The organism is Nonomuraea longicatena (assembly GCF_039525605.1).
In the GTDB taxonomy this organism is placed as follows: Bacteria; Actinomycetota; Actinomycetes; order Streptosporangiales; family Streptosporangiaceae; genus Nonomuraea; species Nonomuraea longicatena.
Window position 1 is genome coordinate 56,187 of the sequence record NZ_BAAAHQ010000013.1, and the last position, 47,674, is coordinate 103,860.

General features: G+C 70.7%; 41 protein-coding genes (1 of these 41 running past the window's edge). 22 read left to right on the forward strand and 19 right to left on the reverse strand.

What is annotated here, in order from left to right; genetic code table 11:
* From ABD120_RS15015 to ABD120_RS15030, 4 genes are all read left to right on the forward strand, one after another.
* Positions 1-503, forward strand: the 3' end of a protein-coding gene (locus ABD120_RS15015; protein ID WP_343950473.1) for an alpha/beta fold hydrolase. Its footprint begins 1,027 nt before the window's first position; only the last 503 of its 1,530 coding nucleotides appear in the window; the start codon falls outside the window, past its left edge; the stop codon is at positions 501-503.
* A gap of 14 nt (positions 504-517) precedes the next feature.
* Entirely contained in the window at positions 518-1,414 is an 897-nt protein-coding gene (locus ABD120_RS15020) for a DNA-3-methyladenine glycosylase family protein (RefSeq protein ID WP_343950474.1), read from the forward strand.
* Positions 1,415-1,460: 46 nt separating this feature from the next.
* Positions 1,461-4,004: a bifunctional FO biosynthesis protein CofGH gene (locus ABD120_RS15025; RefSeq protein ID WP_343950475.1), complete on the forward strand. Its 2,544-nt coding sequence runs from the start codon at positions 1,461-1,463 to the stop codon at positions 4,002-4,004.
* Positions 4,005-4,105: 101 nt separating this feature from the next.
* Complete coding sequence (locus ABD120_RS15030; protein ID WP_343950476.1) at positions 4,106-5,800, forward strand: substrate-binding and VWA domain-containing protein; 1,695 nt, start codon at positions 4,106-4,108, stop codon at positions 5,798-5,800.
* 110 nt (positions 5,801-5,910) lie between these two features.
* Here the strand turns inward: ABD120_RS15030 and ABD120_RS15035 are convergent, their stop codons facing one another.
* From ABD120_RS15035 to cofD, 3 genes are all read right to left on the reverse strand, one after another.
* A complete protein-coding gene (locus tag ABD120_RS15035; protein ID WP_343950477.1) occupies positions 5,911-6,624 on the reverse strand; it encodes a lytic polysaccharide monooxygenase in 714 nt (237 codons plus the stop codon).
* Between the two features lie 100 nt (positions 6,625-6,724).
* Positions 6,725-7,822: a coenzyme F420-0:L-glutamate ligase gene (locus ABD120_RS15040; RefSeq protein WP_343950478.1), complete on the reverse strand. Its 1,098-nt coding sequence runs from the start codon at positions 7,820-7,822 to the stop codon at positions 6,725-6,727.
* The gene (gene cofD / locus ABD120_RS15045) at positions 7,819-8,757 is read right to left on the reverse strand and encodes a 2-phospho-L-lactate transferase (protein ID WP_343950479.1); all 939 of its coding nucleotides are present in this window, start codon (positions 8,755-8,757) and stop codon (positions 7,819-7,821) included. The genes ABD120_RS15040 and cofD overlap by 4 nt, the downstream gene beginning before the upstream one ends.
* A 235-nt stretch (positions 8,758-8,992) precedes the next feature.
* Here cofD and ABD120_RS15050 point away from each other — a divergent pair, with 235 nt between their 5' ends.
* Both ABD120_RS15050 and ABD120_RS15055 read left to right on the forward strand, forming a co-directional pair.
* Positions 8,993-10,879 (forward strand): hypothetical protein, encoded by a 1,887-nt coding sequence (locus ABD120_RS15050; protein ID WP_343950480.1) that lies wholly within the window; start codon positions 8,993-8,995, stop codon positions 10,877-10,879.
* Positions 10,880-11,195: 316 nt separating this feature from the next.
* Positions 11,196-11,456, forward strand: coding sequence for a WhiB family transcriptional regulator (locus tag ABD120_RS15055; protein WP_049564653.1), 261 nt, complete (start codon positions 11,196-11,198; stop codon positions 11,454-11,456).
* Between the two features lie 91 nt (positions 11,457-11,547).
* Here ABD120_RS15055 and ABD120_RS15060 read toward each other — a convergent pair whose 3' ends face one another.
* Entirely contained in the window at positions 11,548-11,979 is a 432-nt protein-coding gene (locus ABD120_RS15060; protein ID WP_343950481.1) for a metallopeptidase family protein, read from the reverse strand.
* Positions 11,980-12,315: 336 nt separating this feature from the next.
* On the opposite strand from ABD120_RS15060, the gene ABD120_RS15065 reads away from it, so the two are divergent.
* From ABD120_RS15065 to ABD120_RS15085, 5 genes are read left to right on the forward strand one after another with little or no spacing between them, the layout of a single operon-like run.
* Complete coding sequence (locus ABD120_RS15065) at positions 12,316-12,687, forward strand: DUF3499 domain-containing protein (RefSeq protein WP_343950482.1); 372 nt, start codon at positions 12,316-12,318, stop codon at positions 12,685-12,687.
* Between the two features lie 39 nt (positions 12,688-12,726).
* Complete coding sequence (locus ABD120_RS15070) at positions 12,727-14,082, forward strand: phosphomannomutase/phosphoglucomutase (RefSeq protein WP_343950483.1); 1,356 nt, start codon at positions 12,727-12,729, stop codon at positions 14,080-14,082.
* Positions 14,079-14,246 carry a Trm112 family protein gene (locus ABD120_RS15075; protein WP_343950484.1) on the forward strand — a complete coding sequence of 56 codons (168 nt, stop codon included), beginning with the start codon at positions 14,079-14,081 and terminating at the stop codon, positions 14,244-14,246. The genes ABD120_RS15070 and ABD120_RS15075 overlap by 4 nt, the downstream gene beginning before the upstream one ends.
* Before the next feature lie 32 nt (positions 14,247-14,278).
* Positions 14,279-15,394 (forward strand): bifunctional phosphoglucose/phosphomannose isomerase, encoded by a 1,116-nt coding sequence (locus tag ABD120_RS15080; RefSeq protein WP_343950485.1) that lies wholly within the window; start codon positions 14,279-14,281, stop codon positions 15,392-15,394.
* Between the two features lie 43 nt (positions 15,395-15,437).
* The gene (locus ABD120_RS15085) at positions 15,438-16,352 is read left to right on the forward strand and encodes a cation diffusion facilitator family transporter (protein WP_343950486.1); all 915 of its coding nucleotides are present in this window, start codon (positions 15,438-15,440) and stop codon (positions 16,350-16,352) included.
* Between the two features lie 3 nt (positions 16,353-16,355).
* Here ABD120_RS15085 and ABD120_RS15090 read toward each other — a convergent pair whose 3' ends face one another.
* The 4 genes from ABD120_RS15090 to ABD120_RS15105 all read right to left on the reverse strand — a co-directional run bounded on the left by ABD120_RS15090 (position 16,356) and on the right by ABD120_RS15105 (position 20,159).
* Positions 16,356-17,489 (reverse strand): sensor histidine kinase, encoded by a 1,134-nt coding sequence (locus ABD120_RS15090; protein WP_343950487.1) that lies wholly within the window; start codon positions 17,487-17,489, stop codon positions 16,356-16,358.
* Positions 17,490-17,572: 83 nt separating this feature from the next.
* Positions 17,573-18,025 (reverse strand): GerMN domain-containing protein, encoded by a 453-nt coding sequence (locus tag ABD120_RS15095; RefSeq protein ID WP_343950488.1) that lies wholly within the window; start codon positions 18,023-18,025, stop codon positions 17,573-17,575.
* Positions 18,026-18,036: 11 nt separating this feature from the next.
* Positions 18,037-19,755, reverse strand: coding sequence for an asparagine synthase-related protein (locus ABD120_RS15100; protein WP_343950489.1), 1,719 nt, complete (start codon positions 19,753-19,755; stop codon positions 18,037-18,039).
* Positions 19,756-19,787: 32 nt separating this feature from the next.
* Positions 19,788-20,159: a MerR family DNA-binding transcriptional regulator gene (locus tag ABD120_RS15105; protein WP_343950490.1), complete on the reverse strand. Its 372-nt coding sequence runs from the start codon at positions 20,157-20,159 to the stop codon at positions 19,788-19,790.
* A gap of 102 nt (positions 20,160-20,261) precedes the next feature.
* Here ABD120_RS15105 and ahcY point away from each other — a divergent pair, with 102 nt between their 5' ends.
* Both ahcY and ABD120_RS15115 read left to right on the forward strand, forming a co-directional pair.
* A complete protein-coding gene (gene ahcY / locus ABD120_RS15110) occupies positions 20,262-21,689 on the forward strand; it encodes an adenosylhomocysteinase (RefSeq protein WP_343950491.1) in 1,428 nt (475 codons plus the stop codon).
* A 163-nt stretch (positions 21,690-21,852) separates the two neighbouring features.
* Positions 21,853-23,079 carry an adenosylhomocysteinase gene (locus ABD120_RS15115; protein ID WP_343950492.1) on the forward strand — a complete coding sequence of 409 codons (1,227 nt, stop codon included), beginning with the start codon at positions 21,853-21,855 and terminating at the stop codon, positions 23,077-23,079.
* On the opposite strand, the gene ABD120_RS15120 is transcribed toward ABD120_RS15115, so the two are convergent.
* Both ABD120_RS15120 and ABD120_RS15125 read right to left on the reverse strand, forming a co-directional pair.
* Positions 23,049-23,996 (reverse strand): hypothetical protein, encoded by a 948-nt coding sequence (locus tag ABD120_RS15120; RefSeq protein ID WP_343950493.1) that lies wholly within the window; start codon positions 23,994-23,996, stop codon positions 23,049-23,051. The genes ABD120_RS15115 and ABD120_RS15120 overlap by 31 nt on opposite strands.
* Positions 23,997-24,042: 46 nt before the next feature.
* The gene (locus tag ABD120_RS15125) at positions 24,043-24,681 is read right to left on the reverse strand and encodes a DUF305 domain-containing protein (protein ID WP_343950494.1); all 639 of its coding nucleotides are present in this window, start codon (positions 24,679-24,681) and stop codon (positions 24,043-24,045) included.
* Between the two features lie 166 nt (positions 24,682-24,847).
* Between ABD120_RS15125 and ABD120_RS15130 the strand changes: the two genes are divergently transcribed.
* Positions 24,848-26,275, forward strand: a complete 1,428-nt coding sequence (locus ABD120_RS15130; protein WP_343950495.1) for an LVIVD repeat-containing protein — start codon at positions 24,848-24,850, stop codon at positions 26,273-26,275.
* A 154-nt stretch (positions 26,276-26,429) separates the two neighbouring features.
* On the opposite strand, the gene ABD120_RS15135 is transcribed toward ABD120_RS15130, so the two are convergent.
* Positions 26,430-27,293, reverse strand: a complete 864-nt coding sequence (locus ABD120_RS15135; RefSeq protein ID WP_343950496.1) for an RDD family protein — start codon at positions 27,291-27,293, stop codon at positions 26,430-26,432.
* A gap of 30 nt (positions 27,294-27,323) precedes the next feature.
* On the opposite strand from ABD120_RS15135, the gene ABD120_RS15140 reads away from it, so the two are divergent.
* On the forward strand, positions 27,324-28,316 hold the full coding sequence (locus tag ABD120_RS15140; RefSeq protein ID WP_343950497.1) for a stage II sporulation protein M: 993 nt from the start codon (positions 27,324-27,326) through the stop codon (positions 28,314-28,316).
* A gap of 99 nt (positions 28,317-28,415) precedes the next feature.
* On the opposite strand, the gene ABD120_RS15145 is transcribed toward ABD120_RS15140, so the two are convergent.
* Genes ABD120_RS15145 through ABD120_RS15165 form a run of 5 tightly spaced genes read right to left on the reverse strand, consistent with a single transcriptional unit; the run spans position 28,416 to position 33,759 of the window.
* Positions 28,416-29,780, reverse strand: coding sequence for a DUF58 domain-containing protein (locus tag ABD120_RS15145; protein ID WP_343950498.1), 1,365 nt, complete (start codon positions 29,778-29,780; stop codon positions 28,416-28,418).
* Positions 29,780-30,760, reverse strand: coding sequence for an AAA family ATPase (locus ABD120_RS15150; protein WP_343950499.1), 981 nt, complete (start codon positions 30,758-30,760; stop codon positions 29,780-29,782). The genes ABD120_RS15145 and ABD120_RS15150 overlap by 1 nt, the downstream gene beginning before the upstream one ends.
* Positions 30,750-31,889 (reverse strand): DUF4350 domain-containing protein, encoded by a 1,140-nt coding sequence (locus tag ABD120_RS15155; protein WP_343950500.1) that lies wholly within the window; start codon positions 31,887-31,889, stop codon positions 30,750-30,752. Before ABD120_RS15155 ends, ABD120_RS15150 begins: the two co-directional genes overlap by 11 nt.
* A complete protein-coding gene (locus ABD120_RS15160) occupies positions 31,886-32,491 on the reverse strand; it encodes a DUF4129 domain-containing protein (protein ID WP_343950501.1) in 606 nt (201 codons plus the stop codon). Before ABD120_RS15160 ends, ABD120_RS15155 begins: the two co-directional genes overlap by 4 nt.
* Complete coding sequence (locus ABD120_RS15165; RefSeq protein ID WP_343950502.1) at positions 32,479-33,759, reverse strand: DUF7847 domain-containing protein; 1,281 nt, start codon at positions 33,757-33,759, stop codon at positions 32,479-32,481. The genes ABD120_RS15160 and ABD120_RS15165 overlap by 13 nt, the downstream gene beginning before the upstream one ends.
* 258 nt (positions 33,760-34,017) lie before the next feature.
* Here ABD120_RS15165 and mtrA point away from each other — a divergent pair, with 258 nt between their 5' ends.
* The 6 genes from mtrA (at position 34,018) to ABD120_RS15195 (ending at position 41,564) form a co-directional block, all read left to right on the forward strand.
* Positions 34,018-34,695: an MtrAB system response regulator MtrA gene (mtrA, locus tag ABD120_RS15170; RefSeq protein ID WP_106236674.1), complete on the forward strand. Its 678-nt coding sequence runs from the start codon at positions 34,018-34,020 to the stop codon at positions 34,693-34,695.
* Positions 34,696-34,715: 20 nt separating this feature from the next.
* The gene (gene mtrB / locus ABD120_RS15175) at positions 34,716-36,455 is read left to right on the forward strand and encodes an MtrAB system histidine kinase MtrB (protein ID WP_343950503.1); all 1,740 of its coding nucleotides are present in this window, start codon (positions 34,716-34,718) and stop codon (positions 36,453-36,455) included.
* Positions 36,445-38,178 carry an LpqB family beta-propeller domain-containing protein gene (locus ABD120_RS15180; RefSeq protein WP_343950504.1) on the forward strand — a complete coding sequence of 578 codons (1,734 nt, stop codon included), beginning with the start codon at positions 36,445-36,447 and terminating at the stop codon, positions 38,176-38,178. The genes mtrB and ABD120_RS15180 overlap by 11 nt, the downstream gene beginning before the upstream one ends.
* A 324-nt stretch (positions 38,179-38,502) precedes the next feature.
* Complete coding sequence (locus ABD120_RS15185; protein ID WP_343950505.1) at positions 38,503-39,177, forward strand: ComF family protein; 675 nt, start codon at positions 38,503-38,505, stop codon at positions 39,175-39,177.
* 769 nt (positions 39,178-39,946) lie between these two features.
* Positions 39,947-40,609 carry a ribosome hibernation-promoting factor, HPF/YfiA family gene (hpf, locus tag ABD120_RS15190; protein WP_343950506.1) on the forward strand — a complete coding sequence of 221 codons (663 nt, stop codon included), beginning with the start codon at positions 39,947-39,949 and terminating at the stop codon, positions 40,607-40,609.
* A gap of 253 nt (positions 40,610-40,862) precedes the next feature.
* A complete protein-coding gene (locus ABD120_RS15195; RefSeq protein ID WP_343950507.1) occupies positions 40,863-41,564 on the forward strand; it encodes a response regulator in 702 nt (233 codons plus the stop codon).
* A gap of 465 nt (positions 41,565-42,029) precedes the next feature.
* On the opposite strand, the gene ABD120_RS15200 is transcribed toward ABD120_RS15195, so the two are convergent.
* Both ABD120_RS15200 and ABD120_RS15205 read right to left on the reverse strand, forming a co-directional pair.
* Complete coding sequence (locus ABD120_RS15200; RefSeq protein WP_343950508.1) at positions 42,030-43,202, reverse strand: winged helix-turn-helix domain-containing protein; 1,173 nt, start codon at positions 43,200-43,202, stop codon at positions 42,030-42,032.
* A 61-nt stretch (positions 43,203-43,263) separates the two neighbouring features.
* Positions 43,264-43,590, reverse strand: a complete 327-nt coding sequence (locus ABD120_RS15205; protein WP_343950509.1) for an HGxxPAAW family protein — start codon at positions 43,588-43,590, stop codon at positions 43,264-43,266.
* Between the two features lie 143 nt (positions 43,591-43,733).
* Here ABD120_RS15205 and secA point away from each other — a divergent pair, with 143 nt between their 5' ends.
* The gene (gene secA, locus ABD120_RS15210) at positions 43,734-46,520 is read left to right on the forward strand and encodes a preprotein translocase subunit SecA (protein WP_343950510.1); all 2,787 of its coding nucleotides are present in this window, start codon (positions 43,734-43,736) and stop codon (positions 46,518-46,520) included.
* Positions 46,521-46,844: 324 nt separating this feature from the next.
* Here the strand turns inward: secA and ABD120_RS15215 are convergent, their stop codons facing one another.
* Complete coding sequence (locus ABD120_RS15215; RefSeq protein ID WP_343950512.1) at positions 46,845-47,303, reverse strand: Rv3235 family protein; 459 nt, start codon at positions 47,301-47,303, stop codon at positions 46,845-46,847.
* Positions 47,304-47,674: the final 371 nt, after the last annotated feature.

Sequence of the window (47,674 nt, forward strand, 5' to 3'; positions counted from 1 at the left end):
CGCAGGCGCGGAATCCGGAGGTCCGGCATGACCCCACCGAGATCTTCTGCCAGGACTTCGCGGTGCCGGTGCGTGACTACCGCGAGTTCGCCCGCCACATGCGCAGGCAGGCGAAGATCGCGCCCGACATGCGCTACAGCGACCTGGCCGTCATGTTCCCGGTGATGTGCATGCGCTCGGACCCGGTCCCGAACCCGCAGCGCCCGCTGCGGACGAAGACCGAGATTCCGGTGCTGGTGACCAACTCGCTGCACGACCCGGCCACGGTCTACCCGTGGGCGACGAGCACCGCCAGGCAGCTCGGCGCCTCGGGCAGGCTGCTGACCTACGAGGGCTGGGGCCACGGCGTCTACGGCACGGGAACCTGCGGCACCGGTGCCATCGACAGGTACCTGATCGACCAGGTCGTCCCGGCGAAGGGCGCCCGCTGCCCGGCCGAGCCGATCCGCGACAGGCCCGCCCTGACCCAGGACAGGCGGCTCACCGGTCCCGGCCCCTATTAGGCCACACTGGACAGGTGAAGGAACGTGCGTGGGTGCCGGAGGGCCCGCTCGACGTGGGGCTGGTCCTGCGGCCGTATCGTCACGGCGCCGGCGACCCGACGTGGCGGCGGAGCCACGACGGCGCCGTCTGGCGCACCTCGCGCACTCCTGACGGTCCTGGAACCCTGTGCGTCCGCGTCCATGACACGACCGTGCTCGCGCGGTCGTGGGGGCCGGGCGCACAGTGGCTGCTCGACACCCTGCCCGCCCTGCTCGGCGCGGCGGACGACCGGTCGGGCTTCACGGTTCACCACCCGCTCGTCGAGGCGGCCGCCCGGGAGTTCCCAGGATTGTGCATCGGCCGCACCGGCCGGGTGATGGAATCCCTGGTGCCCGCCGTACTCGAACAGAAGGTCGTGGGGCAGGAGGCGTTCCGGGCCTGGCGCCTGCTGCTGCGCCAGTACGGTGAGCCCGCGCCGGGCCCGGCGCCTGAGGGCATGCGCGTCGTCCCCGAACCCGAGGTGTGGCGGCGCATCCCCGCCTGGGACTGGCACCGGGCGGGCGCCGAGGCCGTGCGGGCGCGGACCATCGCCACCGCCGCCTGGCACGCCGCCAAGCTGGAGGCGGCGCCGACCAGCGCCGAGGCCGACCGCCTGCTGCGGGCGCTGCCCGGCATCGGGGTCTGGACCTCGGCGGAGGTACGCCAGCGGGCCTTCGGCGACCCGGACGCGCTCAGCGTGGGCGACTTCCACCTGGCCAAACTCGTGGGCTACGCGCTGACGGGGCAGGCGACGGACGACGCCGGGATGCTGCGGCTGCTGGAGCCGTACCGGGGACATCGCCACCGCGCGGCCCTGCTGATCACGCTCACCGGGCTGCGGCCGCCCGCCAGGGGCCCGCGCCTGGCCGCGCGGGACTACCGGGCCTTCTGACGGACCTGGGTGAGAATCGCCGGTCCGGGCGCCGTAATGTGCGGCTATGACTGTGGTCAGCGACAACGCGCTCCGCCGCGCCCTTGCCCGTGCCCGAGACGGAAAGCTCCTCGACGTCGACGAGGCGACCGTGCTGCTGCACGCCCGCGACACCCACCTGGACACCCTGCTCGACCACGCCACCAGAGTGCGCGACGCCGGCCTCGCCGACTCGGGGCGCGGCCGGGCTATCACCTACAGCAAGAACGTGTTCATCCCGTTGACCCGGCTGTGCCGCGACCGCTGCGGGTACTGCACGTTCGCCACGGCCCCGCACAAACTGCCCGCCGCGTTCATGAGCCCGGACGAGGTCCTGGAGATCGCCAGGCAGGGCGCCGCCCAGGGCTGCAAGGAGGCGCTGTTCACCCTGGGCGACCGGCCGGAGGACCGCTGGACGCAGGCTCGCGACTGGCTGGACGCGCACGGCTACGACGACACCGTCTCGTACGTCAGGGCGATGGCGATCCGCGTCCTGGAGGAGACCGGGATGCTGCCGCACCTGAACCCGGGGGCGATGACCTGGCGGGACTTCCAGCGGCTCAAGCCGGTGGCCGGGTCGATGGGCATGATGCTGGAGACCACCTCGGAGCGCCTGTTCACGGAGAAGGGCGCCGCCCACTACGGCTCGCCGGACAAGGATCCGGCCGTGCGGCTGCGGGTGCTGGAGGACGCGGGCCGCTCGAACGTGCCGTTCACGACCGGCCTGCTCATCGGCATCGGCGAGACCATCCGCGACCGGGCCGAGTCGATCTTCGCGATCCGGAAGGTCGCCCGCGAGTACGGCGGCATCCAGGAGGTCATCATCCAGAACTTCCGCGCCAAGCCGGACACGGCGATGCGCGGCATGCCGGACGCCGACCTCCAGGAACTGGCCGCGGTGATCGCGGTCAGCAGGCTGGTGCTCGGGCCGAAGGCCCACATCCAGGCGCCGCCGAACCTCATCGGCGGCGAGTACGAGCTGATGATCAGGGCCGGGATCGACGACTGGGGCGGCGTCTCCCCGGTGACGCCCGACCACGTCAGCCCGGAGAAGCCGTGGCCGCACCTGGACGAGCTCACCGCCCGCACCCGGGCCGCAGGGTTCGAACTGCACGAGCGGCTCACGCTCTACCCCGAGTACGTCCTCGCGGGCGAGCCGTGGCTGGACCCGAGGGTGACCGCCCACATCGGGGCGCTGGCGGACCCGCAGACGGGGCTGGCGCGGGCCGGTGCCGTACTCGCCGGGCGGCCCTGGCAGGAGCCCGACGGCGGGTTCACCTCCTCCGGCCGGACGAACCTGCACACCGAGGTCGACACCGTCGGCAGAACCGGCGACCGCCGCGCGGACTTCGCCGATGTCTACGGCGACTGGGACGCGCTGCGCGAGCGGCTGCCCGCTTCGGTGCCGTCCGTCCCCGGCGACCTGCGGCAGGCGCTGCGCCGGGCCGAGGCGGACCCGGCGGGGCTGACGGACGCCGAGGCGGTCACGCTGCTCGGTGCGAGCGGGCAGGCGCTGGACGAACTGGCCCGCATCGCCGACGACCTGCGCAGGCAGGCGGTCGGCGACGACGTCACGTTCGTGGTCAACAGGAACATCAACTTCACCAACGTCTGCTACACGGGGTGCCGATTCTGCGCGTTCGCGCAGCGCCGTACGGACGCCGACGCCTACACGCTCAGCCTCGACCAGGTCGCCGACCGCGCCGAGGAGGGCTGGGCGGCCGGGGCGACCGAGGTGTGCATGCAGGGCGGCATCCACCCCGACCTGCCGGGCACCGCGTACTTCGACATCGCGCGGGCGGTCAAGGCGCGCACGCCGGGCATGCACGTGCACGCCTTCTCCCCGATGGAGGTCGTGAACGGCGCCAGCCGCACGAACCTGTCCATCGAGGACTGGCTGCACGCCGCCAAGGAGGCCGGGGTCGATTCGCTGCCGGGCACGGCGGCGGAGATCCTGGACGACGACGTGCGCTGGGTGCTGACCAAGGGCAAGCTCCCGGCGCGCGAGTGGATCGAGGTCATCACGACGGCCCACCGCGTCGGCATCCCGACGACCTCCACGATGATGTACGGCCACGTCGACAACCACGCGCACTGGGTCAAGCACATCAAGCTGATCAGGAGCATCCAGGAGGAGACCGGCGGGTTCTCCGAGTTCGTGCTGCTGCCGTTCGTGCACCACAGCTCCCCGATCTACCTGGCCGGGCTGGCCCGGCCGGGGCCCACGGCGGACGAGAACCGCGCGGTGCACGCCCTGGCCAGGATCCTGCTGCACGGCGCGATCTCCAACATCCAGTGTTCGTGGGTCAAGCTGCAGGACGAGTTGTGCCGCAAGGTGCTGGAGGGCGGGGTCAACGACCTCGGCGGCACGCTGATGGAGGAGACGATCAGCCGGATGGCCGGGTCGGAGAACGGCTCGTACAAGACCATCACCGAGATCGGGGAGATGGTCGCGCCGACCGGCCGCCCGCTGCGGCAGCGTACGACGGAGTACGGCCGCCCGGGCGAGGAGCGATTGGCGGCCTCCGCCAAGAGTGACGGCGTCTGCCGCAGCGTGCTCAGGATCGTCTAGTTATAACAAGTTCTACCCAGCCTCGCGGCACCCCTGTGCGGCGCGGGGAGAATCGGCGAGCCTAGGAGGGAGCCGGCCACCCGAAGCAGAGAGGCGGACCCGTGCGCCTGGGGCGACACCGCGCGGCACTCAGCACCGAGCAGCGGCGCAGGCAGGCTCTCGGCCGAGGCGCGCTGGCCGTCCTCGGCGTGCTCGCCCTGCTCGGCGGCGGCCTGTTCGCCGTGCTGGGCGGCGCCGGTGCGCTGTGCGCCGCACGAGAGCCTGTTCTGGTCAGCGTGGCGGCGGCGGTCGACGTGGCGCCCGTGGCGATGCGGGCCGCCGAACGGTTCAACCGGACCCGTACGGCGGCAGCCGGCCGGTGCGTGCTCGTCCAGGTGGGGGAGCAGCCGCCCGCGACCGTGCTCCGTACGCTCATCGGGGAGCGCGCGGGCGTGCTGCGGCAGCGGCCGGACGGCTGGATCGCCGACTCCTCCGCCTGGATCAGGCTGGCCCGCAAGCAGGGCGCGGGCGCGCTGCCCGCCGGGCAGAGCGTGGTGGCGACCTCGCCGCTGGTGTTCGCGACGCGGCGGTCGCTGGCCGAGCGGTTCGCCGTGGGAGCCACCGAGATGAACTGGCGGATGGTCTTCCCCGCGACGGTGCGCGGGCGGTTGCGGCCGACCGACGGCGAACCGGACGTGGTGCGCGTCCCCGACCCGTCGCTGGCGGGGGCGGGCATCGCGACCGTGGCGGCGGCCAGGGACGTGGTGGGCGGCGGCGCGGAGGGGGACAAGGCGCTCACGGCGTTCGTGCGCTGGGCACAGGCGGGTTCGGCGCCCGACTACCGGAGCATGCTGGCCGCCGTGGACGACCGGACGTTCTGGCGGCGGCCGGTGGTGATCGTGCCGGAGCAGTCGGTGCGCGAGCACAACAGGCGGCCGTCGGCCGACCCGGTCGTGGCGCTGCATCCGCGCGAGGGCACGGTCAGCCTCGACTATCCGTACGTGGTGACGGCCACGGACCCGGCGGTGGCGGAGGCGTCGCGGGCCTTCGCGGACTGGCTGCGCGGCGCGGAGGCGCAGCGGCTGGTGCGCGAGGCCGGGTTCCGTCCGGGAGAAGAAGCACAGGCGGATGCCCCGAGGATCCGTCCGACGATCTCGCCGGAGGAGATCGACGCGGCGCTCCAGGCGTGGAGCAGGCTGGCGCCGCCGACGAACATCCTGGTGCTGGCCGACACCTCCAGGCACATGGCGGGGCGGCTCGGCACCGCGCTGGAGGCGGCCAGGATCGGGCTGCGGCTGTTCCCCGACACGACGCACATGGGCATGGGGGAGTTCGCCGAGGGGATCGGCGGTGCGGCGGGCTTCCGTACGCGGGTCGGGCTGGGGCCGATCGCCGAGCCGGAGTCGGGCAGCCTGGTCAGGCGCGCGGTGCTCGACGGGCTCACCGGGACGGTCCGGGCGCACCCGGGGCGCGGCAGCACCCTCCACGACGCGATCCTCTCGGGTTTCCGCAGGGTGAGCGCGGGCTTCCGGGAGGAGATGAACAACACGCTGCTGGTCTTCACGGCCGGGCGGGACGACGGCGGGGGGCTGACGCACGAGCGGCTGCTCGGCCTGCTGCACGAGGAGTGGGATCCCGGCAGGCCGGTGCAGATCGTGATCCTCGCCTTCGGCGACGGGGTGGATCGCGAGGGACTGTCCAGGATCGCGGCCGCCACCAACGGTTCGCTGCACGTGGCGAAGGAGCCGGGCGAGATCATCGACGTCTTCCTCGGCGCCCTGGCCCGCCGGCTGTGCCATCCGACCTGCGGAGGTTGAAAGCGCCTCCTGGACCCAGCCCGTGATGTGGGTCCAGGAGGCGCTGCTCGGGGGGTGTGGCCGCCACCCCGAGTCCCGGACGGGGGGCGGCCACAGCTTCGTTCAGCCGGTCACGCGCGCTGCCACAGCGAGGGCGCGTTCGGCGGCTCCCATCCGGGCAGGGAGGTGTGGGGCTGCGTGCAGCGGTAGCTCGCGCCGCCGTAGGTGACGGTGCTGCCGACGGCGTAGGCGGTGTTGGCCGCCCAGGTGCCGCCGGGGCCCGGGTCGGTCGGCGTCGGGGTGGGCGTCGGGTTGGGGTTGGGGTTGTTCCCGCCGCCGCCGATCTGGACGTCGACGCAGGAGTAGAAGGCCATCGGGGTGTCGGCGATGTTCCAGACGGACAGGACCTTCTGCCGTCCGCTGAAGCCGGACAGGTTCACCGTGTGGGACAGGGACGACGGTGGCTGCTGGTTGTTGCCGGAGAAGACGGCGACCCGCGTGCCGCCGACGTAGTACTCCCAGTTGAGGGTGGCGTGCCGGGCCGTGATGGTCCAGTTGAAGGTGACCGAGTTGCCGACGGAGGCCACCGGCCAGGCTTTGCTCTCGTCGCTGAGAGGCGCCCAGCGGGAGTCGCCGCCGTGGCAGTTGCTCTGGCCCTTGGGTCCTTCGACGCTCTGCGGCTCCCAGATGATGGGGCCGCAGTTCGACACCTTGCCCTGGGCGCAGTTGGCCTGGCGCGACGGCGGGCTGTTGATGTAGCCGTGCGCCATGGCAGGGGAGGCCACGAAGATCGTGGTGCCGATGGCCACGATCAACGCGCTGAGTAAGACGAGCACTCTTCTCATGAAGCGCTCCTTTACCTCATTGGGGGGATACATCAAATATAAAGGAAAGTTTCCTAACGGTAAATGGCCGCTTTACGCCCGTGATCCGGCGCGAGTCAGGTCAGCGCACCACGAGATAGGGTTCGGGATCCTGGGGCCCCTGGTCATCGGGCCGATGCGCGGGGTGGCCGAGCACGACGCAGCCGAGCGGACGCCAGTCCGGAGGCAGGTCCAGTACCGAGGTTTCGGACAGCGGAACCCAGGCCGCGCCCAGCCCTTCGACGGCGAGCTGGATCAGCAGGTTGCCGACCGCCGCTCCTGCCATCGGGGCGGCCAGCTCACCCGTGCCGACCAGGCACGGCACCACCGCGTACGGCGCCCCGGCGGCGATCTTCTCGCGCAGCTCGGGCGACTCCACCAGCACGAACCGGGTCCGCCTCGGCCCCGGGGCCGCCAGCGCCGCGCTGACCGCCTGCCGGACCAGCGCCGGATCGACCGGCTCGCCGGTGAACTCCTCGACCGTGCGGCGGGCGAAGACCACGTCGCGCGAGCCGTACCGGAACAGGTCCTCGTCGGCCGGACGCAGCAGCGGGCGCACCCCCGGGCCGTCCTCGTCGAGCACCAGGTGCCCGAGGCCGCGCACGATCGCCACGGGCACCCCGGCGAGCTTGCCCTTGACCAGTTCGGCGGCTGCGGCGATCTCGTCGACCAGCGCGGTGACGGTGGCGTTGAGCGGGTTGCCGTAGTCGTCCTCGCCACCCCTGAAGTCGTCCAGCGGGCGCACGCCCGCGACGCCGATCGCCACGTCGGTGAGCCCGTTGCGCCAGGGGCGCCCGAAGGTGTCGGAGACGATCACACCCATGCGCGGGCCCAGGTCCCGCCGGATCCTGCGGGCCGTGGCGTCGCTGTCCTCCGGCAGCAGAAGTACGGTCCCCGGCGCCACGTTGGAGTTGTCGACACCCGCCGCCGCCATGACGAACCCGTGACGGGTCTGGGCGATGACCGTGTCTCCCCGCCGCGCGACGATCCGCTCGGTCTCCTCCTCGATCGCCGCCGTGCGGTCGGGGGCCTGGCGCAGCCGGCCCTCCGCCTTGCTGACGATCTTCGAGGTGATCACCACGATGTCGCCGTCGCGCAGGTCGGCGTCCTTGAGAAGGGCGGCCAGATCGTCGCCCGGCCGTACCTCCGGCAGACCCTCGACGGGCAGCACAGTGATCATCTGGAGAGTTCCAGGGCCAGGTCGAGGGCGGCGCGGGCGATCGCGGCCGTCGCGTCGGCGTCGTGCATGAGCAGCGGGCGGGCTCGCACCGCGACCCCGTCGAGCGCCACGCCCTCGTCCTCCGGCGCGACCAGCCAGCCGTCGACCAGGTCGGCGCCGTACAGGCCGAGCACCGCCTGGGCGCTGGTCTCGACGCCGATGGCGGTCAGGCACGCGTCGGCCATGCCCCGCACGGGGGCGCCGCCGATGATGGGGGAGACGCCCACCACGGTCTTGGGCAGCAGCGCCTCACGGATGCCCGGCACCTGGAGGATCGTGCCGATGCTCACCACCGGGTTCGACGGAGGCAGGATCACCGCGTCGGCCTCGGCGATGGCCTCCAGTACGCCGGGGGCCGGCTGGGCGCTGTCGGCGCCGATCAGCGCGATCGACTCGGCGGGGACCGAGGCCCGCAGCCGTACCCACCATTCCTGGAAGTGGATGGCGCGACGGCCCCGCTCGTCCTCGACGACCACGTGGGTCTCGCAGCGGTCGTCGCTCATCGGTAGCAACCGCACGCCCGGCTGCCAGCGGGCGCACAGCGCCTCGGTGATCTGCGAGAGCGGGTATCCGGCCGCGAGCATCTGCGAGCGCACGATGTGGGTGGCGAAGTCGCGGTCGCCGAGGCCGAACCACTGCGGCTCCATGCCGTAGGCGGCCAGTTCCTCCTTGACCGCGTGGGTCTCCTTGTCGCGGCCCCAGCCCTGCGCTTCGTCGATGCCGCCGCCGAGCGTGTACATCACGGTGTCGAGGTCGGGGCAGACTCGCAGGCCGAACAGGGTGATGTCGTCACCGGTGTTGCCGATGACGGTGATCTGGGCGTCGGGGGCGGTGGCGCGCAGTCCGCGCAGGAATCGGGCGCCGCCGATGCCACCGGCGAGGGACACGATGTGCATGGCGGACAGTCTTCCATCTGCGGGAGGGCGCGGATCTCCCCCCTCCCCATAACCGGAAAAATCATCCTTTTTCGGGACATGAGGTGTATGAGGTTCCTGGGAGTCCCGCCACCTTAGTCGGTCATGTGGCAAACTCCACTGCGGACCAAAGGGTCTGTTGGGGGTAGTCGTGAGGAATCTTGATGTTGTCCGGCTGAGAGAGCCGGCTGCGTGGGTCATGGTGGCCGCCGCCGCCATGGCCGCTCTTGTGGGCATCGGCCGGTTCCTGATCGGCTCCGACAGCCGGTACGGCGGCCTCGGCCTCACCGAGCGCGGCGCCGTCTACTTCTCCGACCTCGCCAACCCCATCCTGGCCGCGCTGCTCGTCGGAGCCGTGGTCCTCGTCACGCGGCTGGGCGGCCCGCCGTCCAGGAAGGCCGGGCCGATCGCGATGGCCTCGGCGATCACGCTGGCGGCCATGACGCTGTTCGCCGCGCTGGCGCTGTTCGTCGGGCTGTTCTCCGGCGCCGAGTTCCGCTCCACCGCCGAGTTCCTGCTCACCGGCGTGCCGATGCTCGGGCTGAACGCGGTCGCGCTGCTGTTCCTCATCCCCCAGGTACGGCCCGCGACCCGCACCAGCTACACGACGCCGCCCGGCTTCCAGGCCAGGCAGGGCTCCCCGGGCCAGTCCTTCGGCCAGTCCTTCGGCCAGTCCCACGGCCAGTCCTTCGGCCAGTCTTTCGGCCAGCAGGGGCCCGCCGGTCAGACATTCGGGCAGCAGCCGCCCGGCCAGCAGTTCGGCGCGGAGGCGCCCGGGGCCCCCGGCTTCGGGTTCGCGGAGGCGCCCGCAGGCGCCCAGTTCCAGCAGCCGCCGTACCAGGAGCCGCAGTTCCAGCAGCAGGACGCCGCCTTCCAGGCCCAGCAGACGCAGGTCCAGGAGACGGCCCAGCCTGCGGCGGCCCCGGCTCCCGCCCCTGCGCCGCCCGCACCCGCCGCCGCTCCCACCGACGGGGCACGAGCCGCGCTGCCCGCCGCCCCAGCCGACCAGCCCACGTACGAGTCGCTGGAGCCGCCCTCCTACGTGCCCGCCGCGCCGGAACCCGCCTACGAACAGCCTGCGCAGCCCTCCTACGAACAGCCCGCACAGCCGCCGTATGAGCAGCCGTCGTATGAGCAGCCTGCTCACCAGCCGCCCTACGAGGCCCCCGCGCAGGTCGCCTACCAGCCGTCGGAGACGCTCCCCGAATCCGGCTACCAGCCCGCGCCGTACGTGCCTGCGGACACCAATCCGAGCAGCTACCCGTCCTACCCCACCCCGGACACCGGTTTCACGGAGCCCGCGTTCTCGCCTTCGCAGCAGCAGGAGCACAACCCGTACGCGCCGCCCGCGGACCACAACCCGTACGCGCCGCCCGCCGAGCCCCCCACCTCGCCGGCCGGGCCCGCCTACAACCCGGCGGCGTACGCGCCGCAGCCCGAGCCGCCCAGCCCGTACGCCCCGGGGGGCTTCACCCCGGACGCCTACTCCACGCCGAACGCCTACACCGACGGCCAGTCCGGCGGCGGTTACCAGCCGCCCCCGTCGTACGCTCCGACGGAGACCACCCCCGACGTGCCGTACCCGCAGGCCCAGCCCTATTACGAGCGCCCGCCCGCGTTCGAGCAGCAGGGCCAGCCGTTCACCGGCATGTCGGGCCAGGAGTACGCCCCGCAGTACCAGGAGCCGGACCCGCCCGTGGACCCGCGCTCCCAGCAGCTTCTCGACGCCTACCAGCAGGCCGAGACGTACCAGCACTCGAGTGCGGGAACCACCCCCGACCTGCGGCCGCCCGCCTACGACGACCCCTTCGGTCATCCGCAGCAGGCGCCCCACCAGCCGCCGCCCCACCAGGCACAGGCGCACCAGCCTCAGCAGCCCATGCAGCCGCCGCCCTATCAGCAGTCGCAGTACGCTCAGCCGCAGCCCGGCCCGCAGGCTTACCAGCCGCAGCAGCCGGGCGGATGGCAGGAGCAGCAGGCCGAGTCCACCGTGCGACTCGACCAGTCGGGGCTCCACGGCGACGCGCTGGGCGACCCGCCGAGACAGGGAGACGACCCGATCGACCCGACTGCCATCTACACCCCCAACGAGCCTCGCAGGTAATCGAGCCGCAAAGACCGGCTAGAGAGAAGGTGGGCCACGGGCAGGGGTCAATCCCGCCCTGGTACGGTTCCGACCGCTGACACTGCTTAACACCGCCAGGCCAAGCCCATGGATCATGGTGCGGCCAGGAGCAACATCGCGTGCCGAGAGCACCGGGGCGAGCACTGGTCTTTCCCCGGATAGCGGCATGCCGCTTGACGTCACGTGCGGCACACGCGTGTAATTACCACCATGTTGTTACGCCTTCCTATGGGTGGGTACTAAGGAAGGCGTTCATGGGGGGCTCCATTGCGGGCGGGCGGCAGGGAGGTGTGCAGTGACCGATCTGGTCATCGCACAAGATCAGCTTGACGCTGAAGAACTCGGCTGGCAGGAGCGCGCACTGTGCGCTCAAACGGACCCTGAGGCGTTCTTCCCAGAGAAGGGCGGCTCTACACGTGAGGCGAAGAAGGTGTGCCGATCGTGTGAGGTCCGGGCCGAGTGTCTTGAATATGCGCTGGAACACGACGAACGGTTCGGGATCTGGGGTGGGTTGTCCGAACGCGAACGCAGACGCATCAAGCGTCAGGCCGTTTAGCAGACTGGTCGGAGGCTCCTGCACGCACCCTGACGGGTACGTGCAGGAGCCTTTTGTGCTCTATGTCGGAAATGTTCGGAAATACAGTGATTTACCGGCGGTCGTCGTAGCCCGGGTCCACTTCGTCGGGTGAGCGGCCGAGCAGGGTGGCGACCTGCTCCACGACCGCGTCGTGGACGAGCGCGCCCAGGGTGTCGCGGTCACGGGCGCGCGCCTCCAGCGGGCGGCGGTAGATGACCAGCGCGGCCGGCCGCGTGCCGACCGACGCCATCACCCGGCCGAACGGGATGGACTCGCCGCCGGCCCGGCCCGGCCCGTCGCCCAGTTCGCTGAGCGGCGGCACCTCCTCGACCGCGACGTCGACCGCGGCGAGTTGCTTGCCCCAGCGCGGCTTGAGCCGCTCGATCGCGTCGAGCACCAGATCGTCGAAACGTTCGCCACGGGATTTCGCGATGGGGACATAGGAGGGCGCCAGCGGCCCCCGAAGTCCGCGACCATGCCGGTCGCGCCGCCGAGGATTCACCGTCCCAGTCTACGATCGGCGCCCCGGATCGCCACGGCGGGCTTGAGGGAGCCCCGCCCTGGCGCTCCCGGATTGCCGAGGCGGGCTTGAGGGGGCCCCGCCCTGGGTAGACAGGCCCTCGGGTTCGCGAGCCCTGCCGAGCGCTGTCGCGTAACGGAGAACAACAAATCCCTGAGTCGTACCGACCGCAACACCCCGCAGAAAACAGGGAGAGAGCATGGTCGCATTAGGACAGGTGGGTGGAAAGGATGCGACAGGTGTCCGAATTGTGGCGACACGCTCGTTAAGAGCGCTCAGATAGTGGCGCCTCGGTCTCTTTGGGGATACGGTCCCTCCGTGAGCCCCGTCCGCCGCTGTTCCCGCACCGCTTGCAGCCAGCCTGCCGTTTTCACGCTCACGTACGTATACGCCGACTCGACCGCTGTACTCGGCCCGCTGGCGACGTACGCCGAGCCGCACTGCTATGACCTGTGCGCCGAGCACGCCGAACGGCTCACCGCCCCCCGAGGCTGGGAGGTGGTACGCCTGCCCACCGACGGCACGTCCCCCAGCTCGGACGACCTCGAAGCCCTCGCCAACGCCGTCCGCGAGGCGGCCAGACCCTCGCCCACAGGCGGCACCGAACCCGTCGGCCAAGGGGTCGAGGTCGGCAGACGCGGGCACCTGCGGGTTCTTCGCTCAGCCCAGCAGCAACGCGGGGACCGGTAGGCTCGTCCCGAAACGACTTTCCTAGGGGCGGAGCAAGGAGTGGGCGACCTCGCCAAGATCTTCAAGGCCTACGACGTACGCGGCGTGGTGCCCGACGAACTGGACGAGCCGATCGCCGAGGCCGTGGGGGCGGCCTTCGTCGAGGTGACCGGCGCCAAGGCGCTGGTCGTGGCCAGGGACATGCGCCTTTCCGGGCGCTCGCTCACGGCCGCCTTCGTCAGGGGGGCCACCGCGCGCGGCGCCGACGTCCTCGACGCCGGACTCGGCTCCACCGACCTGCTCTACTACGCCAGCGGCAGCCTCGACCTGCCCGGCGTCATGTTCACCGCCAGCCACAACCCCGCCCGCGACAACGGCCTGAAGATGTGCCGCGCGGGCGCCGTGCCCGTGGGCGGCGACACCGGGCTGACCGACGTCCGCGACCTCGCGGCCGGGTTCCTCGCGAGCGGCGTGCCCGAGGGGCCGGTGCGCGGCACCGTCACCGAGAAGGACCTGCTGCGCGGCTACGCCGACCACCTGCGCGCCCTGGTCGACCTCAGCGCTATCCGGCCGCTGCGGGTCGTCGTCGACGCGGGCAACGCGATGGGCGGCCACACCGTCCCCGCCGTCTTCGACGGGCTGCCGCTGCACCTCACACCGCTCTACTTCGAGCTCGACGGCACCTTCCCCAACCACGAGGCCAACCCGCTCGAACCGGCCAACCTGCGCGACCTGCAGCAGGCCGTCCTCGACACCGGCGCCGACCTCGGCCTGGCCTTCGACGGCGACGCCGACCGCTGCTGGGTGATCGACGAGCGCGGCCGGTCGGTCTCGCCGTCGGCGATCACCGCCCTGGTGGCCGCCCGTGAGCTGGCCAAACACCCCGGCGCGACGGTCATCCACAACCTGATCACCTCACACGGGGTGCCGGAGATCGTCCGCGAGCACGGCGGCGTGCCCGTGCGCACCCGGGTCGGCCACTCGTTCATCAAGGCGGAGATGGCCCGCACCGGCGCCGTCTTCGGCGGCGAGCACTCCGCCCACTACTACTTCCGCGACTTCTGGTTCGCCGACTCCGGCATGCTGGCGGCGCTGCACGTCCTCGCCGCGCTCGGCGAGCAGGACGGTCCGCTGTCGCGGGTGGTGGCCGGATTCTCCCGCTACCACGCCTCCGGCGAGATCAACAGCACCGTGGCCGACCAGGCCGGGGCGCTGGCCTCGGTCCGCGCGGCCTTCGCCGGCCGGGGCGGGTTCGACGAGCTCGACGGGCTCACCGTGACCGGATCCGGCTGGTGGTTCAATCTGCGTGCGTCCAACACCGAACCCCTCCTCCGGCTCAACGCCGAGGCGGCTGACGAGAGCAAGATGACGGCGATCAGGGACGAGGTCCTCGCCGTCGTAAGGAGCGACAAGTGAAGATCGACGACTGGCTGCTCGACATCCTGGCCTGCCCCGCGTGCAAGTCGCCGCTGCGGGCCGAGCACGACACCGACGAACTCGCCTGCACCGGCTGCGGCCGCGTCTACCCGGTCCGCGACGACATCCCGGTCCTGCTGGTCGACGAGGCGCGCACCCCCTGACCGACACCACGACAAGCTGAGAGGCCGCCAGGATGCAGGGCTCGACCCAGGGCTTCGTGCCCGAGCGGCTCGACGACCGCGACCAGCTGACCTCCGGCGACCCCGGCGGCATGCTGCGCGCGGTCGCCGGCTCCGCCGCCCAGGTCCGCACCGGCCACCGCGCCGCCGTCGAGGCGGGCATCGAGCGGTTGCGCGGCCGCCCGCGCGCCGTCGTGGTCACCGGGGTCGGCGCCTCCGCGCTCGCCGGCGACCTCATGGCCGCCGTCGTCGGCAACGGCGCCCCGCTGCCGATCGTGACCGTCCGCTCCTACCGGCTGCCCGGCTGGGTCGGCGCGAACGACCTGGTCATCGCGGTCTCCAGCTCGGGCAACACCGAAGAGACGCTGGCGGCGGCCACCGAGGCCGTCCGTCGCGGCTCCGAGCTCCTCGTCGTGTGCGCCCCCGGCTCGCCGCTGGAGGCGGTCGCCCGGCAAGCCGGCGCGCTGTTCGTGCCGGTGGCCGCGAGCGGGCAACCCCGGGCCAACCTGTGGCTGCTGGCCATGCCGCTGATCGCCGCCGCCGACGCGCTCGGGCTGACCCGGACCGACACCGAACTGGTCGAGAACGTGGCCAGAGTGCTCGAAGACCTGGCCCACCGATGCCGTCCGGCCAGCGAGTCGTTCATCAACCCCGGTAAGAGCCTCGCGATGGAGCTGGCGGAGACCGTACCGATGGTCTGGGGGTCCTCCGAGCTGACGGCGGTCGCCGCGCGCCGGCTCGCCGACCAGCTCGCGGAGAACGCCAAGTACCCCGCCCTGTACGGCGAGCTGCCCGAGGTCAACCACAACCAGCTCGTCGCCCTCGACGGCCCGCTGGCCGAGCGCGACATCTTCGCCGACACCGCCGGCCGTACCCTGCGGCTGGTGGTCATGCGCGACGTCGACGAGCATCCGCAGGTGACCCGCCGCCGCGAGGCGTCGGTCCGGATGGCGGGCGAGCGCGACGTGCCCGTGACCGAGCTCGCGCCCGAAGGCGTGCACCCGCTCGAACGAGTGGCCTCGCTCGTGGCCCTCGGCGACTTCGCCAGCGCCTATCTCGCGCTCGGCTACGGCATCGATCCGACTCCGGTCCGTGCGATCACCGAGCTGAAGTCACGCCTGTCCCACTAATATCCGTCCTGGGTAGCTGAGCCAGCACAGAGCGGAGACTCACGTGAGTGCCAGTGGCGGAACCAAGGCGATCGTGGCGGCCCTGGCCGCCAACCTGGCCATCGCGGTGGCCAAGTTCGTCGCCTTCCTGTTCACCTCGTCCTCCTCGATGCTGGCCGAGTCCATCCACTCGGTGGCCGACTCGGGCAACCAGGCGCTGCTGCTGATCGGCGGCAAGCGGGCCCGGCGCGAACGCACCAGGGAGCATCCCTTCGGCTACGGCCGTGAGCGCTACTTCTACGCCTTCGTGGTCGCGGTCGTGCTGTTCACGATCGGCTCGGCCTTCTCCATCTACGAGGGCATCCACAAGCTGGGCTCGCACGAGCCGCTCGGCAACCTCGGCTGGGCGATCGGCGTCCTGATCTTCGCGATCGTCGCCGAGTCGTTCTCCTTCCGCACCGCGATCAAGGAGTCCAACGCGGTGCGCGGCGGCCAGGGCTGGGTGGCCTTCATCCGCCGCTCCAAGGCGCCCGAGCTGCCCGTCATCGTGCTGGAGGACCTCGGCGCGCTGCTCGGCCTGCTCTTCGCGCTGTTCGGCGTCAGCATGGCCGCGATCACCGGCGACCCCGTCTGGGACGCCGTCGGCACCCTGATGATCGGCACCCTGCTCGGCGTCATCGCGATCGTCCTCGCCATCGAGACCAAATCGCTGCTGCTCGGCGAGAGCGCCGTGCCCGAGGACGAGGCGCGCATCCGCGCCGCGCTGGAAGGCGCGCCCGGCGTCAGCCGCGTCATCCACATGCGCACGTTGCACCTCGGGCCGGAGGAACTTCTGGTCGCCGCGAAGATCGCGGTCGAGCACGACGACACCGCCGCTCAGGTGGCCGACGCGATCAACACCGCCGAGCAGGCGATCCGCGACGCCGTACCGATCGCGAGGGTCATCTACCTGGAACCGGACCTGTACCGGTCGGCCTGAGGATCAGTCCAGGGGGAGCCCGGCCCGCACCAGGAAGCCGCCGCCCGCGACCGGTTCGGCGGCGAACCAGCCGCCGAGGCCCACGGCGCGCTCGCGCATGCCGATCAGGCCGTGGCCGCCACTGCCGATCTCGGCCGCAGGGCCGTCGTTGGCCACCCGGATGACCAGCAGGTTCGGACGGTGGGCCAGCTCGATCGAGACCCGGGAGCCGGGCGCGTGCCGCGCGGCGTTGGCCAGGCACTCCTGGAGTATGCGGTAGGCGGAGACGTCCACCGCCTGGGGCAGGTCGGCGGGCTCGCCGACGACGTCCAGGTCGACCTCGCCGTCGTGCTGCCCGATGAGCGAGTCGAGCCGCGCCAGCCCCGGTTGTGGCGCGGTCTCCGGCCCGGTCGGGATGTCGGCGCGCAGCACGCCCAGCAGACGGCGCATCTCGGCCAGCGTGGTCCGCGCGGAGTGCGCGATCTCGGCGAACTCCGCCTTCGTCTCCTCGCTCAACCCCTGCAGCGTGTACGGCGCCGCCTCTGCCTGGACGGCGACCATGGAGATCGAGTGGGCCACCACGTCGTGCATCTCCCGCGCGATCCGGGCCCGCTCGGCCAGCACGGCCTGCTCACGCTGGGCCTCGATCAGTTGGTCGACGCCCTCCTGCTCGACCTCGCGGACCTTGCTGCGACTGCGCCCCAGATCGGTCACCAGCGCGGCGCCGACGGCGAGAGCGGCCAGGAACAGTGCGTTCGCCGGGTCGTCGCTCATGAGGAGCACCCCGGCCAGGACGAACGTGATCGCGATCACAGTGGTCAGCGCCCAGGCGAGCGTCCGGGACAGGAGCCCGAGCAGGGTGTACAGGGACAGAACGGCCGAGACGAGCACCGCGAGCACCACGCTGCCGCTGATGGAATACAACGGGAGCTGGCGCATGAACAGGAGAGCGCCCAGGCCGAGCCCGCCGAGCAGCGTCATGCCGAGCATGATCACCGGTCGCTGCCGTCTGATGGCCTGGGGGATCGTGGCCAGCAGGCCGAGCGCCAGGACGGACGGGTAGTCGGTGCCGAAGACGACCATCAACGCCAGCACGCCCGCGATCACGTAGTCGAGGGCAGGGGTGGACAGCCACTTCCGCACGGTGGCGGGTTCCACAGTCAGAGTTTGTGCGGGTTGCATGGCAGAGATTGTGCAACCCGCACGGGTCACGACGCGTCACTCGTAAGAGCGACATCGGGTCACTCGTGGCCGGTGATGCAGGAGGTGCCCCGGGTGGTGTGGTCGAACAGGCAGCGCCGGTCCTTGCCCAGCACCACGACCTTCTTCACGGTGCGGAACTGGCGGAGCGTCTGTTCGATGGTGTTCAGCATGCGGGCGTCGCCGCCCACGCCGTTCCCCCATACGGTGCGGCAGAAGCGCAGCGTCGCCGTACCGTTGACGACCTTGAGCTGGAAGTCGGCGCCGCAGTCCGATCGGCCGCGGATCTGCTTGCCCAGCTCGGAGTGGAGTCCTCTGCGGCGTTCCGCCTCGGTGGGCCCCTTGATCAGTTGCTCGACGGCGAAGCGGGCGACGCCTGCGTGCGGTGCCGTTCTCGTGACGGCGGCGACTTTGCCCGGGAGGCCGTAGTCGGTGGAGAAGTACACCTTCACGGTGTTCGCCTGGATCGGGGTGACAGCCAGGACTGTGGCCATCAGCAGCTCTTTCATACCCCTTGTGACGTCGCGGAACGCCGCTTGGTTTGAACGAGGACCCGTTGGCGAGCATCAGGTGGCGGCAAGGTGAGGTCGGTGCCGAGCAGGCTGGCCACTGTGTACAGCTGCCAGGCGACCCCCGGCTTGACCAGGCGGCCGCCGTCGAACAGCGCGGGCACCCGGTCCAGGTCGACGATCCGGCCGAGCGCGGCGGAGGAGACGATCGTCTCCTCCAGCTCCTTGGCGATCTCGATGCCGGGTTCCGCGCGCCAGTTCCACGGCTTGGCGGGCGCCTCGGCCGCCTCCGCGCCGCGCGCCCTGCGCCGCAGGCGCGCCCACGCGCTCTCCGCCCGGAACCGCCAGGTCCCGCCCTCCAGCGGCACCTTGGCGGCGGCGGGCGCGAAGCTCTTGACGAGCCGGTGGACCAGCCGCTCCGACCTGCGGAAGGCGGGGTCGAGGGCGAGCGCGGCGGCGACCACGCGGTTGTCGAGGAACGGCTGCACCGGGGTGCCGCGCCGCAGCATGGCCGTCCGCGCGGCCGCGTGCCAGCGGCCGACGCGGAAGCGTACATAGAGGTGGTCGGGCACGTCGAGGCCGTCGGAGGTCCAGGCGAGCTGTTCGGCGTGCGCGTTGGCCTCGGCGGTGAACAGCGCGCGCTGGGCGAGGAACAGCGTCTGCGTCCGATGGCGTACGGCTTGCGGGGTGGTCTCCCGCATGCCGGACAGGAAGCCGCCGCGCAGGATCTCGCCGTTGTGCCCGCCCAGCCTCGGCACGGTGCTGTACGGCGCGTCCCCGGTGATGTTCTCGTAGGCCGACAGCATGCCCTCGCAGACCCGCAGCACGGTGTGCACGCGGTCGGCGGGATGCACGACCGACAACTCGTTGTCCGGCGTGAGCGGCGGCGGGGTGACCTGGTGCTCGACGCCGAGCGCGGCGGCCACCCGGCGGGCGACGATCACGTCGGGATCGTCGTCGAAGCCCGAGGTGAAGGCCCGGTACGGGATCCCGGCGCCGGTCAGCAGGGCGGCGATCAGGCGGCTGTCCCTGCCGCCGGTGAGCGTCACGCGGACCTCGTCCGAACTGTGGAGCAGCGGTTCGACGGCCCTGACCAGGTGGTCGGCGACCTCGCCGCCGCCTCGGCCGGTGCCTTTGGGCAGCGGTTCGGTGGTGACGGTGAGCCGGTCGCGGGCGACCAGGCGGGAGGCCGGAGGCAGTGCCCTGACCCCGGCGAAAGGGGTCTCCTCCGACAGGAAGTAGCCCTGGCGGGCGACGGACTGCAGGGCGAGGACGTCGTACTCGACCTCGCCGTAGGCCGCGAGGCGGACGAGCAGGGCGCGGTTGCCGACCACGACGAGGTCGCCGGTCCGCGCGTAGTAGACGGGGTCGGCGGCGGCGATCGAGGTGGCGGCGCCGATGCCGTCGGCGTCCGCCTGGAAGAGCGCGAAGCATCCCGGCCGGGCGGCCACGGCCCCGTCGAGGTGGGCGGGCTCGCCCGGGTGGTGTCCCGCGACGGCGGTGGCGCCGGCCGGTGTGGTGCTGAGGGTCCAGTCCGGTTCGTTCGTCCAGGCCAGCAGGTGGACGCCGCCGTGCGGGGCCTGCCATGAGGAGCTGTTGACGCGCTGGGCCTGGACGGGGAAGGCGCTGGTGAGGTGTTTCTCGGCCCTGAGGACCGCCTGCTGGGCCGCGTCGCGGTGAGGTGGCCGCGCGTATACGGCCAGAAATATTCGCATTTAGCCCCCGTTAGCGTCATTTATCCGCTTTGTTAGCGATCGCTCACATCGGGATTTGATGCAGTGCTCCGATCCGAAGTTCGGAGCAACCTCAGCGCCTTCTCCTTCTCGAAGTCCAGTGCCCGGCGCGGCGCCTGGAGGCGTCCGATGCGGATGCCCAGCTCACGCACGGCCTGCGCCGCCGCAGGCTCGCTCAGCACCCGCAGCGCGAAGGCCAGTTCGGCGGGGGAGACGTCGAAGCGCTTCTCCAGTTCCACCCCCTGGGCGACCGCCGCCAGTTCCTCCTCGCCGAAACGCCGGTGCGCACCCTGCTCGCGCACGGGCGGGAGCAGGCCGAGCGCCTCCCGGTACCGGAGCATCCTGGGGGACATTCCCAGCCGCCTGGCAGCCTCAGTAATCCGCATTCTTACATTCTTACGTGAAGTTCCGCCTCCTGAAGGTGCGACCTTGGTCAGCGGGTGCCTAAACTCGACGGCGACAACGTCGTGACACGAGGGGAACCCCTGATGGACTTCAAGGTCGCCGACCTTTCGCTCGCCGAGTTCGGCCGCAAGGAGATCCGGCTCGCCGAGCACGAGATGCCCGGGCTCATGGCGGTCCGCAAGGAGTACGCGGCCTCCCAGCCCCTGCGCGGCGCCAAGATCATGGGCTCGCTGCACATGACCATCCAGACCGCGGTCCTCATCGAGACGCTCGTCGCGCTCGGCGCCGAGGTCCGCTGGGTCAGCTGCAACATCTTCTCCACCCAGGACCACGCCGCCGCGGCGGTCGTCGTCGGCCCCGACGGCACCGTCGAGGACCCCAAGGGCGTACCGGTCTTCGCCTGGAAGGGCGAGACCCTGGAGGAGTACTGGTGGTGCACCGACCAGGCCCTGGCCTGGCCCGGCGGCGACGGCCCCAACATGATCCTCGACGACGGCGGCGACGCCACGCTGCTGGTCCACCGGGGTGCCGAGTACGAGAAGGCCGGTGCCGTGCCGTCGGCCACCGCGGACGACCCCGAAGAGTGGCACGTCATCATCGACCTGCTCAAGCGCACCGTCGGCGACGAGAAGCGGTGGACGAAGACCGCCGAGCGCATCAAGGGCGTCACCGAGGAGACCACGACCGGCGTCCACCGCCTCTACGAGATGTTCAAGAACGGCCAGCTGCTGTTCCCGGCCATCAACGTCAACGACTCGGTCACCAAGTCCAAGTTCGACAACAAGTACGGCTGCCGCCACTCCGTGATCGACGGCCTCAACCGCGCCACCGACGTGCTCATCGGCGGCAAGGTGGCCGTGGTCTGCGGATACGGCGACGTCGGCAAGGGCTGCGCCGAGGCCCTCAAGGGCCAGGGCGCCCGCGTCATCGTCACCGAGATCGACCCGATCTGCGCACTCCAGGCGGCCATGGACGGCTTCCAGGTCACGACGCTGGAGGAGGTCGTCGGCATCGCCGACATCTTCGTGACCACGACCGGCAACTTCGACATCATCCGCGCCGACCACATGGCGCAGATGAAGCACCAGGCGATCGTCTCCAACATCGGCCACTTCGACAACGAGATCGACATGGCCGGGCTGGCGCGGACCCCGGGGATCGTCAGGAACCAGATCAAGCCGCAGGTGGACGAGTGGGTCTTCCCCGACGGCCACTCGATCCTGGTGCTGGCGGAGGGCCGCCTGATGAACCTGGGCTGCGCGACCGGCCACCCGTCGTTCGTGATGTCGAACTCCTTCACCAACCAGGTGATCGCGCAGATCGAGCTGTTCACGAAGACCGAGGAGTACCCGGTCGGCGTGTACGTGCTGCCGAAGCACCTGGACGAGAAGGTGGCCCGCCTGCACCTGTCCTCGCTGGGGGTGAAGCTCACCCAGCTCACGAAGGAGCAGGCGGAGTACATCGGCGTGGACGTCGAGGGACCGTACAAGCCGGAGCACTACCGGTACTGACGCCTCCTGCGGAGGCTTGAGAACCGCCATCGGCTGTCACGGCCAGGCCCGGTCGGCGCCACCCGCCGACCGGGCCGCCGTCTTTCGTCCACGCCACTCCGGCGGTTCCCCTGCCACGCCGTGACGACGCACTGCCAGCCATCGATCGGAGAAAATCGTCCTTATGGAACTGGGGGAGCGGCGGATCAGCTGGGCCGCGCGGAGCATGCCGGTGCTGACCGCCATCGGCGAGAGGTTCGCCGCCGAGCGGCCGCTCGACGGGCTGCGGATCTCCGCCTGCCTGCACGTCACCGCCGAGACCGCGGTGCTCATGGGGGCGCTGAGGGCGGGCGGGGCCACGATCGCGCTGGCGGCCTCCAACCCGCTGTCCACCCAGGACGACGTCGCCGAGGCGCTGCGCGGTTACGGCATCGACGTCCACGCGCGGGCGGGGGTGGACCGGGCGACCTACTACCGGCACATCCACCAGGCGCTCGACCTCGGCCCGGACCTGGTCCTCGACGACGGCTGCGACCTGGTGAACATCCTGCACACCGAGCGCGTCGACCTGCTCGACGGGGTCACCGGCGGCTGCGAGGAGACCACCACGGGGATCATCCGGCTACGGCAGATGACGGCGGAGGGGGCGCTGCGCTTCCCCGTCGTCGCCGTCAACGACACCCTGACCAAGCGGATGTTCGACAACAGGTACGGCACCGGGCAGTCCACCCTCGACGGCGTCATGCGGGCCACGAACCTCATGCTGGCGGGGCGGACCGTCGTCGTCGCCGGATTCGGCTTCTGCGGGCGCGGGGTGGCCGAGCGGGCCAAGGGGCTCGGGGCGCGGGTCGTCGTCACCGAGATCGACCCGGTCAAGGCGCTGGATGCCACCCTTCAGGGCTACGAGGTCCGGCCGATGGCCGAGGCCGCAGTCCTGGGCGACCTGTTCATCACCGTCACGGGCAACCGCGACGTGATCACGGGGGAGCATCTCGTGCTGATGCGCGACGGCGCCGTCCTCGCCAACGCCGGGCACTTCGACGTGGAGATCGACGTCAGGGCGCTCGGGGAACTGGCCGTCGAGGTCCACACCGGGGTACGGCCCAACACCGACGAGTACGTCCTGGCCGACGGGCGCCGAATCCTGCTGCTGGCCGAGGGGCGGCTGGTCAACCTGACGGCCGCCGAGGGGCATCCGGCGGCGGTGATGGACATGTCGTTCTCCGCGCAGGCGCTGGCCGTGGCGTGGCTGGCGCGCGAGCGGGCGGGGCTGGCGCCGGGGGTCTACGACGTACCGGAGGGGATCGACGCCGAGGTGGCGCGGCTCAAGCTGGCGGCCACCGGGATCGCCATCGACTACCTGACCCCGGAGCAGGAGTCCTATCTGCACTCGTGGCGGGTCGGCTCCTGAGCCGCCCGGCGCAGCGCGTACCAGAAGGCGGCCAGCGCGCCGCAGGCGAGCGCGGCGAGGAGCGGCAGGTGCCAGATCGGCCGGATCTCCTCCGCGACCCTGGCGGACATGGTGATCGGCCCCAGTGGTGCCGCGATCGCGGAGGTCGCGAGCAGCAGCACATGTGACGGGGCGGCGATCCCGGTGAGAACGTGCAGGAGAGCGTGGCCGCGCCGGGCGGCCACGCCCATGGCGGTCATCAGCGCGCTCAGGACCACCATGGCCACGGCGGCGACCGTGAGCAGTCGCCATGCGTCGCCCACCACCTCCCCGGGCGAGCCTCCGAAGTGGAGCTCCGAGTCTGTCGCGGGACGCGTGGTGACCGAGGTGAACCAGATGCCGAACGCGCACACCACGAGATAGGCGGCGTACCAGGCCGGTTGCCCGAACAGCAAGCGGGCGGCGCGGGGCGCGGGCGCGGTCGTCCGGCCCTTGGCCAGGCGGAGTACGCCGCAGACGTGCGTGAGCGCCGCCGCCGCCAGGATCACGGTGAGTGTGGGAGGGCTCCAGTCGAGCGGTATGGGGGCGACATAGTGGCCGGTGAAGGCGTCGTACTCCATATCCGCCAGGGAGGGTGCCGGGTTGACGCTGCCCGCGATCCAAAGGCCGGCCAGGTAGGGAGTGGTCAGCAGGCCCGCCGTGAGCAGGACCCGGCCGGTGGGCCGGGCCGAGGCCAGGTGCCGGAAGGCGGCCGTGGCCAGGGTGAAGAACAGACAGGCGAACGTGACCGGCTCCACCACGCTCTCCGTGACGACCCTGACGGCGTCGCCCCCGACCTGGACGGCGGTGGGCCACGCCTGGGCGTAGGAGACCAGGTAGACGGCGACGGTGGCGGCGCCGAAGAACGGAGTGAGACTGAGTAACGGGATTCCGGCCATCAGGCCATGATCGTCAAGGGTGCGTCGGGTCGTCGTAAGAGCGTTCTCAGGCGAGTTCCTTCTGCATCTGCTGCATGCGGCGGATCTCGGCCGTCTGGGTGATCGACACATCGCCCGCCAGTTCCTCGATGCGCACGTGGGAGCCGTTTCGCAGTACGGTCTCCGCCATCTTGATCGCGCCCATGTGGTGCTTGATCATCAGCTGCAGGAAGAGCCGGTCGAAGGCGGGCCCGGTGGCGGACTTCAGCGACCCCAGTTCCTCGGGCGTCGCCATGCCCGCCATGCCCTCGTGGGCGGCATGGTGCTCGGGGACCTTCTGGCCCAGCTCCTTGAGCCAGGTGGTCATGTACTGGATCTCGGGGCCCTGGGCGGCCTTGATGCGGGCGGCCAGGCCCTTGAGCTTCTCGGCGGCGGCCCGGGTCGGCGCCAGCGCGGACATGTCGATCGCCTGCCGGTGGTGCACGATCATGTCCTGCATGAACTTCACGTCCGCCGCGTTCGCGGTCGGCGTGGGCGCGGCGGTGGCCGCCTCCGACGGCGAGAGGGTCCGCGCGACCTCTCCCGGACGGCCAGGCGCGAGCACGGGGGCGGTGGAGTCCGCCTGCGGCGGCAGGGACTCCTTCGCGCTGCTGCATCCGGCGAGAACGACGAGCGTGCCCATGACGATGCTGAGCGCGGCGCGCAACTGGCCTCCTTGACTGACCCGGGGTCGTGAGAGCGCACTCTAGACGAGCCGGGCGAGTCTTGGAAAGACGGCAGACCGCCAGATTATTTGACAGATTACCCGCTTGGTTACAGTGGGTACTTCATACGAAGATTTGGACATTTATGCCCCCTTTATAGGAGGACTAGTGTTAACCCCCCGAAAGATCATCGTGTTGGCAGGCGCGGCGGTGGCGCTCATCGCCGGGTCACTGCCCGCGCAGGCGGCCACGAGCATCCCCGCGCCCGGTGAGATCGTGAAGAGCGACAACGTGCGGCACGTCCTCAACGTGCCCAAGCCCGCCGCGCTGACCGACATCAACACCGACATCGCCTTCCAGGGCGACTACGCCTATGTCGGCAACTACTCGGGCTTCTCCATCTACGACATCCGGCGCCCGTCGCGGACCAAGCTGGTCAGCAGCGTGGTGTGTCCCGGTGGCCAGATGGACGTCTCGGTGCACGGCAACCTGCTGTTCGCGGCCGTCGACTCCTCCCGCAACAACGACTCGTGCAACAGCACGAGCCAGAGCGCGGCGATCAAGGAGTCGTGGGAAGGCGTCCGCATCTTCGACATCAGCGACAAGTCCAACCCGAAGTACGTCAAGGCCATCGAGACGAACTGCGGGTCGCACACCCTGACGCTGGTGCCCGGCAAGGGACGTGACCGTAACCGCAACATCTACGTCTACGTCTCCTCGTACGGCCCGCGCGCGACCTTCCCCGACTGCGCGCCGCCGCACGACAAGATCTCCATCATCAAGACGCCGCTCCGCGACCCGGCCGCCTCCGCGATCGTCGCGACCCCGGTGCTCTTCCCCGACGGCGGCAACCCCGGCAACGGGCTGCCCTACCCCGACGGGAAGTCCGCCACCAGCGGCTGCCACGACATCACCGTGTACGCGGAGAAGGACATCGCCGCCGGTGCCTGCATGGGTGAAGGCGTCATGCTGGACATCTCCGATCGGGTCAACCCGAAGGTGACGGAGACCGTACGGGATGATGTGAACTTCGCGTTCTGGCACTCCGCCACGTTCAACAACGCCGGCACCAAGGTCGTCTTCACCGACGAGCTCGGTGGCGGCGGCGCGCCCACCTGCAACGCCGCGATCGGGCCGAACAGGGGCGCCAACGCGAACTACGACCTCGCGAACGGCAAGCTGACGTTCAAGAGCTACTACAAGATCGACAGGCACCAGGCCGACTCCGAGAACTGCGTCGCGCACAACGGCTCGCTGATCCCGGTCAAGGGCAAGGACATCATGGTCCAGGCCTGGTACCAGGGCGGCGTCTCCGTGGTGGACTTCACCGACACGGCGCGTCCCGAGCAGATCGCCTTCTTCGAGCGCGGGCCCGACAACACCGCCCCGGCGCTCAACGGAGGCTTCTGGTCGGCGTACTACTACAACGGCTACATCTACGCCTCCGACTTCAACCTGGGCCTGGACGTGCTCCAGCTCAACGACCCGCGGACGAACAAGGCCAAGCACGTCAAGTTCGACGTGTTCAACCCGCAGACCCAGACGTCGTACGCCGAGCACGGGCACGACGATGACGATGACGATGACGACGACTGAGTGAACCCCCACTCACCCGTCTGACCCGACGGCGGCGCAGGGAACCCCTGCGCCGCCGTCGGCGTTTCGCCCTCGGCGCGGGCGGGGTGTCGGGAGGAGTGCGGTGAAAACCCGGATACGCGACGCACCGGCACAGTACGCTTACGGAGCGTTGTCAGGTAGGGGGTCTCAAACCTCCCGGAACCGTGGGTGGCGGTTCCGGGAGGTTCTCCTGTCTGCGGGTGTAGCCGTAGCCGGGCGTCGGGATCTGGCCGTAGCCTGACGGCGTGGACTGCCGGCGCGCCAGCCGTGCCAGTTCCCTGCGCCGCCGTTCCGCCAGCACCGCGCTCACATAGGCATGCGGCGGCACCCCGTACGGCGCCGCAGGCGACACGTACGCCGCGACCTGCGCGGCGATCCGTCCCCCCATCTCGTGCTGTACGTGCGGCGCCAGGTCGTGCCACCGGGTGAGGTACTGCCTGGCGGCATCGGCGACCTCGTTCGGCAACTGCGACAGCTCCAGCCCCGCCGCCCACATCTCCAGCTGCGGTGGCATGCCGACCGGCTCCGCCTGGCCGCGCGGCCCCCGCTCCGAGATCACGATGGTCCCCGCGAAGATGTCGCCGAGCCGCTTGCCCCGCTGGGAGATCAGCGAGGTGATCAGCGCGGGCGCCCCCATGAACAGCCAGAATTCCATGAACCCGGCCAGCCCTCGCATCAGCGCCTGCCGGAAGCGCTCCGGCCCGCCGTCGTCGGCCACCACCCGCAGGCCCATGGCCAGCTTGCCGAGGCTGCGCCCCCGCGTCACGCTCTCGAAGATCACCGGATACCCGACGGTCACGAGCACGATCATCAGCAGGTTGACCGCGGCCCACAGCGCCATGTCGCTGATCTCGGCGAACGCGCCGATCAGCAGCGATATCCCGATCATCAGCGTCAGTTGCGCCAGCATGTCGATGATCAGGGCGGCGCCGCGCGAGGGCGTCTGCGCCACGCGTACTTCGACGACGACCGCGTCGCCCGTCACAACCTCGGACATACCGGGAGCCTAGTCGGTGACAATGGTCAGGTGGATATCGACGCGTTCATCGCCGCCCATCGTCCGGCGTGGGACCGCCTGGAGCATCTCATCGCCCGGCGCCGCACCCTGACCGGGGCGGAGATCGACGAACTCGTCGAGCTCTACCAGCGGGTTTCCACGCACCTGTCCATCGTGCGCTCGGCGTCCACGGACGGGATCCTGGTCGGCAGGCTGTCGGCGCTGGTGGCGCGGGCCCGTTCGGCGGTGACGGGCGCGCACGTGCCCGCCTGGCGGGAACTGGCGCGCTTCTTCACGGTGTCCTTCCCGGTGGTCGCCTACCGGGCGCGCTGGTGGTGGCTGGGGACGACGGTGGCGTTCGTGGCGCTTGCGTGGATCATGGGCGCCTGGGTGGCGGGCAGTCCGGAGGTCCAGAACGCGGTGGCCAGCCCCGAAGAGATCACCCAGCTCGTCGAGCACGACTTCGCCGACTACTACTCGGAGAACCCCGCCGCCTCCTTCGCGAGCCGGGTGTGGATCAACAACGCCTGGGTCTCGGCGCTCATGCTGGTCGGGGCGATCTTCGCGGGTATCCCGATCCCGTACTTCCTCTTCCAGAACGCCGCGAACGTCGGCATCAGCGGCGGTCTGATGGCCTCGCGTGGCAAGCTCGACATCTTCTTCGGCCTGATCACCCCGCACGGGCTGCTGGAGCTCGCCGCCGTGTTCCTGGCCGCCGCCGTCGGCCTGCGCCTCGGCTGGACGGTCGTCGACCCGGGGCCGAGACGCCGTACCGAGGCGCTGGCCGAGCAGGGCCGCGCGGTCATGGCGGTGGCGCTGGGGCTGGTGGTCGCCCTGTTCGTGTCCGGGCTGATCGAGGCGTTCGTCACGCCGTCCGGGCTGCCGACGTGGGCGCGGATCGCGATCGGCGTGCTCGCCCTTGTGGCCTTCCTCGGGTACGTCGGCGTCTACGGTCACCGCGCCGCCCGCGACCAGGAGACCGGTGATCTCGAACGCGCCCCGGACGTGGCCCCGACGGCCTGACCCGGCACCAGGGCACGCGAACGGCGCGGGGCCTGTCTGAGCGGTGCGGTCCACCTGCGAGGCGCGGGCCTGCTGAAGATGGCTCCTGCGACCTTGCGCCTACAGGCGTCCGGCCGCCTTCAGGGCCAGGTAGGCGTCGGCCAGCGCGGGGGCGATGTCCTCAGGAGGCGCGTCCACGACCTCCACGCCGTTCCTGCGCAGCCGCGCGACGATCCCCCGCCGTTCCATCCGGGTGAACTCGGCCGCCGCCGCGTCGTACACCTCCTCCGCGGTCCCCCTGCGCGCCGCCATCGCGGCGACCGCCGGGTCGGAGACCGCCGCCACCAGCACCAGATGCCGCGACGACAACTGCGGCAGTACGGGCATCAGCCCCTCGTCCAGCGCGGCGGCGTTCAGGTCGGTGAGCAGCACCACCAGGCACCGGCGCTTGGCCCGCGCCAGGATGGCCGCCACCATGCCGGGCGAGTCCGTCTCGACGAGTTCGGCCTCGATCGGCGCCATCGTGTTGACCAGCGTGGTCATCAGCTCGGACCGTGACGCTCCGGACAGCCAGGCGCGCACCGTCCGGTCGTAGGCGAGGAAGTCCACCCGGTCGCCCGCGCGGGCGGCGAGCGCGGCCAGCAGCAGCGCCGCGTCCATGGACCAGTCCAGCCGGGGCCAGCCGGGTTCCGGCGACCCGGCACCGGAACGCCGGGACTTCGGCGGTTCGCCGGCGAGCGGCACCGGCGCCCGGCCCACCCGTCCCGCCGACGTACGACCGGTGTCGAGGACGATGAGCACCCGGCGGTCGCGCTCGGGCCGCCAGGTACGGACCACGACGTCACGGCGGCGCGCGCTGGCCCGCCAGTCGATGGAACGCACATCGTCGCCGACCACGTACTCGCGCAGCGAGTCGAACTCCGTGCCCTGGCCGCGTACCAGCGCCGGATGCTGCCCTTCCAGCTCGCGCAGCTTGGTGAGGCGCGCAGGCAGGTGCTTGCGCGACAGGAACGGCGGCAGCACCCGCACGCTCCACGGCACGCTGTGGCGTCCCTGCCTGGCGGCCAGGCCGAGCGGGCCGAGCGAGCGCACGGTCACCGAGTCCGAGGCCCGCTCGCCCCGGCGGGTCGGCGTCAGCGTGAGCGTGAGCCTGCGGCGTTCGCCGGACGGCACGTCCAGGGCCAGCTCGCGCGGCCCGGCGCCGGCCGAGGGCGGCCACGCGTCCCGCAGCCGCCCCTTCACCCGGCGTGAACCGGGGTTCTCCACGATCAGCTCGACCCGCCCCTGCTGGCCGAGCCGCAGCAGCGTGTCTCCGGAGCGGTGGAAACGCAGCGGGCGCACGGCGCCCGCCAGCACGAGATCGACGATGATCGCGGCCGTCAGCAGCAGCAGCCAGCCGAGCAGCGCCCAGCCGGGCGCGGGTGCAAGCAGCACCGCGACGATCCCCGCCGCCGCGACCAGCGCGGCCCGGCCCGTGAGAGTCATCAGCGCGGGACCGGGACCGAGGCCAGGATGCCGTCGAGCAGGCCGTCGGTGGTCGCGCCCTCCAGTTCGGCCTCGGGCCGGAGCTGCACCCGGTGCCGCAGCGCGGGCCTGGCCAGCGCCTTGACGTCGTCCGGCGTGACGTACGGCCGCCCGGACAGCCACGCCCACGCCCGCGCGGCCGACAGCAGTGCGGTCGCCCCGCGCGGAGAGACGCCGAGCTGCAGCGACGGCGAGACGCGGGTGGCGCGGCAGAGGTCGACGACGTACCCGAGCACCTCGGGGGCCACGTGCACCTGCGCGACCGCCGCGCGGCCGGCGGCGAGATCCTCGGCGGTGGCGACGGGCTTGATCTCGGACAGGTCGCGCGGGTCGAAGCCGAGCGCGTGCCGTTCGAGGACCGCGATCTCCTGATCGCGCGGCGGCAGCGGCACGGTGAGCTTCAGCAGGAAGCGGTCGAGCTGCGCCTCCGGCAACTGGTAGGTGCCCTCGTACTCGACGGGGTTCTGCGTCGCGCACACCACGAACGGGTCGGGCAGCCCGCGCGCCTCGCCGTCGACGCTGACCTGCCGCTCCTCCATCGCCTCCAGCAGCGCGGCCTGCGTCTTGGGCGGTGTCCGGTTGATCTCGTCGGCGAGCAGCAGGTTGGTGAAGACCGGCCCCGCGCGGAACTCGAACTCGGCCGTCTTCGCGTCGTAGATCAGCGAGCCGGTCACGTCGCCGGGCATCAGGTCCGGCGTGAACTGCACCCGCTTGAAGTCGAGGTCCAGCGCCGCGGACAGGGTCCGCACCATGAGCGTCTTGGCGACGCCGGGGACGCCTTCGAGCAGGACGTGGCCCCGGCACAGCAGCGCGATGACCAGGCCGGTCACCACGGAGTCCTGGCCGACGACGGCTTTGGCCACTTCGGAGCGCAGCGCGCCGAGCGCCTGTCGTGCCGCCTCGCCCGACGAGGCGGAGCGGATCGTCTCCTCAGTGTTCACTGACGTTCCTTTCGATGGAGTCCAGATACCCCGCCAGGGCGACGAGCGCGGCGTCGTCGGCGGGCGGGGGACCGTACAGGGCGGAGCCGAGCTCGTGTGGGTTTCGCCCGGTACGCGCGGCGAGCGCCGCGACGACCTCCTGCTGCCCGGCGCCGTAGCCGAGGCCGAGCAGCGGGGTCAGCCGGTCGATCGCGCCCGCCCTGAGCACGTCTGCGGCCCGGTCACGGGCGCGCCCGGAGCGGTAGAGGCGGCCACGCCCCTCGACGGTCTCGGCCGCGCGCACGATCACGGGCAGCTTCTCGGTCACGACCGGACCGAGCCGCCTGCCGCGCCAGAAGGCCGCGACGAGGACGGCGAGGACGGCGCTCAGCGCGGCCCACGGCACGTTCGGCGGCACCAGTTCGCTCAGTGGCCTGCCGCCGGGGCCCGCGAGGTTCTGGGGCGGCCGGGGCGGGTCGACCAGCCAGGTCACGGCCTTCTCCGTGCTGAGCAGGCTGAGGGCGAGCGCGGCGTTGCCGTCTTCGGCGAGGTGGCCGTTGGTCATGAAGGTGCCGCTGCCCACGACGGTCGTGGTGCCTCCGGGCTGCTGGAACGACACCAGGGCGGCGCCCTTGTCCGCCGGGTAGCAGCCGTTGGCGCCGCTGAAGGTGTATCCGCCGATGTGCACGCTGCCCGCCGCCCGTGCGGCGGGCAGGCCGCAGTCGGGCTCTCTGGACCGCTCGCGGACCTGGCCCTGCGGGTTCGCGCCCGGGGCGAGCCGGTCGAGTCCCGCGACGGTGCCGACGACGACGCGGTCGCCGGTGAGCGCGGCCAGGCGGTCGAGGTCGTCCCAGCTCAGGTGGGTGGTGCTCGTGACGAGCAGCAGCCTGTCCCTGCCCTTGGCCACGGCCGAGGCCACCGAGTCGACCCGGTCGACGGTGACGCCGCGCTGGCGCAGGAGCTGGGCCAGCGCGGCGGAGCCGGACAGTCCGGTGTCGGCCGGGTCGAGGAAGCGGGACTCGCCCTGTGCGGGGGCCAGCAGCGCCGCGCCGACGGCGGCGAGCGCGACGAGCGCGGCGACGGCGAGTGCGAACCTGCCCGTGCGCCACATCGACCTCGCGGTGCGCGAGGTGCTGGTGGAGGTGCTCATGCGAGGATCGGCCTCGCCGCCTGGAGTCGCTCGTCGAGCGAGCGCATCCGCGTGTACGCCTCCGGCGTGCCCGGCCGGCCGCCGTAGGCGATGTCGTCGAAGTCCCGCGCCGCCGCGACGAGTTCGGCCGCGAAGCCGGGCAGCGCGGCGCCCGCCTCGGCGGCGAGTTCGTCGGCCGTGCGGCCGGGCATCCCGTCGACCAGCGCCCTGGCCTCAAGGTCGCGGGCGATGGCCCGCAGTCGTTCCTGGACGGCCTCCGCCCAGTGCTCCTCGGCGGCCAGGCGCTCGGCCGTGGCCCGGTGCTCGGCCGCAGTGAGCTCGCGGGTGTCGAACAGACGGGCGGCGGCCGCCGCGTCACGTCTGGACGTCCTGCGCAGCCACCACACGACGAGCCCGACGACCGCCAGCAGGATCAGCGCCAGCCCGATCGCGGCCAGGACCCCGCCCGCCCCGCCTCCACCGGGCAGGAGGTCGGTCAGGTCGCCGAGGAACTGCTGGACCTTGCGCATGATCGTGGCGGGCAGGAACTCCTTCGCGTACCCGGGCTTCAGGAGTTCCTCGAACGCCGCGCGGGCGCCCTGGCCGCGCTCTACCGGTGCCACGGCCCGGCGGAGTTGGACGGGTGCCACAGGTCGTCGGCCGAGACGTGCACCCAGCCCTGGCGCTGCTGCTCGATCGCGGCCGTCTGCAGCACGAGGTCGAAGGCCTCTTCGCGCATGCGGCGGTCGGTGTAGAGGATCGCGGAGACTGCGGCCTGGAAGGGGTAGACGATCATCGAGGCCACCGTGGCGCCGATCGCCAGCAACGCCGCCGTCAGGACCACCGTGCCGGACTCGCCGAACTGCAGCAGCTGCGCGACGACGTTGAAGGGCACCTTGATCGCCATGCTGACGAGGTAGGCGAGGATGCCGGTGAGCAGGGTGATGCCGAGCACCCGCCAGAACTGGCCGCCGACCAGTTGCCATGAGCGTCGCATGGCGGCGACGGGCCTGCTGCCCTCCAGCACCACGGCCGGGGCGGCGAAGGAGAAACGGGTGGAGAAGAACACCGCGTAGAGGAGGTAGGCGATCATGACGAGGATCAGGATCCCGACGAGCCCGATGGCGTTGCCCCTGTCGGCGTTGGCGATGAGCAACCCGAAGATCACGAAGATCGGGATCAGCGGGGCGATCATGATCAGGCCGGTCAGGAGCACGACGCCGAACAGCGCGGGCATCCTGCCCTTGACCAGGCGCCAGGCCTCGGCGGGCCCGAGCCTGCCGCCGAAGACGGAGCGGCCGAGGATGCGGGTCAGCACACCGGTCAGGATCGTGGTCACCACGAAGGCGATCACGCTGGAGATCAGCAGGCCGCCGTATCCGGCGATCAGGCCCTCGACGGCGCCGGCGAGCCCGCCGTTCCTCAACGCCCCGGGGTCGGACACGTCGGTGAGGGCCGTGACCAAGAACGACTCGCCGACCGCCGCAGGTACCGATACGATCACGGCGGCCAGGGCGGACAGGCCGAGGATCGCCTTCGGGTTGGACCTGATGAACTTGAACGAGCCGTCGAGGATGTCACCCAGCCCCAGCGGGCGCAGCGGGATGATGCCGGGCCGCAGCGCCTGGGGCGGCGGCGGGTAGCCGTAGCCGGGAGGCGGCGGATGCGCGCCGTAACCGGGCGGAGGGGGCGGCGGCGGGGCGCCGTGGCCCTGGTACGGGCCGTGGCCGGGCGGCGGCGGCGGGGGAGGAGGCTGGGGTGGCGGTGGTGCGTACGGCTGGCCGCTCGCGCCGCCGGGCGCGGTCCACGGGGACGCCTGCGGAGCGCCGTAGGGTGGGGGCTGCTGGGCCGACCATCCTGGTGGCCGCTCAGGCGTGGGACCGTCTGACATATCACCAATCCTGGCATGGTGGTTGGGTCAATGGGTCCGCACGAGCGTTTCATCCCCGACATTTCGGGTCTTTCTGGCCTGCACTGCAGTTCAGGGATGGCCGAAAGCCGCTCGGTTGCCGCAGACTGGCTTTGCGGTGTCGCAACGAGTCTAAAATCCGGCTTTTGATGTGCTGAGGTCGAACCCATGAGCTGGGCAAGGGTAACCTACAGCAATCGTGCGGGTATGTCCCACAATGCGTAGAACGAATGAGGGGCCATGAAGGGTCGCGTGCTGGTCGTCGACGACGACGCCGCTCTCGCCGAGATGCTGGGCATCGTGTTGCGCGGAGAAGGCTTCGAACCATCCTTTGTCTCCGACGGGGACAAAGCCCTCGACGCGTTCCGGGATACACGCCCGGACCTGGTTCTGCTCGACCTGATGCTGCCGGGGGCCGACGGCATCGACGTCGCGCGGAGGATCAGGGCGGAGTCGGGGGTTCCGATCGTGATGCTCACCGCCAAGAGCGACACGATCGACATCGTGCTCGGACTCGAGTCCGGGGCGGACGATTACATCGTCAAGCCGTTCAAACCGAAGGAGCTCGTGGCTCGGGTGCGGGCGCGGCTGCGCCGTACGGACGAGCCGACCCCCGAGATCCTCCAGATCGGGGACATCACCATCGACGTGGCCGGGCACTCGGTCAAACGGGGTGAGGAGACCATCAACCTCACCCCGCTGGAGTTCGACCTGCTGGTCGCGCTCGCCAGGAAGCCCCGCCAGGTCTTCACCCGCGAGGTGCTGCTCGAACAGGTCTGGGGTTACCGGCACGCCGCCGACACCCGCCTGGTCAACGTGCACGTCCAGCGCCTGCGCGCCAAGATCGAGAAGGACCCCGAGCACCCCGAGATCGTCGTGACGGTCAGGGGCGTCGGGTACAAGGCGGGTCCGGCCTGACAGCCGCCCCGCATCGATCCATGCCCCCGAACCGGACCGTGCGCGCCCACCGCCGGACCCTCCGCCAGGTACTCGGCGGGGTCCGGCGGCGGGCCAGGCGTGCGGTCGGCGGGGCCCGCCGCGTCTGGCGCCGCTCCCTGCAGCTCCAGGTCGTCACCAGCACTCTGGTGATCTCCGTGACCGTGGTGGCCGTCCTGGGCGCGTTCCTGTTCCAGGAGATCAACAAGAACGTCGTCGAGGGCCGGGTGCGCGTGGCCGCCAACGAGGTGCTCAACGACCGCCTCCAGATCTCCTCGGCGCTCGCCCAGCAGAAGACCGAGACCTCGGGCAAGGCCGCGGAGCGCGGCAGCGTCCGGCTCGGCCCGCTCGACGAGGCGCTCGACTCCATCGCCGGGGTCCCGGAAGACGCCCCCCGGATGCGCTACGACCTGCTCGTCCTCAACCGTGAGGCGCCGGGCAACTCGCGTGCCGTCGGCAACGTCGAGCAGCGGCTCATCCCCCACGAACTGCGGGACGCCCTCAGGATCGACAAGGACAAGCGCGACTTCGACCATCCGCCGCGCACCTGGCTGACCACGCTGCCGGTCAACGGCGACAGCCGTCCCACACTCGTCACCGGCATCCTGCTCCACGACCCCGCCAACGCGCAGACGTACGAGATCTACCACTTCTTCCCGCTCACGCAGGAAGCGGAGATGCTCTCGTCCGTCCGCCAGCTCCTCGTCGTCGTCGGGGTCGGCCTGGTGCTGCTGCTGGCCGCCATCGCCTACCTCGTCGCCCGGCAGGTCGTCACCCCGGTACGGCTGGCCAGGCAGGCCGCCGAGCGCCTGGCCGCCGGCAAACTCGACGAACGCCTCAAGGTGCGCGGCGAGGACGACCTCGCCCGCCTGGCCACCTCCTTCAACGAGATGGCCACCACGCTCGCGCTCAAGATCCACCAGCTGGAGGAGCTGTCGCAGGTGCAGAGGCAGTTCGTCTCCGACGTCTCCCACGAGCTGCGCACCCCGCTCACCACCGTGCGCATGGCCGCCGACCTGCTCTACGACGCCCGCGAGGACTTCGACCCGATGGCCGCCCGCTCGGCCGAGCTCATGCAGGCCCAGCTGGAACGTTTCGAGTCCATGCTCGCCGACCTGCTGGAGATCAGCCGCTACGACGCCAGGGCCGCCACGCTCGACCTGGACTCGACCGACGTACGCGACGTCGTGCTGCGCGCCATCGCCGACTCCGAGGCGCTGGCCGAACGCCACTCCACCCGCTTCGAGCTGCGGCTGCCCAACGAGCCCTGCATGTCCGAGATCGACAGCAGGCGGGTCGAGCGGATCCTGCGCAACCTGCTCTTCAACGCCATCGAACACGGCGAGGGAAAGGACATCGTGGTCTCCGTCGGCGCCGACCGCGACGCCGTGGCCGTCGCCGTACGCGACCACGGGGTCGGGCTCAAGCCCGGCGAGGACACCATGGTCTTCGACCGCTTCTGGCGGGCCGACCCCTCGCGGGCCAGGACCATCGGCGGCACCGGGCTCGGCCTGGCCATCTCCCGCGAGGACGCCTCCCTGCACGGCGGCTGGCTCCAGGCGTGGGGGCAGCCGGGCGACGGCTCGCAGTTCCGCCTCACGCTGCCGCGCACGGCGGGCGCCGACCTCAAGGGCTCGCCGCTGTCACTGGTCCCGCCGGAGGTCGAGATGCGCCGCACGTGGCGCGGGCACATGACGCCCGTCCTGTCGCCCGCCATCGCGGACGGTGCCCATGACGACTAGCAGGATCGGCCGGGCCTGGGCCGCCGCCACACTTCTGATCGCCGTGGTCTGCGGCTGCTCGGTCGTCCCCGTCGGCAGGGCGGGCGGCGGCGAGGACTCACCCGTCGGCGACCCCATGAGCAAGCAGTTCGTCCGGATGGTGGCCTTCCCGCCGCGCCCCGAATGGACCGCGGAACAGGTCGTCCAGGGACTGCTGGCCGCCATGGCCGCCTACCCCGACGACCAGGCCACGCTCGCCGAGTACCTCACGCCGAAGGCCAGGTCCGCCTGGAAGCCCGCAGGACCCGTCACCGTGGTCCAGGACACCTCCAAGCTGGAGGCCGACGAGGAGCGGGGCACCGCCACGCTCCCCGGCGTCCAGATCGCCGGCATCGAGAGCGACGACCGCTACGTGCCCGTCACCGGCGGCGGCCAGCGCACCTTCAAGTACACGCTGAAGAAGGCCGCGAACAAGGCCGGGCAGCCCGTCTGGCTCATCGACAGCCTGGACGACGGGCTGGTCCTCACCGCCGCCGACGTCGAACGCTCCTACCGCCCCGCCAAGCTCTACTTCCTCGACGGCGGCAGCGGACCGGACGGCCGGGGCAGCGTCGTCTCCGACTCCGTCCGCGTGCGCCTGCGGCCGGACGAGAACCTCGCGGAGACCATCGTCCGGCGCCTGCTGAAAGGACCCAGCTCCGCCCTGCGCGGCGCGGTCACCAGCGCGCTGCCCGAGAACCTCAGCGTCGAGTCCGTCACCGCCACCGACGAGCGCATCGTCATCAACCTCGACGGGTTCGTCGACCTCGCCTCGCTCAACCTCGACGGGATGAAGGCCCAGCTCGCCTGGAGCCTGCGGACCCTCGCCTCCGGCAACAGGCCCATCGAGCTCCATCGCGACGGCGAGCCGCTGGCCGCCGGGCTCGGCTCCATCGCCCTGGAGGACTACAAGAGCTGGGGCTCCGACCACGGCAGCGGGACGGCGTACTACACGAGCGGCGGCGAGGTGCGGTGGATGTCCGGCGGCGACGGCCCCGGCAACCCCGTCCACGGGCCCGCCGGGCAGCGCAACGAGTACGCCGACCTCGCCCTGTCGGCCGGTGCCGACCTGGTGGCGGGGGTGGCCCAGGACGGCATCGTGGTCACCCCCGACACTCCGGAGGGGACCTGGCAGCGGGTCATCCAGGGCGACAAGCTGACCGGGCCGAGCTGGCATCGCGACGGGTCGCTCTGGACGTACGACCGGAGGGCGGGCGCCGTGCTGCGCTCCACCGCCGACCCCGCGCAGCCGCCGACGCGGATCGCGGCGCCCGCGCTCGACGGGCTCGACGTCACCGACCTGAGGATCGCCCGCGACGGGGTGCGGGTCGCCGTGCGCATCGGCTCGGGGGAGATACGGGTGGGCGCCATCACCGGGGGCGGCTCGGCCATGATGCTGGGCAACTTCCAGTCGCTGCTGAAGGTGCCGGACGGGCAGCAGATCACGGACGTGGCGTGGCGGGACGACGAGCACCTGCTGATCCTCATCTCCAGCAGCAAGGCCGGGCCGTCGGTCCAGGAGATCAACGTGGGTGACGGGAAGGCCGCGGCGCTCACCTTCGCCGACAAGCGGGTGAAGAGCATCGCCGCGTCCGGGTCGCGGATCCTGGCGGGGACCGGTCAGGAGATCATCGAGTACAAGGACCAGGGGTGGACCACCAACGTCAAGGAAGGCGCCCAGTACCCGATCTTCCCCCTCGGCTGACCAGGGGCCGGTGCGTCTCCCGGCTCGGCCGGTCTCGGAGGTGGGTGGCCTTTCCCGCTCGCCCTTCCAGGGCCGGTGGCGTCTCTCGGCCCGGCCGGTCTCGGAGATCGGTTGCCTCTCCCCGCCCGGTGGACCCGGGGCGGCTGACATCTCCTGAGTGGCCCGGTGGACCCGGGGCCGCTGACGTCTCCTGAGTGGTTGATCTTGGGGGCCTGGCTGAACCGGGCTCGCCTTCTTGGCGGCTGATCGCGGGAGCGGCGGCTTCTTCCTCGTTGGCGCTGTCCGTCGCTGAAACTGTCGGTGACGGCGTGCATGCTGTGCGTCATGTTGAACGCGTTCCTCGACCTGGTGCTCCCTCAGGGCTGTGTCGGCTGCGACGATCCGTGCGGCCCGCTGTGCCCGGGATGTGCCGCCGTATGGCCCGCGCGGCGGACGCCGGACTCGCCGCAGCGGGGATTGCCCGAGTGCTGGTCGGCCGCCGACTACGCGGGCCCGCTGAGGCGGGCGATCCTCGCCTACAAGGAGCGCGCCAGGACGGCTCTGGCGGCCCGGCTCGCCGAGATGCTGGCCTTCACGGCGGTGACGGCGCTGGGGGGCCGCCCTCCGCCCGGGCGGGTGGTGCTGGTCCCGATCCCCAGTGCCCGCCGGGCCGTGCGGGCGCGCGGCCACGACCCCGTCGCCCGGCTCGCCGCGCTGGCCGCTCATCGGATGGGCGCGATGGGGGTGTGCGCGGTGTCCCGTCCGATGCTGGCCCTCTGTCGCCGGACGGCCGACCAGGCGGGTCTGAGTGCCACGGAGAGGGCCGCCAACCTCCACACCTCACTCAGGGCCACCTCACGCCTGCGCGTCGCGTCTGAGGGGCCTCTGGTCCTCGTGGACGACATCGTGACGACCGGCGCCACCCTCGCCGAGGCATCCCGGGCGCTCCATGCCGTCGGCGCGGACCCGCGACTGGCCGTCACCCTCGCCGCGACGCGCCGAAGACGGCCTTCATGCTGACGGCCGTCCGAGGAGGCGGCCGTCCGGCGGGGCGCGTCCGGTTGGGCGGGCAGGTTTTCGCCCGGTGGGTGGGGGCTGGCGGGTGGCTGGTGGGTGGGCGGTGTGTGGTGGGTGGGCGGGCGTTCGCGACACGCCGGGGGCTGTCGTGTTCTGGCGCTCACGGTGGGTAAAGCAACGGTCACGTCGGCTCACCGGCCTCACGGGTGTGTGTGAGGCCCTCGGTTCGTTCTCCGTACCAGCTCGCGGCCTTGAACGGAGCGTCGCTTCAGGAATACGGACAGGTCCAAACGGGTACGGCCAGATGCACGTAAGCCGGACGAATATCACGGAAAGTGATCATTTGACCGACCCTCCGGCTGACATTCCCCGCCGATCCAGATAGCGTTCAGTCATGGCACCCGTTCGGGTCCGTGGTTGCGCAGAGCCGGGGCTCCCGGCTCTGCTAGCCGATGCCAGCCGCAGGCTAAACGGTCCACGTAAGGCGACTCTTTGTCGACCGATCACGGTGCGGCTTAGGGGTAAGTCCTGCCTTCCCGGGGGTCCAGATGTCCCCCGTCAGGAGAGAAGGGCGGTAGTGGCAGCAGAGCTGCGAAACCCTCAGCAGGCGAATGTGGGGTCGAAGACCAGGTCGGCCGGGCGGGTGCCACACAAGTTCCCGGTGACGAAGCGTCGGATGAGGGTAACGGTGAGAGAAAGGTTGACGAACCTCACTCGGCACACACGCCGTCGGGTGCTCTTTGTCAGTCATTAGACGAAGGGGGGCTGCTGCATGGACATCATCGTCAAGGGCCGGCACACAGGAGTGAGTGACCGGTTCCGAGACCAGGTGACAACCAAGCTGGCCAGGATCGAGCGTCTGGACAACAAGCTCATTCGAGTCGATGTGGAGGTGTCGAAGGAACGCAACCCGCGTCTCGCCGGCCAGCGTGAACGCGTCGAGTTGACCATCACCACCCGGGGCCCGGCCATCCGCGCCGAAGCCTCGGCCGACGACCGGTTCGCCGCTCTCGACCTCGCCCTCGACAAACTCGAAGGCCGCCTCAGGCGCCTCGCCGACCGACGCAAGGTGCACCACGGCAACCACTCCATCCCTTCCGTGGCCGAGCTCACCGCGAGCCTCGGCGACATCGCCCCGGTGGCACCGGCACCGGCCGCGGCGACCCCCGAGCGCTCGGCGGCAGAGGACGCCGACCTGCCCGACGACAAGCAGTACGACGACATCGTCCCCATCGAGATGGACGGCGACGGGCCGCTCGTCGTCAGAGAGAAGCACCACAGGGCCGAGCCCATGACCATCGACCAGGCCCTCCTGGAGATGGAGCTCGTCGGGCACGACTTCTACCTGTTCCGCGACAAGGAGAGTGGCCAGCCGAGCGTCGTCTACAACCGGCGCGGCTACAACTACGGCGTGTTGCGGCTCGTCGAGCCCTAGTCGCCGGATCAGAAGATCCTCTCGACCACCCTAGAACCGCGGCACCCGTGCCATCATTGGCGGTTCAACGGCTCTGGCCCCCCACAGGAGGAGACGTGAGCGAGCGAAGTGTTCGCGGATGCGAACTCCGAGCCCTCCGGCGAGGAGTTCCGACCGGCGAGCCCACGCGAAGCGATCGACGTAGTCGCGAGGCCGGCAAGGGCGGTCGCGCGAGAGGGTGCGCAACGGGCGCGGAGCCGACGAAGGAGGCTCTGTGACCGACGGCGGCGAGTCCCCCGTGTCAGGCAGAGGCGAGCCGATCCGCGTGCTGATCGTGGACGATCACGAGCTGATCAGGCGCAGTCTCGCACTGGCACTGGCCGCTGAGGCCGATATCGAGGTGGTAGGAGAGGCGAGCGACGGGCAGGAGGCGGTCGAACTGGCCGACCGGCTCATGCCGGACGTGGCGCTCATGGACGTCCGTATGCCGCGTCAGGACGGCATCGAGGCGACCAAGGGCATCAAGGCGTCGGTCCCCAGCACCCGCATCATCATGCTGACGGTGAGCGACGAGGAGGAGGATCTCTTCGAGGCCATCAAGGCGGGTGCCACCGGTTACCTGCTGAAGGACGTCCAGATCAACGACGTGCCCGACGCGGTGCGCGGGGTGCACGAGGGGCAGTCCCTCATCAATCCGGCCATGGCGGCCAAGCTCATCACCGAGTTCGCCAACATGAGCCGCAAGGAGGCCGAGCGGCCGCCCCAGTTGCCCGTGCCCCGGCTGACGGATCGTGAGATGGAAGTGCTCCGGCTGGTGGCCAAGGGCATGAACAACCGGGAGATCGCCAAGCAGCTGTTCATCTCGGAGAACACCGTGAAGAACCATGTCCGGAACATTCTGGACAAGCTGCAGCTGCACTCGCGGATGGAGGCCGTGGTCTACGCGGTCCGCGAACGCATGCTGGAGATCACCTGAGGGTGTGAGTCCCAGTCCGCCGCCGGCCGTCCGCTCCGGGCGGCCGGCGGCGGGGCCCGGGTGCGGCCCTGAGGGCTTCCGCAGGGGGCCGACGGTGGAGCTTTGGGGGCGCGGCGGCTGAGGGCTCCGTTCAGCGTCGGCGTGTGGGAGGAGCGTGTCCCCGGAGGGCGCCCGCCATCGGCGGCGGGGCCTGGGGTGCGGACCTGAAGGCTCGGCTCACGGGCGGCGTCGCGGCGGGGTGCGGGGCGGGGAGGAGCGTCTCCCTGGAGGGCACCGGCCATCGGCGGTGGGTGGGGGTATGCGGGCTTCGCCGTAACGCGGAGGCGGGAGCCCTTGGCTCCCGGCCCACGACGGCGGGTCAGGCGGGCTTCGCCGTTACGTGGAACCAGAAGCCGTGGCCCTTGCCCATGACGGCGGGTCAGGGGGCTTCGGGTAGCAAGGAAGCTGCGGCCCGCCACAGGCGGGTCAGGGGGACGTTTCCAGGAATGTCCTCAGATCGGGGTGGTGCACGCGCACGCTGTCACACCCCACCCACGACGCCGCCGACCACAGCGCCTCGCGTACGGCCTCGCCCCACTTGACCGCCGACACCCCCGGCTCCAGGCTCAGCTGCCGGGCCACGAACGTCGACCCGTCACGGGCCGGGTCGACGCGGCCGATCAGCCGCCCACCGGCCAGGATCGGCATCGTGAAGTAGCCGTGGACCCGCTTGGCCTTCGGAACATAGAGCTCAAGCGTGTAGTCGAAGCCGAACACCCGCGAGGTGCGGCCCCGGTGCCAGATCAGCGAGTCGAACGGCGACACCAGCGTCGTGCGATGACGGCCGCGCGGCGCGGAGGCGAGCGCCACCGGGTCCGCCCACGCCTTGACCGGTGCGCCCGAAGCGCCCCAGCCGGAGACCTGGACCGGCACCAGCCCGGCCGCACCGCCGGCCAGCGCCTCTTCGAGCAGCGAGCGGTGGTGGTTGCGCACCCGGATGAAGTCGACCAGGTCGGCGGTCGTGGCCACGCCGAGCGAGGCGCCCGCGATGCGGGTGAGACGTGTGATGCACTCCTGGTCGCTCAGTTCCTCGCCGAAGTGCTCGGCGGGGATGGCGCGTTCGGCGAGGTCGTAGACGCGACGCCAGCCCGTGCGCTCGGTGCAGACGATCTCGCCGATGTCGAGCAGCCACTCCAGGCCGATCTTGGACTCGGACCAGCTCCACCAGCCGTCGGCCGACGCACGGGCGCCGCCGACGTGGGCGGTGGTGACGGGACCTTCGGCGCGCACCTGGTCGAGGAGCTTGTCGATGCCGTCGGGGACCTGGTGCCAGCGGTACTGGCGCTCGCGGTAGGAGCGGCGGCGGAAGGAATAGAGCGGCCAGTGCTCGACGGGCAGGATGCACGCGGCATGGCACCAGTACTCGAAACTGCGCGCGGGCGAATGCCAGTAGGCGCTCTCGATCTGGCGTCTGCCCACGGCGCCGAGGCGGGCGTAGGCGACGAGCTCGTGCGAGCGGGCGAGCACGGAGACGGTGTCGAGCTGGACGGCGCCGAGCCTGCGGAGCATCGAGTGGACCCCGCCCTTGCGGCCGTCGGCGCCCAGCAGGCCCTGCGCGCGGAGGATGAGCCTGCGGGCCTCGTCGGCGGTCAGAAGCATGCCGGGAATGCTAACGGCGGGCACCGACAGAAAACACCGGGGGCCCGCCGTCGCACCTGACTCAGCGGTGGTCTTCGGCCGACATTCCCACGCGCGGAGCGTCGATCACGACATCGGAGAAAATGTCGAAAACCAGGCCCAGGATCCCGCTGACCACGATCAGCCCGATGCCGGTCCAGATGAGCGGCCAGCTTTCGACGGGCATTCCCACGCCGCTCGCGGTGAAGCCCACGAGTCCGACAGTGACGGCCAGCCACGACGACGGCCGTCCCGCGTGGCTACCCAGGTTCTCTCCGCCTGACATGGCTTTCCCTTCTACAAGACTCTCGACTGCCTGTCCTTGGTGCGAGAGCGGTCTACTTCGGCATACGCTCAGCCGAAGCCCCATTGTCGCAGACGGGGAAGTCGACTCCCTCGCCGCATTGGCTGTGCCAGGCGGCCGGACGGCCTACGATGGCATCGGGGAAGTTTGTCTCGGCCTCTCCTCCTGGCGGCGCCGCCGGGGTAGACCTGCGAGGAGCTTTACATAAAGTGGCAGCCATTCTCGACAAGATCCTACGTGCCGGCGAAGGCAAGACTCTCCGCAAGCTCAAGCGGCTCGCCGATCAGGTCAACTCCATCGAGAGCTCCTTCACGAGCATGACCGACGCGGAGTTGCGTTCGATGACCGACGAGCTCAAAGAGAGGCACGCCGACGGCGCCACTCTCGAAGAGCTGCTGCCGGAGGCGTTCGCGACCGTCCGCGAGGCGGCCAAGCGCGTCCTCGGCCAGCGCCACTTCGACGTGCAGATCATGGGCGGCGCCGCGCTGCACATGGGCAACATCGCGGAGATGAAGACGGGTGAGGGCAAGACCCTGACCTGTACGCTGCCGGCGTACCTCAACGCCATCTCCGGCAAGGGCGTCCACGTCATCACGGTCAACGACTACCTGGTGCGGGTCGGCGCCGAGAACATGGGCCGCGTCTACCGCTTCCTCGGCCTCGAAGTCGGCATGATCCTGGCGAACCAGCCGCCCGACGAGCGCCGCAAGCAGTACGAGGCCGACATCACGTACGGCACCAACAACGAGTTCGGCTTCGACTACCTGCGCGACAACATGGCCTGGTCGCTCGACGAGTGCGTGCAGCGCGGCCACAACTTCGCGATCGTCGACGAGGTCGACTCCATCCTCATCGACGAGGCCAGGACGCCGCTGATCATCTCCGGTCCGGGCGAGCAGTCGGGCAAGTGGTACGCCGAGTTCGCCAAGATCGTCCCCAGGCTGCGGCGCGGCGTCGAGGCGAAGAACACCGGCGAGGAGAGCACCGGCGACTACATCGTCGACGAGAAGAAGCGCACGGTCGGCATTCTTGAGGACGGCGTGTCCAAGGTCGAGGACTGGCTCGGCATCGACAACCTGTACAAGCCCGAGCACACCCACCTGGTCGGCTTCCTGAACAACGCCCTGAAGGCGAAGGAACTGTTCAAGAAGGACAAGGACTACATCGTCTCCGACGGCGAGGTCCTCATCGTCGACGAGTTCACCGGGCGCATCCTGCACGGCCGCCGCTACAACGAGGGCATGCACCAGGCCATCGAGGCCAAGGAGGGCGTGAAGGTCAAGGACGAGAACCAGACGCTCGCCACCGTCACGCTGCAGAACTACTTCCGCCTGTACGACAAGCTGTCCGGCATGACCGGCACCGCGGTCACCGAGGCCAACGAGTTCCACCAGACGTACAAGCTCGGCGTGGTCCCGATCCCGACCAACCGGCCGATGGTCCGCAAGGACCAGGCCGACGTGGTGTACAAGACCGAGGACGCCAAGTTCTCGGCCGTGGTCGACGACATCGCCGAGCGCCACAAGGCGGGCCAGCCGGTCCTCATCGGCACCACCTCGGTCGCGAAGTCCGAGCGGCTGTCGAAGGCGCTGCGCCGCCGGGGTGTGACCCACGAGGTGCTCAACGCGAAGAACCACGCGCGCGAGGCCGCGATCATCGCGGAGGCCGGGCGCAGGGGCGCGGTCACCGTCGCCACCAACATGGCCGGACGAGGCACTGACATCATGCTCGGCGGCAACGTCGAGTTCCGCGCCGACCTCGAACTCCGCCAGCGCGGCCTCGACCCGATCGAGACGCCGGAGGAGTACGAGAGCGCCTGGCCGGAGACGCTGGAGAAGACGAAGGCGGCGGTCAAGGCCGAGCACGACGAGGTCACCGAGCTCGGCGGCCTGTACGTCCTCGGCACCGAGCGCCACGAGTCGCGCCGCATCGACAACCAGCTGCGCGGTCGCGCCGGCCGCCAGGGCGACCCCGGCGAGTCCCGGTTCTACCTGTCGCTCGGCGACGACCTGATGCGCCTGTTCAACTCGGCCCGGGTCGAGATGATCATGACCAGGCTCAACATCCCCGAGGACCAGCCGATCGAGTCCGGCATCGTCTCCAAGGCGATCGCCTCCGCCCAGCACCAGGTCGAGCAGCAGAACTTCGAGATCCGCAAGGAAGTTCTGAAGTACGACGAAGTCATGAACCGCCAGCGCAAGGTCATCTACGCCGAGCGCCACCGCGTCCTCGAAGGCGCCGACCTGCACGAGCAGGTGCGCGGTTTCGTCGGCGACGTCATCGACGGCTACGTCTCGGGCGAGACCGGCGAGGGCTTCGCGGAGGAGTGGGACCTCGACAAGCTGTGGAAGGCTTTCGGCGGGCTCTACCCGGTTCAGCTCAAGCTGGACGAGCTGATCGAGGAGGCCGGCGGCCGCGAGGAGATGACGGCCGAGCTGATCTCCACGCGGATCAAGGAGGACGCCCTCAAGGCGTACGACCGCAGGGAGGAGGAGCTCGGCCCCGAGGTCATGCGCGAGTTCGAGCGCCGGGTGATCCTCTCGGTCCTCGACCGCAAGTGGCGTGAGCACCTCTACGAGATGGACTACCTGCGCGAGGGCATCGGCATGCGGGCCTACGCGCAGAAGGACCCGCAGATCGAGTACCAGCGCGAAGGCTTCGAGATGTTCTCCGGGATGCTGGAGGGCATCAAGGAGGACTCGGTCGGCTTCCTCTTCAACATGGAGGTCGAGGTTCAGGAGAACCCGATCGTCGAGGAAGAGGACTCGATGATGGTCGAGACGCGCTCGATCATCGCGCGGGGGCTGCGCGGGCCGGACCGTCCGGCGGAGCTGGAGTACACGGCGCCGGGCGAGCAGGGCGAGGTCGAGCACACGAGGGTGCGCACGTCGGCCGAGCGCGCCGCGTACGGGAACGTGGAGCGCAACGCGCCGTGCCCGTGCGGGTCGGGCAAGAAGTTCAAGCGCTGCCATGGAGACCCCAAGAACGCTGAGTGACGGCTTCTCGACCTCGGCCCCGTTCCTTCTCGGACGGGGCCGAGGTCGTTCGGTCTGTTCAGGTCCCGTTGCCTGTGCAGGACCTGGTGTCTGTCCGGGCCTGTCGTCTGCGCAGGCGTCTGTCCGGGCTTGTGTCCATGCAGGGCCCGCCGTCTGTCCGGACCTGTCGTCTACCGGACCTGTCGTCTGTCCGGGCCCGTTGTCTGTGCAGGGCCCCTTGCCGTCACGGCCCGGCCGCACCACCCGCCACCCGCCGTCGTTCCCCTCGGCCGGTCGCTCCACGCCACTCGGGCGGTGGGGCCTGATCGCCGTGACGACGTGCTGTCACGCGGTTTCGAAGTCTGTGCACAGCCATTGCATGCCCAGGCGTTCCAGGCGGGCGGCGAGGACGTGGCTGCGTTCACCGCAGTGGACCAGCAAACACATCTCCACCGCGCCGTCCCTGGGTTCTGTGACGTGCGGGATGCCCGCGAAGGGCGGCCGGGGGGACTCGATCATCTGTCCGGCCCTGAGCAGTTCCGCGTAGGCCCGGTCGGACAGCCGGTCGGCGACGCTGGCCGGAGGGCGCCTGCCTGCGAGCACCTCGGCGAGGGCCTGTCCGAAGTGGCGGAGCTTGCGCTCATCGGGGATGGCGCCCGGCGGGCCCCAGACGAGAGGGCGGAAGTCGAGGGCCAGGGCGCCGTCGGTGGGCGGCGGGGTGTCCTTGGGGGTTTCGCCGTCGTAGGGCGGGTCGGGGAGGGGGGAGTTCTCGAAGTGGGGGATGGGCTCTTCGAAGGCTGACATCTGTACCTCCTGGAGAAGGCCGGGGGACGGGGAATCGATATAAGGAGTTTTCGGCCTCGGCCCCAGATACATCTCCGGCCAACTTTTTTCGGCGCCGCCCTGGGTTGCCCGGATATCCGAAGAAGATTCCGTCGATCTGGAGCCCGCGATTTTGATTCCGGACAGACCAAGATTCCTTTGAAAAGATCCTCAAACCCTGTCGTCAGGGATGTGGGCGAACACGTGCAGGAGCCTTGAAAACCCAAGGATCTGCATCAACGATTCTCGATATCGACGTTGTCGGACGAAACCCTCACGAAGCTTTCCAGCGGCACGGCGGGAGGCGGGGCCCTACACTCCTCGACGCGGGGGCGCGGGGGCGCGGGGGCGCG

Excerpts from the sequence above, each read along its gene's own strand:
- ABD120_RS15135 (WP_343950496.1), bottom strand. The coding sequence starts at position 27,293 with ATGTCCGAGGTTGTGACGGGCGACGCGGTCGTCGTCGAAGTACGCGTG.
- ABD120_RS15080 (WP_343950485.1), top strand. The coding sequence starts at position 14,279 with ATGCAGGGCTCGACCCAGGGCTTCGTGCCCGAGCGGCTCGACGACCGC.
- ABD120_RS15120 (WP_343950493.1), bottom strand. The coding sequence starts at position 23,996 with ATGGCCGGAATCCCGTTACTCAGTCTCACTCCGTTCTTCGGCGCCGCC.
- ABD120_RS15155 (WP_343950500.1), bottom strand. The coding sequence starts at position 31,889 with ATGAGCACCTCCACCAGCACCTCGCGCACCGCGAGGTCGATGTGGCGC.
- ABD120_RS15205 (WP_343950509.1), bottom strand. The coding sequence starts at position 43,590 with ATGGGGCTTCGGCTGAGCGTATGCCGAAGTAGACCGCTCTCGCACCAA.
- ABD120_RS15025 (WP_343950475.1), top strand. The coding sequence starts at position 1,461 with ATGACTGTGGTCAGCGACAACGCGCTCCGCCGCGCCCTTGCCCGTGCC.
- mtrA (WP_106236674.1), top strand. The coding sequence starts at position 34,018 with ATGAAGGGTCGCGTGCTGGTCGTCGACGACGACGCCGCTCTCGCCGAG.
- mtrB (WP_343950503.1), top strand. The coding sequence starts at position 34,716 with ATGCCCCCGAACCGGACCGTGCGCGCCCACCGCCGGACCCTCCGCCAG.
- ABD120_RS15215 (WP_343950512.1), bottom strand. The coding sequence starts at position 47,303 with ATGTCAGCCTTCGAAGAGCCCATCCCCCACTTCGAGAACTCCCCCCTC.
- ABD120_RS15145 (WP_343950498.1), bottom strand. The coding sequence starts at position 29,780 with ATGACTCTCACGGGCCGGGCCGCGCTGGTCGCGGCGGCGGGGATCGTC.
- ABD120_RS15115 (WP_343950492.1), top strand. The coding sequence starts at position 21,853 with ATGGAACTGGGGGAGCGGCGGATCAGCTGGGCCGCGCGGAGCATGCCG.
- ABD120_RS15165 (WP_343950502.1), bottom strand. The coding sequence starts at position 33,759 with ATGTCAGACGGTCCCACGCCTGAGCGGCCACCAGGATGGTCGGCCCAG.
- ABD120_RS15185 (WP_343950505.1), top strand. The coding sequence starts at position 38,503 with ATGTTGAACGCGTTCCTCGACCTGGTGCTCCCTCAGGGCTGTGTCGGC.
- ahcY (WP_343950491.1), top strand. The coding sequence starts at position 20,262 with ATGGACTTCAAGGTCGCCGACCTTTCGCTCGCCGAGTTCGGCCGCAAG.
- ABD120_RS15035 (WP_343950477.1), bottom strand. The coding sequence starts at position 6,624 with ATGAGAAGAGTGCTCGTCTTACTCAGCGCGTTGATCGTGGCCATCGGC.
- ABD120_RS15105 (WP_343950490.1), bottom strand. The coding sequence starts at position 20,159 with ATGCGGATTACTGAGGCTGCCAGGCGGCTGGGAATGTCCCCCAGGATG.
- ABD120_RS15095 (WP_343950488.1), bottom strand. The coding sequence starts at position 18,025 with ATGGCCACAGTCCTGGCTGTCACCCCGATCCAGGCGAACACCGTGAAG.
- ABD120_RS15050 (WP_343950480.1), top strand. The coding sequence starts at position 8,993 with ATGGCCGCTCTTGTGGGCATCGGCCGGTTCCTGATCGGCTCCGACAGC.
- cofD (WP_343950479.1), bottom strand. The coding sequence starts at position 8,757 with ATGCACATCGTGTCCCTCGCCGGTGGCATCGGCGGCGCCCGATTCCTG.
- ABD120_RS15040 (WP_343950478.1), bottom strand. The coding sequence starts at position 7,822 with ATGATCACTGTGCTGCCCGTCGAGGGTCTGCCGGAGGTACGGCCGGGC.
- ABD120_RS15180 (WP_343950504.1), top strand. The coding sequence starts at position 36,445 with ATGACGACTAGCAGGATCGGCCGGGCCTGGGCCGCCGCCACACTTCTG.
- ABD120_RS15200 (WP_343950508.1), bottom strand. The coding sequence starts at position 43,202 with ATGCTTCTGACCGCCGACGAGGCCCGCAGGCTCATCCTCCGCGCGCAG.
- ABD120_RS15100 (WP_343950489.1), bottom strand. The coding sequence starts at position 19,755 with ATGCGAATATTTCTGGCCGTATACGCGCGGCCACCTCACCGCGACGCG.
- hpf (WP_343950506.1), top strand. The coding sequence starts at position 39,947 with ATGGACATCATCGTCAAGGGCCGGCACACAGGAGTGAGTGACCGGTTC.